The 55,135-nt window shown below is 65.8% G+C and carries 53 protein-coding genes, 1 tRNA gene, 1 pseudogene and 1 riboswitch (1 of these 56 only partly in view); of the genes and pseudogenes, 31 read left to right on the forward strand and 24 right to left on the reverse strand.

The window, feature by feature from the left end; genetic code table 11:
- From lptG to rsmA, 5 genes are all read left to right on the forward strand, one after another.
- Positions 1 to 233 carry the 3' end of an LPS export ABC transporter permease LptG gene (gene lptG / locus GTW51_RS09720; protein WP_163043721.1) on the forward strand. Its footprint begins 850 nt before the window's first position, so only the last 233 of its 1,083 coding nucleotides appear in the window; the start codon falls outside the window, past its left edge; the stop codon is at positions 231 to 233.
- Positions 234 to 342: 109 nt separating this feature from the next.
- Positions 343 to 2,694: an LPS-assembly protein LptD gene (locus GTW51_RS09725; protein ID WP_246232868.1), complete on the forward strand. Its 2,352-nt coding sequence runs from the start codon at positions 343 to 345 to the stop codon at positions 2,692 to 2,694.
- Positions 2,695 to 2,842: 148 nt separating this feature from the next.
- Positions 2,843 to 3,790, forward strand: a complete 948-nt coding sequence (locus tag GTW51_RS09730) for a SurA N-terminal domain-containing protein (RefSeq protein WP_163043723.1) — start codon at positions 2,843 to 2,845, stop codon at positions 3,788 to 3,790.
- Entirely contained in the window at positions 3,787 to 4,833 is a 1,047-nt protein-coding gene (gene pdxA / locus GTW51_RS09735) for a 4-hydroxythreonine-4-phosphate dehydrogenase PdxA (RefSeq protein WP_163043724.1), read from the forward strand. The genes GTW51_RS09730 and pdxA overlap by 4 nt, the downstream gene beginning before the upstream one ends.
- The gene (gene rsmA, locus GTW51_RS09740) at positions 4,830 to 5,660 is read left to right on the forward strand and encodes a 16S rRNA (adenine(1518)-N(6)/adenine(1519)-N(6))-dimethyltransferase RsmA (protein ID WP_163043725.1); all 831 of its coding nucleotides are present in this window, start codon (positions 4,830 to 4,832) and stop codon (positions 5,658 to 5,660) included. The genes pdxA and rsmA overlap by 4 nt, the downstream gene beginning before the upstream one ends.
- Positions 5,661 to 5,686: 26 nt before the next feature.
- Here the strand turns inward: rsmA and gmk are convergent, their stop codons facing one another.
- From gmk to fabD, 7 genes are all read right to left on the reverse strand, one after another.
- Positions 5,687 to 6,352, reverse strand: coding sequence for a guanylate kinase (gene gmk, locus GTW51_RS09745; protein WP_163043726.1), 666 nt, complete (start codon positions 6,350 to 6,352; stop codon positions 5,687 to 5,689).
- Positions 6,349 to 7,236, reverse strand: coding sequence for a YicC/YloC family endoribonuclease (locus GTW51_RS09750; protein ID WP_163043727.1), 888 nt, complete (start codon positions 7,234 to 7,236; stop codon positions 6,349 to 6,351). The genes gmk and GTW51_RS09750 overlap by 4 nt, the downstream gene beginning before the upstream one ends.
- A gap of 45 nt (positions 7,237 to 7,281) precedes the next feature.
- On the reverse strand, positions 7,282 to 8,322 hold the full coding sequence (gene mltG, locus GTW51_RS09755; RefSeq protein WP_246232870.1) for an endolytic transglycosylase MltG: 1,041 nt from the start codon (positions 8,320 to 8,322) through the stop codon (positions 7,282 to 7,284).
- 178 nt (positions 8,323 to 8,500) lie between these two features.
- Positions 8,501 to 9,766, reverse strand: coding sequence for a beta-ketoacyl-ACP synthase II (gene fabF / locus GTW51_RS09760; protein ID WP_163043729.1), 1,266 nt, complete (start codon positions 9,764 to 9,766; stop codon positions 8,501 to 8,503).
- Between the two features lie 40 nt (positions 9,767 to 9,806).
- Complete coding sequence (locus GTW51_RS09765; RefSeq protein WP_026358398.1) at positions 9,807 to 10,043, reverse strand: acyl carrier protein; 237 nt, start codon at positions 10,041 to 10,043, stop codon at positions 9,807 to 9,809.
- Between the two features lie 163 nt (positions 10,044 to 10,206).
- The gene (gene fabG, locus GTW51_RS09770; protein WP_163043730.1) at positions 10,207 to 10,944 is read right to left on the reverse strand and encodes a 3-oxoacyl-[acyl-carrier-protein] reductase; all 738 of its coding nucleotides are present in this window, start codon (positions 10,942 to 10,944) and stop codon (positions 10,207 to 10,209) included.
- Positions 10,945 to 10,990: 46 nt separating this feature from the next.
- Complete coding sequence (fabD, locus tag GTW51_RS09775) at positions 10,991 to 11,929, reverse strand: ACP S-malonyltransferase (RefSeq protein ID WP_163043731.1); 939 nt, start codon at positions 11,927 to 11,929, stop codon at positions 10,991 to 10,993.
- A gap of 376 nt (positions 11,930 to 12,305) precedes the next feature.
- Here fabD and rpsF point away from each other — a divergent pair, with 376 nt between their 5' ends.
- The 7 genes from rpsF to alr all read left to right on the forward strand — a co-directional run bounded on the left by rpsF (position 12,306) and on the right by alr (position 19,169).
- Positions 12,306 to 12,758, forward strand: a complete 453-nt coding sequence (gene rpsF / locus GTW51_RS09780; RefSeq protein WP_163043732.1) for a 30S ribosomal protein S6 — start codon at positions 12,306 to 12,308, stop codon at positions 12,756 to 12,758.
- 6 nt (positions 12,759 to 12,764) lie between these two features.
- Positions 12,765 to 13,013 (forward strand): 30S ribosomal protein S18, encoded by a 249-nt coding sequence (rpsR, locus tag GTW51_RS09785; protein ID WP_163043733.1) that lies wholly within the window; start codon positions 12,765 to 12,767, stop codon positions 13,011 to 13,013.
- A 130-nt stretch (positions 13,014 to 13,143) separates the two neighbouring features.
- Entirely contained in the window at positions 13,144 to 14,112 is a 969-nt protein-coding gene (locus tag GTW51_RS09790) for a hypothetical protein (protein WP_163043734.1), read from the forward strand.
- A 35-nt stretch (positions 14,113 to 14,147) separates the two neighbouring features.
- Complete coding sequence (rplI, locus tag GTW51_RS09795; RefSeq protein WP_163043735.1) at positions 14,148 to 14,768, forward strand: 50S ribosomal protein L9; 621 nt, start codon at positions 14,148 to 14,150, stop codon at positions 14,766 to 14,768.
- A 210-nt stretch (positions 14,769 to 14,978) separates the two neighbouring features.
- A complete protein-coding gene (locus tag GTW51_RS09800) occupies positions 14,979 to 16,268 on the forward strand; it encodes a cyclopropane fatty acid synthase (protein ID WP_163043736.1) in 1,290 nt (429 codons plus the stop codon).
- A 253-nt stretch (positions 16,269 to 16,521) separates the two neighbouring features.
- A complete protein-coding gene (locus GTW51_RS09805; protein WP_163043737.1) occupies positions 16,522 to 18,009 on the forward strand; it encodes a replicative DNA helicase in 1,488 nt (495 codons plus the stop codon).
- Positions 18,010 to 18,017: 8 nt separating this feature from the next.
- Positions 18,018 to 19,169: an alanine racemase gene (gene alr, locus GTW51_RS09810; RefSeq protein ID WP_343033982.1), complete on the forward strand. Its 1,152-nt coding sequence runs from the start codon at positions 18,018 to 18,020 to the stop codon at positions 19,167 to 19,169.
- A gap of 27 nt (positions 19,170 to 19,196) precedes the next feature.
- On the opposite strand, the gene GTW51_RS09815 is transcribed toward alr, so the two are convergent.
- Complete coding sequence (locus GTW51_RS09815; RefSeq protein WP_163043738.1) at positions 19,197 to 19,520, reverse strand: DUF1294 domain-containing protein; 324 nt, start codon at positions 19,518 to 19,520, stop codon at positions 19,197 to 19,199.
- 185 nt (positions 19,521 to 19,705) lie between these two features.
- Between GTW51_RS09815 and radA the strand changes: the two genes are divergently transcribed.
- The 4 genes from radA to GTW51_RS09835 all read left to right on the forward strand — a co-directional run bounded on the left by radA (position 19,706) and on the right by GTW51_RS09835 (position 24,233).
- The gene (gene radA, locus GTW51_RS09820; RefSeq protein WP_163043739.1) at positions 19,706 to 21,097 is read left to right on the forward strand and encodes a DNA repair protein RadA; all 1,392 of its coding nucleotides are present in this window, start codon (positions 19,706 to 19,708) and stop codon (positions 21,095 to 21,097) included.
- A 120-nt stretch (positions 21,098 to 21,217) separates the two neighbouring features.
- Positions 21,218 to 21,883, forward strand: coding sequence for a CvpA family protein (locus GTW51_RS09825; protein WP_163043740.1), 666 nt, complete (start codon positions 21,218 to 21,220; stop codon positions 21,881 to 21,883).
- Between the two features lie 119 nt (positions 21,884 to 22,002).
- Positions 22,003 to 23,454 (forward strand): amidophosphoribosyltransferase, encoded by a 1,452-nt coding sequence (gene purF, locus GTW51_RS09830; protein WP_163043741.1) that lies wholly within the window; start codon positions 22,003 to 22,005, stop codon positions 23,452 to 23,454.
- 38 nt (positions 23,455 to 23,492) lie between these two features.
- Positions 23,493 to 24,233, forward strand: a complete 741-nt coding sequence (locus GTW51_RS09835; RefSeq protein WP_163043742.1) for an SDR family NAD(P)-dependent oxidoreductase — start codon at positions 23,493 to 23,495, stop codon at positions 24,231 to 24,233.
- On the opposite strand, the gene GTW51_RS09840 is transcribed toward GTW51_RS09835, so the two are convergent.
- From GTW51_RS09840 to GTW51_RS24475, 4 genes are all read right to left on the reverse strand, one after another.
- Entirely contained in the window at positions 24,215 to 25,048 is an 834-nt protein-coding gene (locus GTW51_RS09840) for a CDP-alcohol phosphatidyltransferase family protein (RefSeq protein WP_203565999.1), read from the reverse strand. The genes GTW51_RS09835 and GTW51_RS09840 overlap by 19 nt on opposite strands.
- Positions 25,048 to 25,746, reverse strand: coding sequence for a phosphatidylserine decarboxylase (locus GTW51_RS09845; RefSeq protein ID WP_163043743.1), 699 nt, complete (start codon positions 25,744 to 25,746; stop codon positions 25,048 to 25,050). The genes GTW51_RS09840 and GTW51_RS09845 overlap by 1 nt, the downstream gene beginning before the upstream one ends.
- A 154-nt stretch (positions 25,747 to 25,900) precedes the next feature.
- Complete coding sequence (locus GTW51_RS09850) at positions 25,901 to 27,715, reverse strand: ABCB family ABC transporter ATP-binding protein/permease (protein WP_203566006.1); 1,815 nt, start codon at positions 27,713 to 27,715, stop codon at positions 25,901 to 25,903.
- 217 nt (positions 27,716 to 27,932) lie between these two features.
- Complete coding sequence (locus tag GTW51_RS24475; protein ID WP_163043745.1) at positions 27,933 to 30,194, reverse strand: LysM peptidoglycan-binding domain-containing protein; 2,262 nt, start codon at positions 30,192 to 30,194, stop codon at positions 27,933 to 27,935.
- 442 nt (positions 30,195 to 30,636) lie between these two features.
- Here GTW51_RS24475 and GTW51_RS09860 point away from each other — a divergent pair.
- The 3 genes from GTW51_RS09860 (at position 30,637) to GTW51_RS09870 (ending at position 32,895) form a co-directional block, all read left to right on the forward strand.
- Positions 30,637 to 30,726, forward strand: a tRNA-Ser gene (locus tag GTW51_RS09860).
- Positions 30,727 to 30,811: 85 nt separating this feature from the next.
- Positions 30,812 to 32,359: a DUF6538 domain-containing protein gene (locus GTW51_RS09865; RefSeq protein WP_163043746.1), complete on the forward strand. Its 1,548-nt coding sequence runs from the start codon at positions 30,812 to 30,814 to the stop codon at positions 32,357 to 32,359.
- Positions 32,359 to 32,895 carry a relaxase domain-containing protein gene (locus tag GTW51_RS09870; protein ID WP_163043747.1) on the forward strand — a complete coding sequence of 179 codons (537 nt, stop codon included), beginning with the start codon at positions 32,359 to 32,361 and terminating at the stop codon, positions 32,893 to 32,895. The genes GTW51_RS09865 and GTW51_RS09870 overlap by 1 nt, the downstream gene beginning before the upstream one ends.
- Here GTW51_RS09870 and GTW51_RS09875 read toward each other — a convergent pair.
- Positions 32,794 to 33,038: pseudogene (locus GTW51_RS09875) on the reverse strand (transposase); the annotation flags it as partial. The gene GTW51_RS09870 and the pseudogene GTW51_RS09875 overlap by 102 nt on opposite strands.
- A 627-nt stretch (positions 33,039 to 33,665) precedes the next feature.
- Here GTW51_RS09875 and GTW51_RS09880 point away from each other — a divergent pair.
- A complete protein-coding gene (locus tag GTW51_RS09880; protein WP_163043748.1) occupies positions 33,666 to 34,895 on the forward strand; it encodes an MFS transporter in 1,230 nt (409 codons plus the stop codon).
- Between the two features lie 27 nt (positions 34,896 to 34,922).
- On the opposite strand, the gene GTW51_RS23895 is transcribed toward GTW51_RS09880, so the two are convergent.
- The 3 genes from GTW51_RS23895 to GTW51_RS09895 all read right to left on the reverse strand — a co-directional run bounded on the left by GTW51_RS23895 (position 34,923) and on the right by GTW51_RS09895 (position 37,000).
- Complete coding sequence (locus GTW51_RS23895) at positions 34,923 to 35,066, reverse strand: hypothetical protein (RefSeq protein WP_246232875.1); 144 nt, start codon at positions 35,064 to 35,066, stop codon at positions 34,923 to 34,925.
- Between the two features lie 37 nt (positions 35,067 to 35,103).
- Positions 35,104 to 35,322 carry a hypothetical protein gene (locus GTW51_RS09890; protein WP_163043749.1) on the reverse strand — a complete coding sequence of 73 codons (219 nt, stop codon included), beginning with the start codon at positions 35,320 to 35,322 and terminating at the stop codon, positions 35,104 to 35,106.
- 331 nt (positions 35,323 to 35,653) lie between these two features.
- On the reverse strand, positions 35,654 to 37,000 hold the full coding sequence (locus tag GTW51_RS09895) for a sensor histidine kinase (RefSeq protein WP_246232878.1): 1,347 nt from the start codon (positions 36,998 to 37,000) through the stop codon (positions 35,654 to 35,656).
- 683 nt (positions 37,001 to 37,683) lie between these two features.
- Here GTW51_RS09895 and GTW51_RS09905 point away from each other — a divergent pair.
- Positions 37,684 to 38,310, forward strand: a complete 627-nt coding sequence (locus tag GTW51_RS09905) for a tetratricopeptide repeat protein (protein WP_163043752.1) — start codon at positions 37,684 to 37,686, stop codon at positions 38,308 to 38,310.
- 788 nt (positions 38,311 to 39,098) lie between these two features.
- Here the strand turns inward: GTW51_RS09905 and maiA are convergent.
- Genes maiA through hmgA form a run of 3 tightly spaced genes read right to left on the reverse strand, consistent with a single transcriptional unit; the run spans position 39,099 to position 42,076 of the window.
- Complete coding sequence (gene maiA / locus GTW51_RS09910; RefSeq protein ID WP_163043753.1) at positions 39,099 to 39,725, reverse strand: maleylacetoacetate isomerase; 627 nt, start codon at positions 39,723 to 39,725, stop codon at positions 39,099 to 39,101.
- A gap of 7 nt (positions 39,726 to 39,732) precedes the next feature.
- On the reverse strand, positions 39,733 to 40,755 hold the full coding sequence (locus GTW51_RS09915) for a fumarylacetoacetate hydrolase family protein (protein ID WP_163043754.1): 1,023 nt from the start codon (positions 40,753 to 40,755) through the stop codon (positions 39,733 to 39,735).
- A 7-nt stretch (positions 40,756 to 40,762) separates the two neighbouring features.
- Positions 40,763 to 42,076 (reverse strand): homogentisate 1,2-dioxygenase, encoded by a 1,314-nt coding sequence (gene hmgA / locus GTW51_RS09920; protein ID WP_163043755.1) that lies wholly within the window; start codon positions 42,074 to 42,076, stop codon positions 40,763 to 40,765.
- An 89-nt stretch (positions 42,077 to 42,165) separates the two neighbouring features.
- Between hmgA and GTW51_RS09925 the strand changes: the two genes are divergently transcribed.
- Entirely contained in the window at positions 42,166 to 42,603 is a 438-nt protein-coding gene (locus GTW51_RS09925; RefSeq protein ID WP_163043756.1) for a MarR family winged helix-turn-helix transcriptional regulator, read from the forward strand.
- Here GTW51_RS09925 and GTW51_RS09930 read toward each other — a convergent pair.
- Positions 42,592 to 43,392 carry an IclR family transcriptional regulator gene (locus GTW51_RS09930; RefSeq protein WP_163043757.1) on the reverse strand — a complete coding sequence of 267 codons (801 nt, stop codon included), beginning with the start codon at positions 43,390 to 43,392 and terminating at the stop codon, positions 42,592 to 42,594. The two genes, GTW51_RS09925 and GTW51_RS09930, sit on opposite strands and share 12 nt — an antisense overlap.
- A gap of 61 nt (positions 43,393 to 43,453) precedes the next feature.
- Between GTW51_RS09930 and GTW51_RS09935 the strand changes: the two genes are divergently transcribed.
- From GTW51_RS09935 to GTW51_RS09960, 6 genes are all read left to right on the forward strand, one after another.
- The gene (locus GTW51_RS09935; protein WP_163043758.1) at positions 43,454 to 44,764 is read left to right on the forward strand and encodes a cytochrome P450; all 1,311 of its coding nucleotides are present in this window, start codon (positions 43,454 to 43,456) and stop codon (positions 44,762 to 44,764) included.
- A gap of 76 nt (positions 44,765 to 44,840) precedes the next feature.
- Entirely contained in the window at positions 44,841 to 45,866 is a 1,026-nt protein-coding gene (locus GTW51_RS09940) for a TRAP transporter substrate-binding protein (protein ID WP_163043759.1), read from the forward strand.
- The gene (locus GTW51_RS09945) at positions 45,856 to 46,410 is read left to right on the forward strand and encodes a TRAP transporter small permease (RefSeq protein WP_203566000.1); all 555 of its coding nucleotides are present in this window, start codon (positions 45,856 to 45,858) and stop codon (positions 46,408 to 46,410) included. The genes GTW51_RS09940 and GTW51_RS09945 overlap by 11 nt, the downstream gene beginning before the upstream one ends.
- Entirely contained in the window at positions 46,407 to 47,714 is a 1,308-nt protein-coding gene (locus tag GTW51_RS09950; protein WP_163043760.1) for a TRAP transporter large permease, read from the forward strand. Before GTW51_RS09945 ends, GTW51_RS09950 begins: the two co-directional genes overlap by 4 nt.
- 318 nt (positions 47,715 to 48,032) lie before the next feature.
- Positions 48,033 to 48,136: riboswitch (TPP riboswitch) on the forward strand.
- 241 nt (positions 48,137 to 48,377) lie between these two features.
- Positions 48,378 to 49,127 carry an ABC transporter permease gene (locus tag GTW51_RS09955; RefSeq protein WP_163043761.1) on the forward strand — a complete coding sequence of 250 codons (750 nt, stop codon included), beginning with the start codon at positions 48,378 to 48,380 and terminating at the stop codon, positions 49,125 to 49,127.
- Between the two features lie 31 nt (positions 49,128 to 49,158).
- Positions 49,159 to 50,118 carry an ABC transporter substrate-binding protein gene (locus GTW51_RS09960; RefSeq protein WP_163043762.1) on the forward strand — a complete coding sequence of 320 codons (960 nt, stop codon included), beginning with the start codon at positions 49,159 to 49,161 and terminating at the stop codon, positions 50,116 to 50,118.
- Between the two features lie 92 nt (positions 50,119 to 50,210).
- Here GTW51_RS09960 and GTW51_RS09965 read toward each other — a convergent pair whose 3' ends face one another.
- The 3 genes from GTW51_RS09965 to GTW51_RS09975 all read right to left on the reverse strand — a co-directional run bounded on the left by GTW51_RS09965 (position 50,211) and on the right by GTW51_RS09975 (position 51,220).
- Positions 50,211 to 50,417, reverse strand: a complete 207-nt coding sequence (locus GTW51_RS09965) for a DUF6494 family protein (protein ID WP_163043763.1) — start codon at positions 50,415 to 50,417, stop codon at positions 50,211 to 50,213.
- Positions 50,418 to 50,622: 205 nt separating this feature from the next.
- Positions 50,623 to 50,799 (reverse strand): hypothetical protein, encoded by a 177-nt coding sequence (locus GTW51_RS09970; protein ID WP_163043764.1) that lies wholly within the window; start codon positions 50,797 to 50,799, stop codon positions 50,623 to 50,625.
- 259 nt (positions 50,800 to 51,058) lie between these two features.
- Positions 51,059 to 51,220 carry a hypothetical protein gene (locus tag GTW51_RS09975; RefSeq protein WP_163043765.1) on the reverse strand — a complete coding sequence of 54 codons (162 nt, stop codon included), beginning with the start codon at positions 51,218 to 51,220 and terminating at the stop codon, positions 51,059 to 51,061.
- A gap of 1,152 nt (positions 51,221 to 52,372) precedes the next feature.
- On the opposite strand from GTW51_RS09975, the gene GTW51_RS09980 reads away from it, so the two are divergent.
- The 3 genes from GTW51_RS09980 to GTW51_RS09990 all read left to right on the forward strand — a co-directional run bounded on the left by GTW51_RS09980 (position 52,373) and on the right by GTW51_RS09990 (position 54,781).
- On the forward strand, positions 52,373 to 52,570 hold the full coding sequence (locus tag GTW51_RS09980) for a hypothetical protein (RefSeq protein ID WP_163043766.1): 198 nt from the start codon (positions 52,373 to 52,375) through the stop codon (positions 52,568 to 52,570).
- 592 nt (positions 52,571 to 53,162) lie between these two features.
- Positions 53,163 to 53,606 carry a MarR family winged helix-turn-helix transcriptional regulator gene (locus GTW51_RS09985; protein ID WP_163043767.1) on the forward strand — a complete coding sequence of 148 codons (444 nt, stop codon included), beginning with the start codon at positions 53,163 to 53,165 and terminating at the stop codon, positions 53,604 to 53,606.
- 239 nt (positions 53,607 to 53,845) lie between these two features.
- Positions 53,846 to 54,781: a DUF389 domain-containing protein gene (locus tag GTW51_RS09990; protein WP_163043768.1), complete on the forward strand. Its 936-nt coding sequence runs from the start codon at positions 53,846 to 53,848 to the stop codon at positions 54,779 to 54,781.
- Positions 54,782 to 54,806: 25 nt separating this feature from the next.
- Here the strand turns inward: GTW51_RS09990 and GTW51_RS23900 are convergent, their stop codons facing one another.
- Entirely contained in the window at positions 54,807 to 55,070 is a 264-nt protein-coding gene (locus GTW51_RS23900) for an SOS response-associated peptidase family protein (RefSeq protein WP_246232882.1), read from the reverse strand.
- Between the last annotated feature and the right edge of the window lie 65 nt (positions 55,071 to 55,135).

Consider the following 55,135-nt stretch of genomic DNA (forward strand, 5'->3'; position numbering starts at 1 on the left):
TCGCCATGACGCTGCTGGCCGCGACGGTCGCGACGAGGTTTTCGCGCACCCGCCAGTCTGCTAGGACCTTGGGGAGTGGCGTGTTGGCTGGTTTCGTGTTGTACGTCGTGACGTTTCTGGCGAAGGCACTCGGCAGCAATGCGGTGGTTCCACCGGTTGCAGCCGCTTGGTTTCCAGTGTTGGCAGCAGGATTGTTTGGGGTAACAATCCTGCTCCATCAAGAGGATGGTTAGTATGATTCCGAGGGGGACCGACGGCCGGCGAAGGGGTCTCGCCGTGCCGCGAGTAAAGGGGTTTCTCCTTGCTGGCACGGCGTTTTGCGCGCTTGGCTTCGCAAGCGGCATGTCCTATGCGCAGCCGGCTCTGCCGACCGATTTCCAGGCACCCGAGAACGCCCAGCTGTTTCTCGAGGCCGACACCGTCACCTATGACAGCGACTCCTCCGTCGTTACCGCCGGCGGCGGCGTCCAGATCGACTACGGTTCGTACAAGCTCGTCGCCCAGAAAGTCGTCTACGACCAGAACACCCGCCGTCTGATCGCCACGGGCGATGTGGAACTGCAACAGCCGGACGGGAATCGCGTCTACGCCGACTCGATCGACATCACCGACGATTTCCGTGACGGCTTCGTCCAGGCGTTGCGCATCGAGACCCCGGAGAACACCCGTTTCGCAGCAGCTGGCGCGGTTCGTCGCGACGGCAGCGTCACGACGTTCCAGCAGGGCGTCTACACGGCGTGCGAGGCGTGCGAGGAGAACCCCGAGCGGGCGCCGTTGTGGCAGGTGAAGGCGCGCAAGATCGTCTGGGACCAGACCGAGAAGGAAATCCGCTATTACGGCGCGCAGTTCGAGTTTTTCGGCGCGCCGATCGCCTACCTTCCTTACTTCCAGTCGCCGGACCCGACGGTGAAGCGCAAGTCCGGCTTCCTGCCGCCGGCGTTCCGCTCCTCCGACCAACTCGGATACGGCCTTCGGGTGCCGTATTTCTTCGCCATCGCCGACGACAAGGACGTCACCGTCGCGGGCACCTACTACACCAAGCAGGGATTCCTCGGCGAGATCGAGTACCGGCAGGCCGTCGAGAACGGCTATTTCACCCTGCAGGCCGCCGGCATCGTCCAGCAGGACCCGGACGCGTTCAGCGACGACAACATCTATTCCCCCACCGGCGAATCCCCCGACTTCGCCAACACCGACCGCGGGATGATCGGCACGACCGGCAAGTTCGCGCTCAGCGACCGCTGGACTTTCGGCTGGAACGTCCTTGCCCAGTCGGACGCGAACTTTTCCAACACCTACGAGATCCCCGGGTTCGGCCGGACGCTGCACACGTCGGAAATCTACCTGACGGGTCTCGGCGACCAGAGCTTCTTCGACCTTCGGACGCAGAAATTCGACTACCAGTCGATCAATCCGAGCCTCGAGGATCAGCAGCCGCTCGTGCTGCCCAGCTTCGACTATCAGCGCATCGAGCAGGAGGGCGTCCTCGGCGGCGAGGTCCAGCTCGACCTGAACGTCGCCTCGCTTCACCGCGACGAAGATCAGGTCAGCGCGCTTTGCGCCACGTGGCTCGATAACGGCGCCTGCCAGGTCCCGACAGCAGGGTATCTCTATCGACCTGACCTCAGCCGGTATCTCGGGCTGGAGGGCGATTACACGCGGGCCACCGCTGAGGCAAAGTGGCAGGACAGCTACACGCTCGATTCCGGCCTGGTGCTGAAGCCGATGGCTGGGGTTCGCGGCGATCTCTACACCGCTGACATGAGCTCCGATGGGTTCAACAACGTCCTCTACGATCGGCCCGCGAGTGTCTTCAACCAGGGCACGCTCAGCCTCGACGACTCCGGCGCCCGCGGCATGGCGACGGCGGCGATCGAAGCGCGGTATCCCTATCTGATCGAGACCGCACACACGTCCCACGTGATCGAGCCGATCGCCCAGCTGATCACCCGCCCGGACGAGAACCGCATCGGCCTGGTGCCGAACGAAGACGCCCAGACGCTGGTGTTCAACACCGCCAACCTGTTCGAACTCGACAAGTTCTCCGGCTATGACCGCATCGAGGGCGGCACGCGCGCCAACTACGGCCTGCGCTATGCCGCGACGCTCGATAGCGGCTATTCGCTCGACGCGGTGATCGGCCAGTCCTACCACCTCGCCGGGCTCAACTCGTACGCCCAGACCGATCTCGCCCTGGTCGGCTATGATTCGGGCCTCGAGACCGACAGGTCCGACTACGTGACGTCGTTCGCCGTCGGCACGCCCATCGGCCTCGAGGTGGGAACCCAGATGCGCCTCGACGAGGAGGATTACGCCCTCCAGCGCACGGACATCTACGGCTCCTACGCCTTTGCGGGGGGCAACGCCCGGCTGACCTATACCGACATCGCCGCGCAGCCGACCTACGGCTCGATCGAGGATCGCAGCCAGGTCACCGCCTCCGGCTCCGTGACCTTCGCACCCAACTGGACGGCCTTCGGGGCGCTCGGCTACGACATCGAAAACGAGACGGTGGTCGAGCGGACCTTCGGCGTCGGCTATGCCGACGAGTGCTTCAGCCTGCTCGTCTCCTATTCGGACACTGCGAACCGCTATACGCAGGAGGCCAATTCGACGACGGTGATGTTCACGCTCGGCCTGCGAACCATCTCGGACTTCTCGCAATCCTATGATATCGGGGACAACGACAGCTAGGACGTTGCGGTCCGCCTGACGGCGGCCAGCGTCCTGGATGGCAGTCACGCCGAAATGAGTGGTCCGGATCATCATTTCGCCAGAGCGGGCCTCTAAAGGCACTGCAACCTGCCGTAGCCATCGCCCCGGAGGAGGAGTTTCAGGAACCATGACCGTCCATAACGCCATCAAGCGTGCGGCTCTCGCAATTGTCCTTTCCACCTCGACCGCGGCGGTCGCACCCCTGCTTGCGACGCCGGTGCAGGCCGCGTCCGAAGTCAGCGTCGTCGTCAACCGCCAGCCGATCACCAGCTTCCAGATCCGCCAGCGCGCGGCCTTCCTGCAGTTGCGCCGGGTCGGCGGCAACGCCACCCAGAAGGCCACCGAAGAGCTGATCGACGAGGAGCTGAAGAAGCAGGAAATCCGTCGGCGCGGCATCAACGTTCCCGATACGGCGGTGAACGAGGCCTATGGTCGGTTCGCCAGCGAGAACAACATGAACGAGCAGCAGCTCGCCGAAGTTCTCTCGCGCGCCGGGTTCTCGTCCGATGCGTTCAAGGACTACATCCGGGTGCAGATGGGCTGGGGCCAGGCCGTCCAGGCGCATATGCGCAGTGCCGAGAAGATGAGCGAACAGGACGTCGTGCAGCGCATGCTGGCGCAGGGCGGACAGAAGCCGTCGACGACCGAGTACACGCTGCAGCAGGTGATCTTCGTCATCCCGGAAGGACAGCGCGGCGCCCTGCTCGGCCAGCGCAAGCGCGAGGCCGACGGCATGCGGGCGCGCTTCCAGTCCTGCGACGCGACCTACACCTTCGCCAAGGGGCTGCGCGACGTCACCGTCCGCGACCTTGGACGTGTCGCCCAGCCGGAACTCCCGGCGCTCTGGAAGGACGACGTCATCAAGGCCGGCAACGGCAAGACGACACCCGCCAAGGAAACCGAGCGCGGCGTCGAATACATCGCCATCTGCGGCAGCCGCAGCATCTCGGACGACAAGGTCGCCGCGATGGTGTTCCAGTCCAGCGACCTCGCCAAGCTCGGCGAACAAAGCGGCGGTCCCGACGGCGCCTTCCTGAAGAAACTGCGCGACGAGGCGCAGATCAGCCGCCGATGAGCGACAGTGATCGCCGCGATCGGCTGCCGCCGGTCGCGGTCACGCTCGGCGAGCCGTCCGGCGTCGGGCCCGATATCGTCCTCGCCATTCATGCCGCCTGCCATCCTGATCTGCCGGGCTTCTTCGTCCTGGCCGATCCCCGCATGCTTGCGGCTCGCGCTGCGCGGCTGGGCATTCCCCTGTCGATCCATCCGATCTGTGCCCCGCACGAAGCGGCCGATACGCCGCGTGGCGCGCTCGCCGTCCTGCCGCTGGTCAATCGCCAGGGCGAGACCCCGGGCCACATCGACCCCGACAATGCCGCCGGGACGATCGAATCCATCGACCGCGCGACGGCGCTCGTCCTTGCCGGCGAGGCCTCGGCGCTCGTCACCGGGCCGATCGACAAGAAGGCGCTCTACGATGTCGGCTTCCGGCATCCGGGGCATACCGAATATCTTGCCGATCTCTGCGAAAGGCGGCTCGGCCGACCGTTCACGCCGGTCATGTTGCTGACCGGGCCGGATCTATCCTGCGTCCCCGTCACCATCCATATCCCCCTCGCCGAGGTTCCAGGCCAGTTGACGAGCGAATTGATCGAAACGACCTGCCGCATCGTCGCAGAGGACTATCGCACGCGGCTCGGCATTGCTTCGCCGCGCCTTGCGGTCTCGGGTCTCAATCCGCACGCCGGCGAGAAGGGCGCGATCGGCACCGAGGAGGAAACGGTGATACGCCCGGCTATCGAGCGATTGCGTGCCTCGGGCATCGACGCCTTCGGGCCGATGCCGGGCGACACGATGTTCCACGCCGAGGCGCGCCGCAGCTATGACGTGGCGGTGTGCATGTATCACGACCAGGCGCTGATCCCGGCCAAGACGCTCGCCTTCGACCAGACGGTCAACGTGACGCTCGGCCTGCCGATCATCCGCACCTCGCCCGATCACGGGACCGCGGCTGATATCGCCGGCACCGGCAAGGCGCGGCCCGACAGCTTCCTTGCCGCGCTTCGCCTCGCCGGGCGCATGGCAGCCGCTTCGACCCACCCGGCGGCCATCGGGTGAGCCCGATCGACCCGCTGCCGCCATTGCGGACCGTCCTTTTTGAGTACGGGCTGGAGCCAAGGCGCAGCCTCGGCCAGAACTTCCTGCTGGACCTCAACCTGACCGCCAGGATCGCGCGGCAGGCGCAGCCGCTCGAAGACGCGACGATCGTCGAAATCGGGCCCGGTCCCGGCGGCCTGACGCGGGCGCTGCTCGCCGAGGGTGCCGGACGGGTGATTGCGATCGAGAAGGATTCGCGCTGCCTGCCGGCGCTGCACGCCATCGCCGCGCATTACCCCGGACGGCTGGAGATCATCGAAGCCGACGCGCTGAAGCTGGATATCGCGTCGATCGCCCATGAGGGCCCGCTGAAGGTCGTCGCCAACCTGCCCTACAATGTCGGGACGCAGCTGCTGCTCAACTGGATCGCGACGCCGACATGGCCGCCTTCCTGGGAGAGCCTGACGCTGATGTTTCAGCGCGAGGTGGCCGAGCGCATCGTCGCGGCACCCGGCTCCGACCATTACGGCCGGCTGGGCGTTCTCGCCGGCTGGCGAACCGTCTCGCGCATCGCTTTCGACGTTTCGCGCGAGGCGTTCACGCCGCCACCCAAGGTGACCTCCTCGGTGGTGCGGATCGTACCCCGGCCAGAACCGGAGCCCGTCGCCCTCGCTGCGCTGGAAACGGTAACGGCCGCGGCCTTCGGACAGCGGCGGAAGATGCTGCGCCAGAGCCTCAAGGCGCTCGGCGGCGAGGCCCTGCTCGGCCGCGCCGGCATCGACCCGCAGCGGCGGGCGGAGACCCTGTCGGTGGCCGAGTTCGTCAGTATCGCCCGGTTGTTAGGCTGATCGGCCGATAATCCGATTCCGGGCCTTCAGGCGATTTCTTCGGACAGCAGCTGCGCCGTGAAGTCGTAGAGTCCCGGCCGGCGGTCGCGGCGCAACCGCTCGGCGTTGATGATCGAGCGGACCGCCGAGAAGGCGCGGTCGAGATCGTCGTTGATCACCACGTAGTCGTAGTCGCGCCAGCGGGCGATCTCCACGCGGGCGTTCTTGAGGCGCACGGCGATGGTCTCGCCGGAATCCTCCGCGCGGCGCAGCAGCCGCGTCTTCAGCTCGGCCATGGACGGCGGCAGGATGAAGATCGAGACGATGTCGGCCTTCGCCTGGCGCTGCAGCTGCAGCGCGCCCTGGTAGTCGATGTCGAACAGCATGTCTCGCCCGTCCTGCATCGCCTTCTCGGCGGCCACGCGGGGTGTGCCGTAGAGATTGCCGTGCACCTCCGCCCATTCGAGCAGGGCGCCGCCCTCACGCATCTGGTGAAACGCCTCGCGCTCGATGAAGTGGTAGTGCACGCCATCGATCTCACTCGCCCGGCGCTTGCGGGTCGTCACGCTGACCGAGAGCATGAACAGCGGGTCGGAATCGAGCAGGGTCCGGGCGATCGTCGACTTGCCGGCGCCGGACGGCGAGGAAAGGACGAGCATGAGGCCGCGACGGGCGATCTTGATGGGCGATTCAGTGTCGAAGATCGACGTCATTCTAGATTCTGCACCTGTTCACGGAATTGATCGATCACGACCTTCAACTCCAGCCCGATGGCGGTGAGCGAGGTCGCGTTCGACTTGGAGCAGACCGTATTCGATTCGCGGTTGAATTCCTGCGATAAAAAGTCGAGCCGCCGCCCGATCGGTCCGCCGTGGTCGAGCAGTGCGCGCGCTGCGTCGACATGCGCCCTGAGACGGTCGAGTTCCTCGCGAATGTCGGCCTTCGTCGCCAGGAGCGCTGCCTCCTGATGCAGGCGGGCCTCGTCGAGCCGTGCATCCGCGCCCAGGAGATCGGCGACCTGCGACGCCAGTCTTTGCCTGATGGCCTCTAGCGAGCGCGCCGGGTCCGCTTCGGCGCGTTCGACGAGCGACGCGATCTCGTCCACGCGCATCAGCAGGATCTCGCGCAGGGCGTCGCCCTCCGACTGACGGGCGATGGCCAGCGCATCGAGGGCAGCGGCGAAGCCATCGGTCACGGCGGCATGTCGCCGGGCCTCGACCTCCGGCTCCGGCCGGGCTTCGGCGATGTCGACGACGCCCTTGATCGCGAGGATGCCATCGGCCGTCGGCGCGGCGGCATGGCCATCCGCAACGAGCCGGGACGACAGCGTCAGCACGCGAGCCAGCATGGCGTCGTTGACGATGAATTCGGGCAAGCTGGCTTCGCGCTTGAGCTGCAGGCTGGCCTGGATGTTGCCGCGCGACAGGCGGGAGCTGGCAAGGCGTCGCAGCCCGGCCTCGATCGGCTCGAAACCCGGCGGCAGGCGCAGCCGCATGTCGAGGCTCTTGCCGTTGACGGAGCGAAGCTCCCAGACGAACTCGATGCCCTCGGCGAAGTCTTCGTGGCGGGCAAAGCCCGTCATGCTCTGGACGGGCATGGCCTGACCCCTCTTGCGTTCAGCCGCCGACGGGGCGCCGCCCCGTCACTCGGCCGCTTCGGCCGCGGCCCGCTGCTGGCGTTCGTATTCGCGGTATCGCTGGACGTTGCGGTTGTGCTCGTCCAGCGTCTCGGCGAAGACGTGCCCGCCGGTCCCGTCGGCGACGAAGTAGACGTCATCGGTTTCGAGCGGATTGGCCACGGCTTCCAGCGCCGCACGCCCCGGATTGGCAATCGGGCCGGGCGGCAGGCCGTTGATCCGATAGGTGTTGTAGGGCGTGTCGCTCTCGATGTCGGACTGGGTGACCGGCGCGTCGCTCGGCTTTCCGGCACCGCCATAGACGCCATAGAGGAACGTCGGATCCGACTGCAGCCGCATGCCCTTGCGCAGCCGGTTGACGAAGACCGACGCCACGTGCGGTCGCTCGCTGTCCACACCAGTCTCACGCTCGACGATGGAGGCAAGCGTGAGGAACTGGCCGATATCGTCGACCGGCACCTCCGGGTCGCGGGTCTCCCATATCTCGGCCACGAGCCGGTCCTGGGCGTCCTTCATGCGCTGGATGAGGGCCTTCCGGCTGTCGCCGCGCTGGACCAGATAGGTGTCCGGACGCAGCGTGCCCTCGGGCAGCAGTTCGGGCATCTCGCCGGTGAGAACCTCCGACGCGGCAACCCGGTCGTAGATGCGCTGCACGGTCCAGCCTTCCGGGATCGTCACGGAGTGGACGATCGACTTGCCGCTGCGCAGTTGTTCCATCACGCCGCGCATCGAGACGCCGGGCGTGAAGGCGTATTCGCCGGGCTTCAGCTCGCCGCCGGCGCCGGCAAACCGAACGCCGTACTCGAAGACCTGCGCGTCGCTGATGATCCCCTCGCGCTCCAGCCCGGCCGCGATGGTCTGCGCGCCGGAACCGCTGGGCACCACATAGGTGGCTTCCTGGCGAAGCGGACCCTCGCCCTCGAACTCTCCCGCGCCCCAGTAGATCACGGCGCCGGCTGCCAGCATCACGAACAGCACCGCCGACAGGCAGAAGTTGAGGAAGATGACGATCTGGCTGCGGGCATGGCGCGAACGCCGCGGCGGCAAGGGAGCCGGCGACGGGCGCAACTCGCGGGCCGCCCTGCGGCGCTCGCGTCTTGAATCGGCTCCCGAGTCCTGGCTCACCGGATGGTCCCCCGAATGTGTTGCCGTGACCGCCGAAGCATCACTGGAATGTGGCGAAAGCCCGGACGCCTGAACGCGCCCGGCCTGTCAATTCGCGGGACTATTCGTCCACGCGCCGCAGGATCAGCGACGCGTTGGTTCCGCCGAATCCGAAGGAGTTCGACAGCGCGATGTTGATCTCTTTCTCGCGCTTCACGTGCGGCACGAGATCGATCTTCGTCTCGACCGACGGATTGTCGAGATTGAGCGTCGGCGGCGCGACATTGTCGCGGATCGCCAGCGCCGAGAAGATCGCTTCCACTGCACCCGCGGCACCGAGCAGGTGGCCGATGGCCGACTTGGTCGAGGACATCGAGATGCCCTCTGCCGCGTCGCCGAGCAGACGTTCGATCGCCCGGAGCTCGATCTCGTCGCCGAGCGGCGTCGAGGTGCCGTGGGCGTTGACGTAGTCGATATCGGAAGGGGTGATGCCGGCCCGCTTCATCGCTGCCGACATGCAGCGGAAGGCGCCGTCGCCGTCTTCCGACGGGGCGGTGATGTGGTAGGCGTCGCCAGACATGCCGTAGCCGATGACTTCGGCATAGATGCGCGCGCCGCGTGCCTTGGCGTGCTCGTAATCCTCGAGAACGACGATGCCGGCGCCCTCGCCCATCACGAAGCCGTCGCGGTCACGGTCGTAGGGACGCGAGCCGCGGGTCGGGTCGTCGTTGAAATGCGTCGACAGCGCCCGGCAGGCGGCAAAGCCGGCAACGGCGAGTCGCGACACCGGCGATTCCGCGCCGCCGGCGACCATCACGTCGGCATCGCCAAGCGCGATGATCCGCGCGGCGTCGCCGATCGCGTGGGCACCCGTCGAACAGGCGGTGACCACGGAATGATTCGGCCCTTTGAGACCATTGCGAATCGACACGTGGCCAGACGCGAGGTTGATCAGGCTGCCGGGGATGAAGAACGGGCTGACCCGGCGGGGGCCCTTTTCGGCAAGGATCAGCGCACTGCGCTCGATGCCCTGCAGGCCGCCGATACCCGAACCGATCAGAACGCCGCTGGCGATCTGGTCCTCGTAGGTTTCGGGATGCCAGTCGGCGTCGTCCAGCGCCTCGGAGGCGGCAGCCATCGCGAAGACGATGAAATCATCGACCTTGCGCTGCTCCTTCGGCTCCATCCATTGATCTGGATTGAAGGTGCCGTCTTCACCGGCCCCACGCGGAATCTGTCCGGCAATCTGGCAAGCGAGGTCACCGACCTCGAAATGCTCGATCCGCTTCAGACCGCTCTCGCCGTTCAGGAGGCGTTTCCATGTGACGCCGGCACCGGCCCCAAGGGGGCTGACCATGCCGACGCCAGTAATTACAACTCGTCTCATCAATTGCTCAATCGCTGAGGCGGACGCTCCGCCCGAAGCGTCAGGCCTGATTCTTCTCGATGAACTTCACCGCGTCGCCGACGGTGAGGATCGTCTCGGCGGCATCGTCCGGGATCTCGACGCCGAACTCTTCCTCGAAGGCCATGACGAGCTCGACCGTGTCGAGGCTGTCGGCACCGAGATCGTCGATGAAGCTGGCGTTCTCGGTGACCTTCTCCTGCTCGACGCCCAGATGTTCGACGACGATCTTCTTCACTCGCTCGGCGGTATCGCTCATTGTCAGTCCTCTATTGCGATGGTGCTGCCGCATTCGTTAGACGCGGGGCGGCGCTTTATCAAGCGGCGCCGGCATTTCGGTCATGCGCCAGCTTTGGATCGAATGGTTCGGTGGCGCGGCGCTTACCACGCCGCGACGCGGGGGCCAAGGGAAAGCCCAAGGATCAGATCATCACCATGCCGCCGTTGACGTGCAGCGTCTGGCCGGTGACGTAGCCGGCCTGATCGGACGCCAGATAGACCGCGGCGGCGGCGATGTCGCCCCCCTCGCCCATCCGCTTCATGGGAATGGCCCCCATGATGCCGTCCTTCTGCTTGTCGTTCAGCTTGTCGGTCATCGCGCTGGTGATGAAGCCCGGGGCGATGCAGTTGACCGTCACATTGCGCGAGGCGATCTCCTGCGCCAGCGATTTCGAGAAGCCGATCATGCCTGCCTTGGCGGCGCAATAATTGGCCTGGCCGGGATTGCCGGTGACGCCGACGATCGAGGTGATGTTGATGATTCGCCCGTGCCGGCGACGCATCATCGGATGGGTGATGCCGCGCGTCAGCCGGAAGGCGGCGGTGAGATCGACTTCGATGACGCTGTCCCAGTCGTCGTCCGACATCCGCACGAACAGCCCGTCGCGGGTGATGCCGGCATTGTTGACGAGGATGTCGACGCCCTGCATCTCCGCTTCGGCAGTTTCGGCCAGCGCCTTCTGCGCGTCGCGGTCGGCAAGGTCGGCGGGAAACACCATGGTGCGCTCGCCGAGTTCGGCGGCGAGTGCGTCGAGCTTCTCCCGCCGCGTGCCGTGCAGGCCCACCGTGGCGCCGGCGGCGTGGAACGCGCGTGCGATCGCCTCGCCGATGCCGCCGCTGGCGCCGGTGACGAGCGCCTTGCGCCCGGTCAGATCAAACATCTGGTTTCCTTCCCTGATCGTTACCGTGGCTCCTGGCCCCAGGCCTTCAGCCCCGTTCTCCGGAAAATGCCCGGACCTCGTCAACCGTCCCGATGGCAGACGTAACGAGGTTCTTGTCGATACGGCGGGCGAGCCCGCTCAGCACCTTGCCGCTGCCGATCTCGACCAGCCTCGTCACCCCGTTACGAGCGAGGAACTCGACGCTCTCGCGCCAGCGGACCTGCCCGGTCACCTGGCGGACCAGGCGCTCACGAATCTCGTCCGGCGCCGATGTCGGGCTGGCCGTGACGTTCGATATGACCGGGATGGAAGGCGCGGCGATGACGGTCTCGGCCAGAGCTGCCTGCATGCGTTCGGCCGCCGGCTGCATCAGCCGGCAGTGAAAGGGTGCGGAGACGGACAGCGGGATGGCACGCTTGGCGCCGCGCTCCGGCGCCAACGCCACGGCGCGGTCGATGGCCGCCTTGTCGCCGGAAATGACGATCTGTCCGCCGCCATTGTCGTTCGCGGGCTCGCAGACCTGCCCCTCGGCCGCAGCCTCGCAGAGGGCGAGGACCGCATCTGCGTCGAGGCCGAGAATGGCGGCCATCGCACCTTCGCCCTGCGGGACGGCCATCTGCATCGCAGTGCCGCGGATGCGCAGCAGCCGGGCCGTGTCGGCGGCGGTGATCGCGCCGGCGGCGGCCAGCGCCGAGTATTCGCCGAGCGAGTGGCCGGCGACGTAGCGCGCCTCGGTCAGGCTGAAGCCTTTGGCCTCGAGCGCCCGCAGCGCCGCCATCGACACCGCCATCAGCGCCGGCTGGGCATTGGCCGTCAGGGTCAGCTGGTCTTCCGGTCCGTCGAAGATCAGCGTCGAGAGCTTCTCGCCCAGCGCCTCGTCGACTTCCTCGAAGATGGCACGGCTTTCAGCGAACGAGTCATAGAGCGTCCGGCCCATGCCGACGCTCTGACTGCCCTGTCCCGGAAAAACCAATGCCATGGCCATGCGCCATCTCCTGTGATCTCTTGTCGGCGAATGCCCGCAATGATTGCCGCCGCCGTCTCCTGTCAAGGCTGCGGGGCGGAAGTGCGGCGCTTCCCGTCCGCCGGCAAGACGTCCGAGGGGTTGAAACCCCACCGGAAACCCGGTACTTGCACCCCGTTACTGCTCGGGCCTCAGCTGGGGGCTGAACGGAAGGCTGCCGCTGTGCCGGCAACAGGGTGCCATAGAAGGCATCGGCTTCCCGTGTCTCCGCTCTCGACCGTTCTCGTACAGGCGCCTTTCCACATCGTCCCGGGTCACCGGGTTCGCAGGGAAGTCGACGAGGCTTAGCCGCTGTACCCGGGCAGATGCGAACGAAACAATGGAAAGGCGATAGCGCATGGCTCTTTACGAGCACGTATTTCTTTCGCGCCAGGATATCTCGAACCAACAGGTCGAGGCTCTCGTCGAGCAGTATCGTGGCGTTCTCGAGGCCAATGGCGGCTCGGTCGGCAAGGTCGAGAACTGGGGCCTCAAGACCCTCACCTACCGGATCAACAAGAACCGGAAGGCCTATTACACGCTGATGAACATCGACGCCCCTTCGGCGGCGGTCCAGGAGATGGAGCGCCAGATGCGCTTCAACGAAGACATCCTTCGCTACATCACCATCCGCGTCGAAGAGCACGAAGACGCCCAGTCGGTGATGATGCAGAAGCGCGACGACCGGCCCCGCCGTGGCGGCCGCGACGATCGCGGTGACCGGGGCGACCGTCCCCGCCGTGACGATGACCGCCCGCGTCGCGATCGCGACGATGACCGCCCGCGCCGCAGCCGTGACGATTCGGAGTAAGAAAACATGGTCGATATCGCTCAGCTTCCCACCCGCCGGCCGTTTCATCGCCGCCGCAAGTCCGACCCGTTCGCCGGCACCGATTCGCCGAAGATCGACTACAAGGACGTTCGTCTCCTGCAGCGCTACATTTCCGAGCGCGGCAAGATCGTCCCGTCGCGGATCACCGCCGTATCGCAGAAGAACCAGCGGGCCCTCGCCCGTGCGATCAAGCGCGCCCGCTTCCTCGGCCTTCTGCCCTACGTCCTGAAGTAGGACTTCGATACCGGGAGACGGCGCATGCGCGCCGCCTCCCGTCCCTCGCGCGTCAGGCCGCCGCGGGACACGACCAAGCCTAGTTGGGGCGATCGCCTCTAACTGCCGCGAGCAGGACAGCGCACCGAAGATGAAGCCAACCACAATCGTCATTGCCGTGGCCTCGGGCCTAGCCAGCGCGCTGCTGTTTGCCGGCATCGTGCTGCAATCGGCGTCGGCGGTGAGTCTTGCTCTCGCCGCCCCGATCCCCATCGCCATCGCCAGCCTCGGCTGGGGCTCGGTCGCCGGTTTCATCGCAGCGGCGATCGCCGGCGCGACGATCTTTGCGGTCACCCTCTCCGTTCCCAGTGCCCTGACGCTGCTCATCTCCATGGCGATCCCGACGGCCGTTGCCGGGCACCTGGCGGGTCTGGCACGTCCGGCCGAGGCACCGATGCGGGCCGCCAACGGCAATGTCCCCGCCACGCCGCCACTCGACTGGTACCCGCTCGAGCGGGTGCTGATGGCGATCACCGCCATGGCGACGGCGGCCTGCCTGTTTCTCGGCTGGATGCTCGGCTACGACGCTCAGCTGTTCGTCCCGGCCGTCGCCCAGGCGCTCGGCGAAGGCGGCGTCGCCGGACCCGATGCACCAGACCAGGAACAGTTGCGCGAACTCGCCAGCCTCGTCGTGTCGCTGGTGCCGTTCGTCCAGCCGGCGATGCTGACGATCATCCTGGTCATCGGGCTCTATCTCGGTGCCACCGTGACCCGCATCTCCAACCGCCTGCCGCGGCCGCGCGACGACATTCCTTCGATCGCCGGCCTGCCGCGGACAACGCTGTTGGTCTTTGCCGCCGGCCTTGGCGCGGTCCTCGCCGGCGGCACGCTCGGCCTCATCGGCGCGGTCATCGTCGGGGCCTTCGGCGCAGCTTACACGCTGATCGGCCTGGCCGCTCTTCACCGCCGCAGCCGCGGGCGACCCGGCCGCGGCCTGGTGCTGTTCACCAGCTATGCGGCGATCCTGCTGCTCTCATTCCCGCTCCTCGTCTTCCTGGGGCTCGGGCTTTTCCAGACCTGGCGACACGGCGACGGCACGACCTCGCCTGCCAGCCAGTAAACGACGCATTCAACCCCTCCAGAAAGGAACTCAACATGGACGTCATTCTTCTCGAACGCATCGCTCGCCTCGGCCAGATGGGCGACACCGTGAAGGTGCGCGACGGCTACGCGCGCAACTTCCTCCTGCCGACCGGTCGCGCCCTGCGCGCCAACGAGGCGAACCGCGCCAAGTTCGAATCGCAGAAGACCCAGCTCGTTCAGCGCAACGAAGAGCGCAAGTCGGAAGCCCAGGAGATCGCCAAGGGTCTCGAGGGTCGCAGCTTCGTCGCGGTCCGCTCCGCCGGCGAGACCGGTCAGCTCTACGGTTCGGTCTCGACGCGCGACATCGCCGATCTTTTGGCAGCCGACGGCTTCAAGGTCGGCCGCAACGAGATCGAGCTGCGCCAGCCGATCAAGGCGATCGGCGTCCATGCGATCTCCGTCGCGCTGCACCCGGAGGTCTCGGTCCTCATCAACGTCAACGTCGCCCGTTCGCCGGACGAAGCCGAGCGCCAGTCGCGCGGTGAGGATCTGACCTCGGCCGATGCGATCTACGGCATCGACGAGGAGGAAGAGTTCGACGAGGACGAGGAAGCCGAGGGCGAAGCCACCGAGGAAGAGGGCACCGAGACGGCCGCGCCCGACGCCGAGGAAGAGGCCGACGAGGCGCGCTAAGCGCCTTGCAGGCCGGATCCGGCGCGTCTGTCGCGGTCGCCAGCCGGTGACGCAGAGTAAACACGAGTATGGGGGCTCCACACGGTGGGGCCCCTTTTCATATGTTCAGTGCGGGTATTAACTTCGGTTCGCAATGCAATGGGCGAAGCAACTCCCGGCGGCGTTGACGCCGTCGAGGTTCTTCAGGCTACGGCCAGGAGATCGGCATCCATGAACCGCATACTTTCCGTCTTCCTTTCTCACCTCTTCAAATCCGGCAACCTCACCATCACCGACGCATCCGGCAACGTCACGCAGTGGGGCGACGGTACCGGCGATCCGCTGCACATCCGCTTCAACACGAAGGCGGCGGAACGCGCCGTCGGGCTCCATCCAGGTTTGAAATTCGGCGAGACCTACATGGACGGCGGCCTCGATATCGTCTCCGGGTCGATCTACGAGGTGCTGGCTTTGATCTTTGCGAATGCCGACAGGGGCGACGCCGCCCGCGAGCCCTGGATGCGGGCGATCGCGCGGATGCGTCTCCTCTACCGCCGCCATATCCAGAACAACACGCCGACGCGGGCGAGAGCCAACGTCCAGCATCATTACGACCTGTCGGGCGCCCTCTACGACCTCTTCCTCGACGCCGACCGGCAGTATTCCTGCGCCTATTTCGAAACGCCGGACGCGACGCTGGACGACGCGCAGATCGCAAAGAAGCGGCATATCGCCGCCAAGCTGTATTACGATCGCCCCGGGCTGCGTACCCTCGACATTGGCTGCGGCTGGGGCGGCATGGGGCTTTATCTCGCCCGGCAGCTGCGGGCCGAGGTCACCGGCATCACCTTGTCGGACGAACAGCTCGCGATCGCCCGGCAGCGCGCGGAGAATTCGGGCCTCGCCGACCGCGCGCAGTTCCGGATCGAGGACTATCGCGACGTGACGGGGCCGTTCGACCGGATCGTGTCGGTCGGCATGTTCGAGCATGTCGGCGTCGATTTCTACGACGACTATTTCAGCCGCTGCGCCGAGCTGCTCAAAGCGGACGGCGTGATGCTCCTCCATACGATCGGCCGGTTCGAGGAGCCGGCGAACACCAATGCGTTCATCGCCAAATACATCTTCCCCGGCGGCTACATCCCGTCCCTGTCGCAGGTTACCGCGGCCGTCGAGCGCGCCGGGCTGATCGTCACCGATGTCGAGGTGCTGCGCCTGCATTATGCCGAGACGCTGCGCCACTGGCGCGAGCGGTTCGCCGCCCGGCGCGACGAGGCCAGGGCGCTCTACGACGAGCGGTTCTGCCGGATGTGGGAGTTCTATCTCGCGGCCTCGGAAGCCTCGTTCCGCTGGCAGGACCTGGTGGTCTTCCAGATCCAGCTGACGAAGTCGCGCGAGGCCCTGCCATTGACCCGCGACTACATGTTCGAGGCCGAGGCCCGGCTGCGCGAGCGCGACGATGCCGACGCCGCAGCTGCATCTCGGGAAGGCGCCTGGCCGGAACGCTGCGCAGCGGAGTGACCGAAGGTCACGGACCGTGGGTGCCACGCCTCCGGCAGCGCGGCGCGAGTCGGTGCCAAGTCGCCTTTATCCACAGGCTGCCGATCCCCTTGAACGCCTGCCGGCGGCCATTCAGCGACGGTTCTCCCCATAGTTCATCACAGGCTGCGCCTCGCCCACACCGCGTTCCGTCAAGCACGCAGACTGCTAGGCCCACGGCGCCGGCTCGTGTAGGCAGAGTGTCATACAGAATCGTGGTCGGGGGTGACGCGGCATGGCGGATGCGGCGCGGAAATTGGACGAGGACGCGGCGGCACTTTACCGCGAGGCGCCGAACAATATCGAGGCGGAGCAGGCCCTGCTCGGCGCGATGCTCGTCAACAACGATGCCTATTACGTCGTCCACGACTTCCTGAAGCCGGACCATTTCTTCGAGCCGCTGCACCGCGAGATCTTCTCCAAGACCTCCGAGATGATCCGGATGGGCAAGATCGCCAACCCGGTGACGATCAAGACCTTCCTCGCCGCCAACGACAAGGTCGGCGAGCTGACGGTGGCGCAGTATCTCGCCCGGCTCGCGGCCGAAGCCACGACCATCATCAACGCCACCGACTATGGCCGGGCGATCTACGACCTGGCGATGCGCCGCTCGCTGATCCGGATCGGCGAGGACATGGTCAACATCGCCTTCGACGCGCCGCTCGACATGGAGCCGAAGGGCCAGATCGAGGACGCCGAGCGGCGGCTGTTCGAGCTTGCCGAGACCGGCCGCTACGACGGCGGCTTCCAGTCCTTCACCGAGGCGGTGACGCTGGCGGTGCAGATGGCGACGGCGGCCAAGGACCGCGACGGCGGCCTGTCCGGCGTTTCCTCCGGCATCATTGGCCTCGACCGGCGGATGGGCGGGCTGCAGTCGTCGGATCTGATCATCCTTGCCGGCCGACCGGCGATGGGCAAGACGTCGCTCGCCACCAACATCGCCTTCAATATCGCCGCCGCCTACGAGCCGGCCGAGCAGGCCGACGGCTCCTTCAAGGCGAAGAACGGCGGCGTCGTCGGCTTCTTCAGCCTCGAAATGTCGGCCGAGCAGCTGGCCACCCGTATCATTTCCGAGCAGACGGAGATCTCGTCCTCGAAGATCCGGCGCGGCAACATCAACGACCAGGAGCTGACCAAGCTGATCGCCTGTTCGGAGATGATGCAGAAGCTGCCGCTCTACATCGATCAGACGGGTGGTATCTCGATCGCCCAGCTCGCCGCCCGGGCCCGACGCCTGAAGCGCCAGCGCGGCCTCGACGTCATGGTCATCGACTATGTCCAGCTAATGCAGGGCTCGTCGAAGAACTCGCAGAACCGCGTCCAGGAAATCACCGAGATCACCACCGGCCTGAAGGCTCTGGCGAAGGAACTGTCGGTGCCGATCATCGCGCTGTCGCAGCTGTCGCGCCAGGTGGAAAGCCGAGAGGACAAGCGCCCGCAGCTCTCCGACTTGCGCGAATCGGGCTCGATCGAGCAGGACGCCGACGTGGTGATGTTCGTCTATCGCGACGAATACTACCTCTCGAACCGCGAGCCGAAGCCCGGCACCGACGAGCATCTGAAATGGGAGCAGGCGCTGAATGAGGCGCGTGGCAAGGCCGAGGTGATCATCGCCAAGCAGCGCCACGGACCGACCGGCACCGTGCCCCTCGCCTTCCAGGCCGAATACACGCGCTTCACCGACCTGGCGGACGACACCTATCTGCCCGAGCGCTACGAATAGGCACCGTCGTGTCCGAACTTGCTAAGGACCGCGCCGTGTCGTCCCGAATGCCGGTGCTGGAGATCGACCGCGCGGCGCTTCAGTCCAACTGGCGGACGCTGGCGGCTCGCCAGCCGTGCGCGCGCACCGGCGCGGCGGTGAAGGCGGACGGCTACGGGCTCGGCGCTGCCCCCGTCGCGACAGCGCTGCACGAAGCCGGCTGCCGCGACTTCTTCGTCGCCTGGGCGTCGGAAGGCGTGGCCGTGCGGAAGGCTTTGTCGCAGGCAGGGGCCGACCCAGGCGCCACGCAGATCTTCGTTCTGCAGGGCCTGGAGCCGGCGACCGTCCCCCTGCATCTCCGGCACGACCTCGTCCCGGTGCTCTCGACGCCGGACGACGTCGCCGTCTGGCAGGATGGGCTGAGCACGGCCGGCGCGCGAGCCCCTGCGGCCCTGCAGGTGGAGACCGGGATGAACCGCCTCGGGCTCGACGACGGCGAAACGCACAAAGCCGCTGCGCTGGCCGTTTCCGGAGATCTGCCGCTCTGCCTGGTGATGAGCCACCTCGCCTCCGCCGACGAGGCGACGGCGCAAAGCGCCGAGCAGCTGCAGCGGTTCCTGGCGCTGTCCGCGCTTTTCCCCGGCGTGCCGCGCTCGCTGTCCAATTCAGCCGGCACCTTTCTCGGGTCCGATTACGGCTTCGACCTGACCCGCCCCGGCATCGGCCTCTATGGCGGCCGCGCCGGGCTCGCCGGCGCGTTGCAGCCGGTCGCCCGCCTCACCGCCGCGATCCTGCAGCTGCGCACCGCCCAAGCCGGCGAGGCCGTCGGCTACGGCGCGGCGACGCGGCTCGACCGCGACACGCGGATCGCCACCGTCGGCATCGGCTATGCCGACGGCCTGCCGCGCGCCGCCTCCGGCGCCGGCATCGCGTTGCGCCCGCTGTTCCCCGCCGCCGACGCCCTGCTCGCCGGGCAGCGCGTGCCGGTCATCGGCCGCATCTCGATGGACATGACGCTGCTCGACGTCTCGGCGCTGCCGCAAGACGCCGTCAGGCCCGGCGATCGGGTCGAGTTCTTTGGACCGGGCGTCGCGATCGACGAGGTCGCCGCGGCGGCGGGGACGATCGCCTACGAACTCTTGACCGGCATGGGCAAGCGGGTGGAACGACGCTGGACCTGACGGTCGTCGAATGTCCGGGCCGCGGCCCTATGGCTTCGACGCTGCGCCAGCGGCCATCTCGCCGAGCATCGCCAGTTCATCTGCCCCGACGACCGCCGCGCCGAGCAGCAGGAGTCCGTGCAGGACGAGGATCGCCCGCAGCCGCGAACGGAACGGCTCCTTCTGCGTCTTGTGGCGCAGCCGGCGCTGCGCCACGACCGCACCGACGCTGCCGCCGATCAGCGCAAGCCCGAGCAGCCGGCGCTCCGGCACGCGGCGCCGGCCACGCACCGCCCTCGCCTTGTCGTAGGCGAAGGCGGCATAGGCCGCGACGTTGACAACGAGCAGATAGACGAGGACGGCGGGGATCATGGGAGCTCCGGACAGGGCCGCACCCTGCCCTCGCCGTTTCGCCGCGCCCGAAGGCGCGACGTTCGGCAGAACCGGAACGGATACGGCCCGCAGTAACGCAATGGCGGCATCCGCGGTAGAGCCGCCCTTGTTTCTGATTTGTTCTCCCTTCATATTGGCGAAACTCCCGTTCGACGAAAGACCGCATGGCCAAGCCCAAACTCTCCTTCATCTGCCAGAACTGCGGCTCGGTGACCGCCCGCTGGCAGGGCAAGTGCGAATCCTGCGGCGAGTGGAACACCATCGTCGAGGAAAACTCCGCCGGCGGCATCGGCGGTGGCCCGCAGGGCGCCTCGCGGCGGCGCGGCCGCCCGTCGGCCTTGCTGCCGCTTTCCGGCGAGATGGAGGAAGCGCCGCGGATCATCTCGAAGATCGACGAGCTCGACCGGGCGCTCGGCGGCGGCATCGTCCGCGGCTCGGCGATCCTGATCGGCGGCGACCCTGGCATCGGCAAGTCGACGCTGCTGATGCAGGCGGCGGCCGCCCTTTCCCGCAACGGCCACAGCGTCGTCTACGTCTCCGGTGAGGAGGCGGTGGCGCAGGTTCGCCTTCGGGCGCAGCGGCTGAAGGCCGCCGACACCGACGTGCAGCTGATGGCCGAGACCAATGTCGAGGACATTCTGGCGACGCTGGCCGAGGCGCGGCGGCCGGACCTCGTCATCATCGACTCGATCCAGACCCTCTGGTCGGACATGGCCGATTCAGCGCCCGGCACCGTTACCCAGGTACGGGCCGGCGTCCAGGCGATGGTGCGCTTCGCCAAGGCCAGCGGCGCGGCGGTGATCCTCGTCGGCCACGTCACCAAGGAGGGCCAGATCGCAGGGCCGCGCGTCGTCGAGCACATGGTCGACGCCGTCCTCTATTTCGAGGGCGAAGGCGGCCATCACTACCGGATCCTGCGGACTGTGAAGAACCGCTTCGGCCCGACCGACGAAATCGGCGTGTTCGAGATGGGCGACCTGGGCCTGCGCGAAGTGCAGAACCCGTCGGAGTTGTTCCTCGGGGAGCGCAACGAGAAGGCGCCGGGCGCCGCGGTCTTCGCCGGCATGGAAGGCACGCGGCCAGTGCTGGTGGAGATCCAGGCGCTGGTCGCGCCCTCCGCGCTCGGCACGCCGCGACGGGCTGTGCTCGGCTGGGACCAGCCGCGGCTCGCGATGGTGCTGGCGGTGCTGGAAGCCCATTGCGGCGTCCGGCTCGGCCAGCACGACGTCTATCTCAACGTCGCCGGCGGGTTCCGCATCTCCGAGCCCGCCGCCGATCTTGCCGTGGCCGCGGCGCTGGTCTCCTCGCTCAGCGGGGCGCCCTTACCCTCGGACTGTGTCTATTTCGGCGAGATCAGCCTGTCAGGCTCGGTGCGGCCCGTCGCCCATGCCGCCCAGCGCCTCAAGGAGGCCGAAAAGCTCGGCTTCCGCCAGGCCGTGCTGCCCTCGGCGCCCGCCGACATGCCGCGCTCGCGCGACATGAGCGGCTTCGAGGTGGAGGCGCTGCCGGACCTCGTGGCGCGGGTCGCCGTGGGCGGCGGCGCCACAGATGCTTGATTTTCCGCCGTGGCCCTAGTGTAAAATCTCCGTCGAAGGGTTATGCCCAGCGACGCTGCGCGGACGGGACCGGCAAGTTCCGTTCCCGCTCGCTCCGAAAGGCCAGAGGATCGACCGTTCATGACGCTAACCCTTCTCGACGCGATCCTCTTCGCGATCATGCTCGTCTCGGCGCTTCTGGCGATGGTGCGTGGTTTCTCCCGCGAGGTCCTGTCGGTCGTCGCCTGGCTCGTCGCCGCCGCCGCCGCGTTCTTCTTCTACCGGCCGCTGACCCCCTACGTGTCCGAGTACATCGCCTCCGACATGGTGGCGCTGGCGGTCTCGGCCGCGCTGATCTTCCTGCTGACGCTGATCGTCGTGTCTTTCATCACGCTCCGCATCGCCGATTTCATCATCGACAGCCGCGTCGGCGCGATCGACCGCGCGCTCGGCTTCGTCTTCGGCGCGGTGCGAGGACTGCTGCTCGTCGTCGTCGCCATGCTGTTCTTCAACTGGCTGGCGCCGGCGAATCAGCCGCAATGGGTCGCCGACGCGCGGAGCAAGCCGTTCCTCGACGATCTCGGCCAGCGGCTGGTGGCGGCGCTTCCGGATAACCCCGAGCAGGTCATCATGGACCAGATCCAGGGCACCGACGGCGAACCCGATGCCGTCATCGCGCCGGAAGGCACGGATGGCGAGCCCGTCGTCGTCCCCGTGCCGGACGCGACGGAGGCACCCGGCGAGCCGAGCTCGATCGAGGGGCTGATCGACGAGTCCGGCGATACGCCGCCGCCCGCGGCCAATTGAGGTTTTTACGGGATTGAACGCTCCGTGCAGCGAAAGACTCGCGCATCGGCAGGCGCGGTCCTATATGATGGCCTCCACGACGGCAGGCCGGCGCGCACCGGCAAACGGCGGACAATACCATGGATGAGACGCCTTTCGGCGATGACTCGCTGCATGAAGAATGCGGCGTTTTCGGCATTTTCCAACGGACCGACGCGGCCGCGGTCGTCACGCTGGGGCTGCATGCCCTGCAGCACCGGGGCCAGGAGGCAGCCGGCATCGTCTCCTTCGACGGCTCGCAGTTCCACGTGGAGCGCCATTCCGGCCTGATCGGCGACACCTTCACCAAGCAGTCGGTGCTCGAGCGGCTGCCCGGCAGCTCGGCGATCGGTCACACGCGCTATGCGACCAGCGGCGGCGGCGGCCTGCGCAATGTTCAGCCATTTTTCGCCGAGCTCTCCGCCGGTGGCTTCGCCGTCGCCCACAACGGCAACATCACCAACGCGATGACGGTGCAGCGCGAGCTGCAGCGCCGCGGCTCGATCTTTTCCTCCACCTCCGATACCGAGACGATCCTGCATCTCGTCGCGACCAGTGCCGGTCGGCTGTTCGTCGACAAGCTCATCGATGCGCTGTCGCGGCTCGAGGGCGCCTTCTCGCTGGTCGGCCTGTCGTCGAAGAAGATGGTCGGCGTGCGTGACCCGCTCGGTATCCGGCCGCTGGTGCTCGGCGAGTTCGAAGGGTCGCTGATCCTCGCCTCGGAAACCTGCGCGCTCGACATCATGGGCGCGACCTTCGTCCGCGACATCGCGCCGGGCGAACTCGTGATCATCACCGAGGACGGGATCGAGAGCATCTTCCCGTTCCAGGCGCGCCGGCCGCGCTTTTGCATCTTCGAGTATGTCTATTTCGCCCGGCCGGACTCCAACGTCGAAGGCCGCAACGTCTACGACATCCGCAAGAAGATCGGCGCCGAGCTTGCCCGCGAGAGCCACGCCGAGGCCGACATCGTCGTGCCGGTGCCGGATTCGGGCGTGCCCGCCGCCATCGGCTACGCCCAGGAAGCCAATCTGCCGTTCGAGCTGGGGATCATCCGCAACCACTATGTCGGCCGGACCTTCATCCAGCCGACGGACGCGATCCGCCACATGGGCGTCAAGCTGAAGCACAACGCCAACCGCAGGATCCTCGAGGGCAAGCGCGTGGTGCTGGTCGACGATTCGATCGTGCGCGGCACGACCAGCCAGAAGATCGTGCAGATGGTGCGCGAGGCCGGCGCCGCCGAGGTGCACATGCGCATCGCCTCGCCGCCGACCCGGGCCAGCTGCTTCTACGGTGTCGACACGCCGGAAAAGGGCAAGCTCCTCGCCTCGCGCATGACGATCGAGGAAATGGCCGACTACATCAAGGTCGACTCCCTCGCCTTCCTGACAATCGACGGGCTCTACCGGGCGGTCGACGAGCCGGAGCGCAACCGGATGATGCCGCAATTCTGCGACGCGTGCTTCACCGGCGACTACCCGACCTCGCTCACCGACCAGGACGGCACGGACAACGTCCGCCAGTTGTCGCTGCTCGGCGGCGCGGGTTAGACTCTCCTCCTCAACGCCTCGCTTTCGACAGAGTACGCATGACCGGACAGCTCAAGGACAAGGTCGCGCTGGTTACCGGCGCCTCCCGCGGCATCGGCTACCAGATCGCCAAGGGGCTCGCCGCCGAAGGCGCCCATGTCATCGCCCTCGCCCGCACCGTCGGCGGGCTCGAGGAACTCGACGACGAGATCAAGTCCGCCGGCGGCTCGACTACGTTGGTGCCGCTCGACCTGACCGACATGGGCGGGATCGACCGGCTGGGCGGCGCCATCAACGAGCGCTGGGGCCGGCTCGACGTGCTGGTCTCCAATGCCGGGCTCCTGGGCGTGCTGGCGCCGATCGGCCATATCGAGGCGAAGACCTTCGAGAAGACCATGACGGTCAACGTCACCGCCACATGGCGGCTGATCCGCTCGGTCGACCCGTTGCTGCGCAAGGCGCAGGCGGGCCGCGCCATCGTCATCTCGTCCGGCGCGGCGCATTCGGCGAAGGCCTTCTGGTCGCTCTATGCCGCCAGCAAGGCCGCCAGCGAAGCGCTGGTCCGGTCCTGGGCGAACGAGACGCAGAACCTGCCGCTGCGGGTGAACTCGGTCAATCCCGGCGCGACGCGCACCGCGATGCGCGCCCAGGCGATGCCCGGCGAGGATCCGAAGTCGCTGCCGACGGCGCGCGAAGTCGCGGCCAAGATCGTGCCGCTGGCCTTCGCCGACGTCACCGAGACCGGCAAATTGTTCGACGTGCGGGCCGGGCAGTTCCTGGACTACCGCGACCCCGCCTGATCCTCTCTGGCCTCGATGGCCGCCCGCTGGCTGAAGGCGCGGACGGAGAAGGCGATCGAGACGAAATAGGCGATCGCCGTAAGCGTCAGCGTTTCCCAGAAGAAGCTCAGCAGCACCGCGACATAGGCGACGAGGCCGAGAATGATCGGGATGGCGTAGTCACGCGGCACCCGGATCCCGGCGCCCTTGCCCGACCATGTGGGCAGGCGGCTCGCCATCAACAGGCCGATCGCCACGAGATAGACGCTGGCGACGCCAGCGGTCAGCCCCGGTACGCCGAGATCCAGCCCCGAGAAGCTCAAATAGACCGGGAACATCGCCAGCGCCGCCCCGGCGGGCGCCGGGACGCCGACGAAGAACGCCGAATGCCATTTCGGCCGGTTGGGATCGTCAAGCATCGTGTTGAAGCGCGCCAGCCGAAGCGCGCAGGCGCTGGAATAGAGCAGCGCGGCGATCCAGCCGAGCGAGCCGGCGTCATGCAGCATGTAGGCATAGAGGACGAGGCCCGGCGCGACGCCGAAATTGACGATGTCGGCGAGCGAATCCATCTCCGCGCCGAAGCGGCTCTGGCCCTTGAGATAACGCGCCACGCGGCCGTCGATGCCGTCGAGCAGCGCTGCGCCCAGCACCAGGCTGACCGCCAGTTCGAACCGACCCTCGAAGGCCATCCGGATGCCGGTCATCCCGGCGCAGATGGATAGCAGCGTAATGAGATTGGGCGCGATGCGCCTGAAAGGGATGCGGCGCCGGGCGGGAATGTCCGCCTCGTCCGGCTTGCCGGGCTCGAACGGCGGAAACGGGGAACCGATGGCCATCAGTCGCGCCTCGACGGCCAGGTCGGCAGCTGGTTGCCGAATTCGGCGATGATCGTCTCGCCGGCTATCGCCGTCTGGCCCTCGGCGACACGCGGACGGGCGCCATCCGGCAGATACACGTCGAGCCGCGAGCCGAAGCGGATCAGACCGAAGCGCTCGCCGGCCTCGAGCCGGTCCTCGGTCCTCGACCAGCAGATGATCCGCCGCGCCAGGAGCCCGGCTATCTGCACGACGCCGATCTCGCCCTGCGGCCCGTCGATGACCAGCGAGTTGCGCTCGTTGACCTCGCTCGCCTTGTCGAGCTCGGCGTTGCGGAACTCGCCCTCGCGATACGCGATGCGGGTGATCCGGCCGCGCATCGGCGCGCGGTTCACGTGGCAGTCGAGGACGGTCATGAACACCGAGATTCGCAGCATCGGCTCGACCCCGAGATCGAGCTCGGCGGGCGGGACGACATGCCCGACCAGCGAGACGCGGCCGTCGGCCGGGCTCACCACCAGATGATCGGCCACTGGCGTGACACGCTCGGGATCGCGGAAGAAGTAGGCGCACCAGGCCGTCAGGATCAGGCCGAGCCAGAACAGCGGCTCCCAGAAGAAGCCCAGCACCACGGCAACGGCGAAGAAGGCCGCGATGAACAGGTAGCCGGCCTTGTGGACCGGAGCCATCACGTTACGGATCGAAGCGAAAATGTGCATCTCTGGCGGTCTTTTCCTCAGGCAGGTCGGCGCGACGGGGTCATGCCGGAAGGGCGCGGGCCGCCCGATCGTTCCGCCGGGTCTAGCCGATGGACGGCTTCAGCGCAAAGCCGCCCGTTCACGCTGGCGACATCGCACGTCGTCCCTCCACGCCTCAGGGCGACGGCGGCTTGCGCCGTTCTATCACGCCCAGCGCATCCGCCTCGCGGGCGCGGCGCAGCGTCTCCTCCGCCTCGGTCGCCTCGCGCTGCATCGCCCACATCTCGGCATAGAGCCCGCCGGCGGCCAGCAGGCTGCGATGCGAGCCGCGCTCGACGATCTCGCCGGCCTTCAGCACGATGATCTCGTCGGCGTTGATGATCGTCGACAGGCGGTGCGCGATGGTCAGCGTCGTGCGCTCCTTCGACACCATGTCCAGCGCCGTCTGGATGTCCTGTTCGGTATGCGTGTCGAGCGCCGAGGTCGCCTCGTCGAGGACGAGGATCGGCGGCGCCTTGAGGATGGTGCGGGCGATCGCCACGCGCTGCTTCTCGCCGCCCGACAGCTTCAGCCCGCGCTCGCCGACCATGGCGTCGAAACCGCCCGGCAGTTCGCGGATGAACGAGGCGATCTGCGCCAGCTCGGCGGCCCGCTCGACGTCTGCCTCGCTCGCGTCGATCCGGCCATATCGGACATTGTAGGCGATGGTGTCGTTGAACAGCACGGTATCCTGCGGGACGATGCCGATGGCGGCGCGCACCGAATCCTGCCGGACCGCCGCGATGTCTTGGCCGTCGATCAGGATGCGCCCCGAGCTGACGTCGTAGAAGCGGAACAAGAGCCGCGAGATCGTCGACTTGCCGGCCCCCGACGGCCCGACGATCGCCACCGACTTGCCGGGCGGCACCTCGAACGAAATGCCTTTCAGGATCTCGCGCTGCGGATCGTAGCCGAAGTGGACGTTCTCGAAGCGGATCGCCCCCTCGCGCACCACCAGCGCCGGGGCGCCCTCGGGATCCTTCACCTCGGCCTCGACCTCCAGCAGATCGAACATCTGCTCGATGTCGGTGAGGCCCTGGCGGATCTCGCGATAGACGAAGCCGATGAAGTTCAGCGGCACCGAAAGCTGCATCAGCATGGCGTTGATGAAGACGAAGTCGCCCAGCGTCTGCGTGCCGGCCCGGACCTCCAGTGCCGACATCACCATGGTGATCCCCATGCCGACGCCGAAGATGACGCCCTGGCCGAAATTCAGCCAGCCGAGCGACGTCCAGATCCGCGTCGCCGCGACCTCGTAGCGCGCCATGGAGTTGTCGAAGCGCTGCGCCTCCATCGCCTCGTTGCCGAAATACTTCACCGTCTCGAAGTTGAGGAGCGAGTCGATCGCCTTGGTGTTGGCGTCGGTATCGGACTCGTTCATGTCGCGGCGGATGTCGATGCGCCAGTCGCTCGCCTTGATGGTGAACCAGCTGTAGAGCCACACCGTCACGGCGATCACCACGACGTAGGACAGGCCGTAGGTGACGCCGAAGATCACCGCGACGAGCGCGAACTCCAGGATCGTCGGCACGGTATTGAGGATGGTGAAGCGGACGATCGCCTCGATGCCCTTGGTGCCGCGCTCGATGATCCGAGACAGGCCGCCGGTACGCCGCTCGAGATGGAAGCGCAGCGACAGACGGTGCATGTGCACGAAGGTCTGGTAGGCGAGCCGGCGCACCGCATGCTGCCCGACCCGGGCGAACAGCGCGTCCCGCAGCTGGTTGAGGGCGACGGCGATGACCCGCGCGACATTGTAGGCGACGACGAGCGTCACCGCACCGGTGAGGATCAGCGGCAGCCATTCCCGGGCGCTGTCGGCGCCGTCCAGCGCGTCGGTCGCCCATTTGAAGAAATACGGGACGGCGACGGTGAGCAGCTTGGCGAGGATCAGGAAGACCGAGGCGTAGATCACCCGCATCCTGAGGTCCGGCCGATCCGCCGGCCACATATACGGCCACAGATTCACCAGCGTCGAGAATGTCGCCCCGCGGTCGCCCGATACGCGCTTGCTGCCTGGATTCGCCAAGACTGTCCTTCCGACGCAGGCAGCGCGGCAACCGCGCCGCGCGTCCACATCCTGTCGTTAGTTTTGGCCCGCGCGCGAGCCGCTGTCCGAACCCGTGCCGGCTCGGCGCCGTTTGTGACCGTCGACGCGTGGTTGCCGGTCAGCCGCTGCCGCCGGCCTCAGGTGTTTCGACAAGTTCGTCGGGAACGCTGAAGACCTGGCCGGGATATATCAGATCCGGGTTCCGGATCTGATGACCATTGGCCAGATAGATTACCACGTAGCGGCTGCCCATTCCGTAGGTCTCCCGCGAGATGCGCCAGAGCGAGTCGCCGCGTCGAATAATGACCCGGCCGGGCGCCGTGGTCAGTGCCTCCTGCCGCGTTATCGGCACCTGATCCTCCGCCGATGCGGCATCAGAATTCTCCATCGGGCGAGCCTCGTCCTCCGTGAGCGCCGGGGCCGACGTCCCGGCTACGGGGGTCGATGTCTCGGCTCGCGCCTGGCTTGCGGCCGGCGGAGCGGGAGTTCCAGCCGGACGCTCGGCGGCGGCGCCGGCCGGAAGGGAGGCCACCGCGTCCCTCGGCTCGCCAGGTGTGCTCTCTTGCGATGCCGGCGGTCGAGCGTCACCCAGTGACGCTTCGTCGGACCCGGCGGATGCGGCCGCCGGCTCATTCGGCGATGTTGCGGCCGCCGGACTTTCGTCCTCCCCTACGGAGGTCGACGGTGCCGCGGAACCCGCAAACGCATTCCCACGTGCCGTGCCTGCCGCGCCCTCGCCGCTGCCACCCGCGACGCCGGTGCCTGGCGCCATGGCCCGTGGCGGCGCCACCATCGCCACCGATGCTCCCTCAGGCCGCTGGAACGGCACTTCCGCGCGCATCTCGACGCTGCCGTCCCGCGCCATCTGGTCGGCCCGCACGATGTGGTCGCCCGGCGCGACCGGCGTCTCGGCACTGACGAGGAAGCGCCCTTCCGCACTCGCGCGATCCTCGGCGATGCGCAAATTGTCGATATAGACCCGCACCAGCGCACCGGCCTCGGCCGCGCCGGCGACGAAGAGCTTGCCGGCCTCGATCTCCACTGCCTCGACGCGCAGCATCGGCACGGCCGGCTGCGGGTTAGCAACGGCCTGCGGTTCGGCGCGCGGCAGCGTCACCGTGCCGGCTTCGGGTGCAGCCTCCGAATCGAGCGCCGCCGTATCCGTGGTCGGCGCGGCGAGGCGTGCCTCGGTCCCGGCGGGCGGCGTCGCCGTCCCCGGGCCCTCGGTCGGGAGGGACGCCGAGCGCGGCGGGGCCGCCGCATCATCCCGCGGCGCGCCGGCCGGAATGCTGATCAGCCGCGACGCCTCGTTCGGCGTTTCCACCATCGCCAGCAATTCGCTCTCGCGACCCGGCTGCGGCACGGACACGATGGCGATCTCCTCCGACGTCGCGACGGTCCCGTCCTCGCCGGTGGCGGTGATGCGGATGGCGTGGTCGCCCGGCGCCAGCGCCGTCTCGAGCACGATGGCGAACTCGCCGGCGGCATTCGCCGTATCGGTCCCGATCGTTGTATCGCCGTCAAGAAGCGCAATCCGGGCGCCCGGCGCCGCACGGCCGGCGATCACCGTCGCGCCATCGGGCTCGACCCGCAACAGGTCGAAGCGCGGCGTCGCATCGGCTGCGTCGACCGCGCCACCCGCCGGCTCAGACGGGGCGCCCGCCGCCACGGCGGCGTCATCGGGCCCCGGCCGGCTCTGACGCGCCGATGGCGACGTTGCGGCGTCCGCCGTGGTCGCCTCGCCGTCCCGGCCGGTCACCCGCGCATCCGTCCCTTCGGGCGCCGTCGCCGCAGGCGCGGGTTCGCCGGCCGGCGCCGCACCGTCGCTTCGATCGGCAGCCGTCGGCGCGAGCGCGTCGCCCGTGGGCGCGTCCGGCCGGGCGCCGTCGCCGGTTGGCGCGGCCTCTGACACCCTCGGTTCAGGCACCACCGGCTCGGGCATCGCGGTCTCGGGCATCGCGGTCTCGGGCGCCACCGGCTCGGTGATCGCCGTCGCTGCCGGCGGGCCGTCGGCATCGGAGGGCGACGCTTCCGCCATCTCAGGGGTTGTCGCGCCGCCTGTCGTCCCGCCAGAGGGGTCCACCGCCTGCGGCACCGCGCCGCTCGGCGACGCCGGTTCGCCGGCCACTGGCTCGGTTGAACGAATCCGGCTGTCACGGACACCGTCCTCGGCAGAGATCGCCTCCTGCGGCAGGGCGGCGACGTCCGTTTCCGCAGCGTCCTGCCGCGGGCCGGAGATGCGCAGCCGCTCGCTCTGCAGCATGTCCCAGTAGCCGGCGACGATCGCCACCAGCAGGACCACGCAGACCAGGAGAATTCCGACGACTTTCCGCTGCATCACGACACCATGCCCCGCCGTCTCGAGCTCACGTTCAGACACCGCGAGACGCTTTCTTCCGACCTTTAACGAAGCCCTGCCCGCCCTACAAGCAAACCGGTCTGGCGCGGGATGACAACGGCGCCGGCGGCACGGCGAAGCGTCTCTGCGCAAGCGGCGGCAAGCCCGCCTGTCGGCCTTCCCGCGGAGGGTTCACGGTCGGCCGGCTTTTCGCGACATCGCCCGCGATCACCGCGCGTCGCACCGCGCGCGCCGCGGCCTTCGCTCCCTAAGCGATGATCCCGATCGGCGGGCCGACGCCGGTGTGGCTCGGCGGCAGGCATGGGTCGCGACAGACCAGCACCGGCGCGGGACTCGACCTCGGCCACGTCGACCAGACATCATCGCTCGCGGGCATGACCTCACCGCCGGAAGCGCAACTTCGCGCGGCTTTTGCCGCCTTCTCCCTTGCCAGCGACGGCCGGCACGCGTATTGCCCGTCCCCGGAGAGGTGGCCGAGTGGTCGAAGGCGCTCCCCTGCTAAGGGAGTATACCAGCGATGGTATCGAGGGTTCGAATCCCTTCCTCTCCGCCATCCCGCGTCCAAGTCATTGAATTTCCTCAACGCTCTATAGCGCAAGGGTTTCGCAATCGCCGCGTGGTACACAATGGTGGTACACATGGTGTTGCGAATGGCTCGTCCCTGGAAGCATCCAAAGACCGGTGTCTACTATCTGCGGGTTCGCGTGCCGAGCGACCTCGTAGGTCTTGTCAGGCATGCCGTAGAGAAGCAATCGCTTCGGACGAAGGAAGTCGGTGAGGCACGAGTTCGCTACTCGAAAGCGATGGCCGAGCTTGCCGAGCGCTGGACGAACTTGCGGCAGGGCCTCGTCCGCCCGACCTACGAGCAGATGAACGCCTACAGTGCCGATTTCTTCGATTCCTATTGCAAGGAGATCGAAGGCGGACGCTGGTCGCCGTTCTGGGATGATGCACTCGGCGCAGTCGTAGGCCGTTTCATCGAGAAGCCCGATGATCCTGTTGCCGGCAGTGACTTCTGCCGCCTCTGCGGTGCGCAGATCAGCGACTATTTCGGCATGCGGGGCATCCGGATTGCCCCAGACATGCAGGGCGCCGTCGACCTCCGAATCGCGAAGGCAATTGGTGAAGCACTGCCCATCCGTGCCACGCGGGTTCTCGAGAACGACTACGCCGCGGGTTCTGCCGATGCGAAGTACCGCAAATCCTCTGCCGCGAAGCCGGCCCTCAATCTGGAGGCCGCATTCGAAGCGTACGCGCAGACAGTTGGATTATCGGCTGCCACAAGAAAGCGCTGGTTGCCAGCCCTCCGGACGCTGACCGCGCACAGCGGCATCAACGACCTTTCGCGGATCACCGAGACTCATGTCGCCGACTGGATCGAATGGCTTCGCTCCGAGGGCAAGGCGCAGCGAACGATCAAGGACGTGTATCTGGCCTCCGCGAAGGCCCTGTTCCGCTACTATGTCGGCGAACGGAAGCTCACAGCCAACCCGATCGAGGCCTTCAACGTCCGGGTGCCGAAGCGGCGGACGCTCCGCGGACCGGGATTGACCGACCAGGAGGTCCAGCTCGTCCTGAAGGGCACCCTGCAGGCGCCGCCGCAGAAACTCGCCCCCTGCCACATCGACGCAAGACGCTGGGTTCCCTGGCTTGCGCTCTACACCGGGGCGCGGGTCAACGAGCTGACCCAGTTGAGGAAGGAGGACGTGTCGCTGATCGACGGCATATGGAGCCTGACCATCACGCCGGAAGCGGGAAGCGTGAAGAACTATAAGGTCCGGGTGGTCCCTCTGCACGATCATCTCATCGAGCAGGGCTTCGTCGAATTCGCGCAATGCTGCCAGCGCTCGACGCTGTTCTTTACCGCCCGTGGCAAATCAACTGGGGCCGCCCTGACGCCGCACAAGAAAATGGGCGAGAACCTCGCGGCCTGGATCCGCGAGCTCGGTGTTACCGACCCAACCGTCGCGCCGAACCACGGATTCCGGCATCGTTTCAAGACGGTGGCGCGGCGCGTCGGCATGAGCCCTGAGATCCGCGATTTCATCCAGGGCCATGCACCCCGCACCGAGGGCGAGCTCTATGGCGAGTTTCCTGTCCCGGTGCTGAAGACAGCGATCGACCTCATCCCGGCCTGGAAAGACTTGTCGCTCGATCCGAAGCCGCAAAGCGCCGGACCGAGCTGATGACAGCGACGTTTCATGCGCTTGGCGCCGGGCGCGATGCCGGCCTCTATTACGTCAATGATCCCAATCGCGAGGCTCGCCCCCGAAATCGGGACGAGTATTATGCCGCCGACGGGGGCGGCATTTGGTGGTCCAGCGGCAGCAGCGTCGTGACGCATGGGGCGGCCATCGACAAGGATAGCTTTCGCGATCTTTGCGCCGGCGTGCACCCTCGTTCCGATCAAGGAATTGTCCGCGGTTCCGGCGAGCGTCATCGCGCCGGCTGGGATGTGACGTTTTCCGCGCCCAAGTCAGTTTCCCTGCTCTGGGCCGCCGGGAACGACGTGCAGCGTATTGCGATCGAGGAACTGCATCGCAACGCCGTCGAGGCAGCCCTGTCCTTTAGCGAACGCCATGCGCTTCTCGAAGTGCGGCTTGGCGCCGGCGGGACCATTCAGCTCCCCGATCGTGGCATGCAGCGTCTTCACGTCGACCGTCGGCGCCGCGGCAATCGCAGCCGCTTCCGGCCCAAACACGCCGGCGGCACCCTCCAGTAGCTTGGAACGCCACTGCGTAATCTGATTGGGATGCACATCGAACTGCTGTGCAACTCGGCCAGCGTCTTCTCGCCGCGCACCGCCGCCAGCGCCACCTTCGCCTTGAAGGCCGGGCTGTGGTTCCGCCTGGGTCTCTTTGTCATCGTCTCTCCTGATCACGACCATCCTGGCCGCCTTCAGGCAGACAATCCACTCAGCCCGCTGTGCAGATTGGCCGAGCCACCTCTCTTATCGGCGCAACGCCCATTCACCACGTCATCGGCAGGCGAGATCGTTTTGCCCCTGACCTGTCGGCCGTTGCCTGCATCGCAAGCGGTATGGCCGCTTCACGCCTGGCTAAGCCAGAAGTGGGCAGTCGCCTTCCCAAACCGTCCGGTCGCTGGCACCGAAGGAGCGGGTGCCAGAAGCGGACGGACGCTGTCGACCCGACTTGACCGAGCGCGGGAAGAAGGCGGGCGATCGAAGGCGGTCCAGCCGCTTTCGACCCGGGCCAGCCATTCCCTTCCCGCTTCGCACCAGGCGTCGGGCGCGTTGGCGGTCTTTGCTACCAGGTGCCGGGGCCCCCCGTGCCGGTCCCCGCTACGTCTTTGCCTTTCTTATTTTTCCAGTATGGTCCGAGAGGTCGGGCTGCTCGTTCAGATTCCTCTGTTTCCAGCTTCAGGGCCTGGAGCATTACGTTGCGGTGCCGTTTGCCGTAGCTGTTCCGTCGTCAATGCCGCATCCCGGCGCTGCCGGCCCGAATCCCCTGTCTTCTGAACGGACGACCCGAGATGAACACTGCCCCTGCCCTGTCGCTGAAGCCCCGCACCTATATGGGGGTCCTCGCGGTCCTCGGCGTCGCGCATTTCCTCAACGACCTGATGCAGTCGCTGATCCCGGCGATCTATCCGATCATCCAGCGCAGCTACGATCTCGACTTCGCGCAGATCGGACTCATCACCCTCACCTTCCAGATCGCCGGCTCGCTGCTGCAGCCGCTGGTCGGCGTCTACACGGACCGGCGCCCGGCGCCGTATTCGCCGGTCATCGGCATGGTGTTCACGCTCTCAGGCCTTATCGCCCTCGCCTTCGCGGCGAGCTACGCGGCGATCCTCGTCGCGGTGGCGCTGATCGGCATCGGCTCGTCGATCTTCCACCCGGAGGCGACGCGCATGGCGCGCTATGCGGCGGGCGGGCGGCAGGGCCTTGCGCAGGGCATGTTCCAGGTCGGCGGCCAGGCGGGCGGCGCCCTCGGCCCGGTCTGCGCGGCGCTGATCATCGTGCCGCTGGGCCAGCCGAGCCTTGCCTGGTTCACCGCGGCGGCGCTTTCGGCGATGCTGCTGCTGACCTGGATCGGCCGGCAGCAGGCGGCGATCAGCCTTCATTTCGCGGCGGTGAGGGAATCGCTCGCCGGCCACCAGGCGAATTTGCCGCGCCACGCGACGTCGACGATCGCCATCGGGCTCGTCGTCCTGACGCTGCTGATGTTCTCCAAGAACGCCTATGGCGAGAGCTTCCGGTCGTTCTACACCTTCTACCTGATCGAGCGCTTCGGCCTGTCGATCCCCGCCTCGCAGATGATGCTGTTCGTCTTCCTGATGGCCTCGGCGGCCGGCGCGCTGATCGGCGGCATCGTGGGCGACCGGATCGGGCGCTACAGGATCATCTGGATCTCGGTGCTCGGGCCGCTGCCGCTGACCCTGATGCTGCCCTATGCCGACCTGTTCTGGACGGGCGTCCTGACGGTGTCGATCAACCTCGTGATGGCGAGCGCCTTCGCCTCGATCCTGATCTACGCGATGGAGCTGCTGCCCAACCGCATCGGCCTCATCGGCGGGCTGTTCTACGGGCTGAATTTCGGTCTCGGCGGTATCGCCGCGGCGATCCTCGGCGGCATGGCGGATCGCTACGGCATCGAGGCCGTCTACCATTTCTGCTCGTTCCTGCCGCTGGCCGGACTGCTGGCCTGGTTCCTGCCCCGGATCGAGCAGGACCGACCGGGTGCCGCGGCCAAGCCCTGACGCGGCCGCGGACCGGCCCCTGCCGGCTCAGCCCCACTGCAGCGCCAGCTGTGTGCCGAGGCCGACGAGGATCGCGCCGCCGGCGCGGCGGACGAGGCGCTGGGCGCGGCCGGATTGGCCGTTTCTCACCGTCGCCTCAAGCTCTTTGCCCGGCGAGACGACGATGGGCAATACGCATCCGGTGAGGCCGCGGCTACTGGCTTTGTAATCAATCCTTACGGTCGATCTGATCCGCGATGATCTCTTTGAAATTTTCGAGACCGAAGTCTGTGAAGGCCATGATGCCATCGTCGTTGTCGATCTCGTAGATCCAGAGGACGCCGTCCTCTGGCTCGAATCGGTCCGCCAGGTCCCAGAGCAATTTTTCGTCCCGTTCCAGCATGCGAGCGGCACGGCGAGGCGTGAAGACGCGGGTGACGGCCGCCATGGCTCAGGTAGCCTCCGACGGCGGCGGCCTGTGTCCACGACCTCAAGGCGATGGGGGTGACGAGTGTCAGTAGGATGTCCATACTGACAGTCATCTATCCGGCCGCCAATCTCGCGAGGCGGTTCAGGCCGGATGCTTACGGAAATCAGTGTATCGATATGAAGATGGACGCGGCGCATACGACCGCCATGCGCTGAAGGCGCTTCGACTGAGGGTCTCGGGTCAGGAGCGGATGCGTGAACAAATAGCGAACGCGACGTTTTGTCAGCAAGTTCTTCGCGCGCCGCACATCGCCTACGCGGAACCCGTCCACGCGGAGCGGTCACATCCATCAGGCATCCGGGGGCTCCGCCGGAAGCGGGACGTCGACCGTGCACACGACACCTGCCTGTTCATAGGCGATGTCGACTATCCCGCCGAGTTCCGCGGCCAAGCCTCGTTCGATCAGGCGCGATCCGAAGCCTTTTTGTTTCGGCGGCAAAACCGCAGGACCACCCCGCTCTGTCCAGGTGAGGTGCAGGCGACGCCCGTCCTCGGTCAGGGGACACGACCAGGCGATGGACACCTGCCCATACTCCACTGAGAGGGCGCCGTACTTAGCGGCATTCGTGCACAATTCGTGAAGGGTCATGGAGAGGGTCAAGGCCACCTTTGGTGTCAGGACTACCTGCGGGCCGTCGAGTCGAAAGCGCTCTCCGGCTTCTCCCCCGTGCGGCCGGACCGTGTGATCAACGACCTGCCTCAGCGTCGCGCCCGCCCAGTTCGCATCGGTGAGGATGTCGTGAGCCCGGGCCAGAGAGACCAAGCGCTCGTTGAAGTCGCGCTTGGATGCCTCGAAAGCCTCAGGGTTGCGGAACGTCTGCGACGCGATCGCCTGCACCGTCGCCAGCGAGTTCTTCACGCGGTGGTTCAGCTCGTTGATCATCAGACGCAGGTGCTCCTCGCCCTTCTTGCGCTCCGTGACGTCGTAGCCCTCCACGAAGAGGCCAGTCACGACGCCAGCCTCGTCGGTCACCGGCTCGTAGATGAAGTCGAGGAAGAGCTCCTTCGGCTCGGCATTTGGCGACGACCGGAGGCGGATCGGGGTCTGTTGGGCGACGAAGCGTTCACCGGTGGAATAGGCGTTCTCGAGCAGACCGAAGAACGGCTGACCCTCGAGGTCCGGAAAGACCTCTCGCACGGTCTTGCCGACGACATCCCGTCCCCCGAAGAGGCGAACGTACGCCTCGTTGGCGAACTCGAACACGAAGTTCGGTCCGCGCAATATGGTGATGAAGCCGGGCGCCTTCTGGAATAGGCGGCGTTGGCGATCCGTCTCGGCAGCCAGACGCCGCTCTGCCAGGATCTCGCCGGTCGTCTCGGTGCAGGCGCAGAACATCCCCGCCACCTGCCCCGCTTCATCGCGAACTGGCGTGTAGGAGAAGGCGAAGTGCGTCTCCTCGGGATCTCCATGCCGGCGCATGGTAAACTGTATGTCGTCCATGTGCGTGGGCTCGCCCGCATAGGCGCGATCCAAGATTGGCTCCACGACATCCCAGATGTCGAACCAGAGTTCGGAAAAGGGTCTGCCGAGAGCACCCGGATGCCGATCGCCGCACATCAAGGCGTAGCCGTCGTTGTAGAGGGTCAGGCGCTCCGGGCCCCAGACGACGAGCATCGGCTGACGTGAACCCAGCATGATGCCGACAACCGTTCGAAGCGGCTGGGACCATGTTTCCGGAGGCCCCAAAGCCGTCGAAGACCAATCATGGGCTCGCATGAGCGCACCCAGCTCGCCGCCCCCAGCAAGGAAGCTGGATTGAATGTGCAAAGCAGCCTGTCCAGAAGGTGCGTCCAATTCTTTGTACCCCGTGCCCCGGTGGCGCATCGTTCTATCACTACGGCGAGATTGGCAAGGTTCGGGAAGCCCTGGCCGGGTGTTTGAGGGCGGGTGCCCTCATGATCCGAAGGAGCTACATCCACCATCAATCAGATGGAGGCGGCGCCGCATGAACGACAACGAGAAGGCGAGAAGCACCGATCACGTGCGGTGATTTTGCTACTCTTACTGTCGTTGTCGGTCGTCGCATGCCTGGCGATGTGGCGAGAGTCCGGCCTCCCCGTTGCGGCGCAAACCGTAAATGAGCTCCCTGCGGATGTCGGCGTACTGTACCTGGATGCGTTCTATCTCTGGCAGAAGCGCACCCCGGAGGCACTGCGGCGGTCCGAGCAGATGCTGATCGAAGTCGCCAGCCGCGCACCCCGCTTCGGTGGAGCGCCCGCCGATCTAGCGACAGTTTTTACAATCTGATGGTCGAGTATTCGGTCCTTTCACCTCAGGAAGGCTACGAGGCATCTCGGTCTGCTGCCGAGAGAGCCATAATGCTGAACCCCAACCTTGCACAGGCACAGGCCGTGCTCGGTGACATCACGATGTTCTGGGACCGGAATTACGACACCGGGCTGGGCTTGTCTGAGAGGGCGCTGGCAATCGACCCCGACGATACGCTGGCGAGACACTGGCACGCTGCGGCGCTGATGGGCGTGGGCCGATACGAGAAGGCGGCCGCCGAGATCGCCGTGGCGCGGGAACGCGAGCCGATGTCGCGCTCGATAATTGTAACGAGGGCGATGATCCTCCTCGGCCTCGGTCATCACGAAGAAGCGCGGGACACGCTGCGCCAGCTCGCCGCGAACGAACCCGGCTATCGATCGCCTTATCGCTTCCTGGCATTCGCCGAACTCGCACGAGGTGATCACTTGCCTTATCTCCAGGCGTGGGAAACGCGCTTCACCCTTAGGGACGACGATAACGGGCGCGCCGTGATCCGTGCGGGGAGACTGGCGTATGAAGGCTTGGGTGCCGATGGAATCGCAGAAGCCATGCTAGCGGCCGCGAGGGAACTGCCGGAAGGCACCATCGAGCCGTATTTCCTCGCGCATCTGCTTGCTTTGGCAGGCGATGGAGAGGGCGCCGCGGCACAACTCGGACTCATAGAGACTCGCTAGGCCTTCTATTATGGCATCGATCCGGCATTCCGCAGCCTGCGTCGAGATGCCCGCTTTTTGCAGGCGGTGGGCGACGCGGGTTTACCGATTATCCCCGGACCCTAAGATGGCCGCTAAGGTAGCAGTTGTCACCGATCATCTCTAATGATCGGCTTGAGAGGCAGGTGCCGGTCTGAGCAGTACGTCAGGGAATACACCCCCGCGTGCGATCCGAAGTAGGAGGCCCGTCAAGCCAACGTGGTTTGATCCGGCGTGCAAATTTGACGGACGTTTGAAAACGCGGATGTCTGCTTCTAGGAGCGCATCATCATGGCGCCAGTGGCTGAAGTGGGCGCGGAGCTGCCGTTACCGTCCCGCCGACGCATCTTTCGGACGCGGCAGCTAACGGCCTCACGTCAATCGGTAGTCCGCTGCCATAATTAACATATAAAATTACCATAGTGCCATAAAATAACGCTATAAATCTAACCCGTCACACCATACGCACTAAATTGCAGCTCCATTCCTATCGAAGAGGTTAGGTTTCTTGTTCTTACGGTCCGACCACCGATCTGGCCGTTCGAATTTTTTTTGTTTTATTCTCGACGGTCAGGCACATCTCGACGGTACCCGCGCATGGGCGTCGGCGAGAAGGTCGCGACGATGCTGGCGCGGATCATTCACTAGCTCGCCACCAACTCGGTTAAAGGTGCGTTCGGAAATCGTGCTGATGACGATGCAGTAGGAGAGAGCGTGCCGGTCGTCTGAACGCAGATGCCTTCGAGGATCCGCGACGAGTGCGGCCTGCCTCACGCCGTAATGGGCTGGTGGTTCTCCGGCCGCGCCCGGTCGAATGCCTCTGTGGCGAGACAGGCCGCTTCCACCGCCACGCATTTCGGATAGGCGCCGACTTCCACGCCCCAGCGTCGGGCATTGTAGAACTGCGGAATGAGGCAAAGATCGGCGATGCTTGGCGCCTTGCCGACGCAATAGGGTCCCCTCGGATCTATGCAGGCTTCCACGGCGGCGAGTCCCCTCGCCATGACGAACCGGTTCCAGTCGACCCTCGCGTCCTTCCCGCCCATCGCCTCGACCCGCGACAGCACCGACGGATTGCAGAGAGGATGGATGTCCATGGCGATGATCGTGGCGATCTGCATCGCCCGCGCCCGGCATGCAGGATCAGTTGGATGGATCGAAGGCGCCGGCGCCTTCGCCTCAAGCCAGTGGAGGATGGCGAAGGACTGGCTGAGCGCGAGGTCGCCGTCCACCAGCACCGGCAGGAAGCCTTGCGGGTTAAGCGCCGTGAAGGCAGCGCCGCGATGCTCGCCCGCGAGGATGTCGACGGGCACGAGTTCAGCGGCGAGGCCCTTGAGGTTGAGGGCGATCCGGACGCGGTAGCTCGCTGAGGACCGCCAGTAGTGGTAGAGCTTCATCGCCCCGTCAGGCAGCCTCTTCGAGCGTCTGCTCGATGGCGCCGAAGATCGAATGGCCGGACTGGTCGGCCATCTCGATGCGGACGGTGTCGCCGAAGGCCATGAAGGGCGTCTTCATCGCGCCGCTTTCGATCGTCTCGACCATGCGGATCTCGGCGAGGCAGGAATAGCCGACGCCGCCGGCTGCGATCGGCTGTCCCGGCCCGCCGTCCCTGCCCTTGTTGGAAACCGTTCCCGAGCCGATGATCGTGCCGGCCGCAAGCGGCCGGGTTCGCGTAGCATGGGCAATGAGCTTGGGAAAATCGAAGGTCATGTCGGCGCCGGCATCTGCCTTTCCAAAGGGATCCCCATTCAAGGCGACGAGAAGCGGCAGCGACAGCCTGCCGCCGTCCCAGGCCGAGCCCAGCTCGTCCGGCGTCACGGCCACCGGCGAAAAGGCGGAAGACGGCTTGGCCTGAAAGAAGCCGAAGCCCTTGCCGAGTTCGCCAGGGATCAGGCTGCGAAGGGACACGTCATTGACCAGCATGACGAGACGGATCGCGTCACGGCAGGTGGTCTCGTCCGCGCCGAGCGGGACGTCGCCCACGACGACTGCGATCTCGGCCTCGAAGTCGACGCCCCAGCCCGGCACCGCCTCGGCGGGGAAGCGGATCGGGTCGCGCGGTGGCAGGAAGCTGTCAGAGCCGCCCTGATACATCAGGGGATCGGTCCAGAAGCTTTCCGGCATCTCGGCGCCTCGCGCCCTCCGTACCAGTTCGACATGGTTCACATAGGCCGAACCATCCGCCCACTGATAGGCGCGCGGCAGCGGCGAGTGGGCATCGCGCTCGTGGAAGCGCTTGGTCGGCTGGCCGCCCGTCTCGATGCCTTCGGCGACGGCCAGCAGACGCGGCGCGACGTGCTCCCAGTCGTCCAGCGCCGCCTGCAGGGTGCGGGCGATGTGCGGCACCTCCGAACAGCGGGTGAGATCCTTCGAAACGATCACCAACCGGCCGTCGCGTGTCGTGTCCTTCAAGGTGCCGAGTTTCATGCCGTCCTCATTTCACGCCGGGGGTGCCGTCGAATTTCTTGTCGAGACTGGTCCAGCAATCGACGTAGTCGTCCTGCAGCGGCGCCTCTTTGGCGGCCCAGGCGGTCAGCTGCTGGGGAAAGCGGGTCTCGAACATGAAGCTCATGGTCTCGTCGAGCTTCTCTGCCTTCAGTTCGGCGTTCGAGGCGCCCTCGAAGGCGTTGCGGTCCGGCCCGTGGGGCAGCATGCAGTTGTGCAGGCTCATGCCACCGGGCACGAAGCCCTTCGGCTTGGCGTCGTAGACACCGTAGATGTTGCCCATCAGCTCGCTCATCACGTTCTTATGGTACCACGGCGGGCGGAAGGAATGTTCGGCCACCATCCACCGTTCGCGAAAAAGAACGAAGTCGATGTTGGCCGTCCCCTCGACGCCCGATGGCGCGGTGAGCACCGTGAAGATCGACGGATCGGGATGGTCGAAGAGGATCGCGCCCACCGGCGCATAGTTTCGAAGATCGTATTTCCAGGGTGCGTAGTTGCCGTGCCAGGCGACGACGTCGAGGGGTGATTGATCGATCGCCGAGCGGTGGAAGCTCCCGCACCACTTGATCGTCACCGTGCTCGGCGTGTCGCGGTCCTCGAAGGCGGCAAACGGCGTCTTGAAGTCGCGCGGATTGGCCATGCAGTTCGCGCCGATCGGGCCGCGGTTCGGCAGGTCGAACTTCTGGCCGTAGTTCTCGCAGACGAAACCGCGGCACGGCCCCTCCAGCACCTCCACCCGATAGACGAGGCCGCGCGGCAGGACGCAGATCTCCTTCGGCTCGACGTCCATGACGCCGAGCTCAGTGGTAAAACGCAGCCGCCCCTCCTGCGGCACGACAAGAAGCTCGCCGTCGGAGGAGTAGAAGTATTCGTCGACCATCGAAGTGGTGACGAGATAGACGTGCGCCGCCATGCCCGTCTGGGTGTTGACGTCGCCGGCGGTCGTCACCGTGCGCATGCCGGTGATCCAGGTGAACGGCTCCGTCGAATGCGGCACCGGGTCCCAGCGATACTGGCCGAGCGAAATCACGTCTGGATCGATATTCGGCGCGCTCTTCCACAGCGGCACGGCGATCTTCTCGAAGCGCCCGATGTGCCTCACCGAGGGCCGGATGCGATAGCACCAGGTCCGCTCGTTCTGGCCGCGCGGCGCGGTGAAGGCGGTGCCCGATAGCTGCTCGGCATAAAGGCCGTAGGCGCATTTCTGCGGGGAGTTCTGGCCCTGCGGGAGAGCGCCGGGCAACGCCTCGGTCTCGAAGTCGTTGCCGAAGCCCGGCATGTATTGGGCGGTGCGATCCATCCTCGCCTCCCCGGTTCGCTTGCTTGTGGACTCGTTGGCCGAAAGGCTATTGGTCCAAATTGTAACCATCAAGGGCGAGCCCACACGGCATGCATCTCGACGACTTCGTCCCCTACCGCCTCAACATCATCGCCGAGCTGATGAGTCGGCGGGTGATGCCGGTCTATCGCGACAGCGAGGGGATGACGCGGCCGGAATGGCGGGTGCTCGCCCATCTCGCCCGGCTCGGCACCGCGACGGCGAAGGAGCTCGGCACCGCCAGCGCCATGCACAAGACGAAGGTCAGCCGGGCCTTGCAGGATCTGGAGACGCGGCGCTGGATCAAGCGGTCGAGGAGCGAGGAAGACCGGCGGTTCAATCAGGTCGAGATCACGCCCGTCGGCCGCAAGGCGCACGACACGATCTTCCCGCAGATGGTCGCGCTGTCCGACGCGGTTCTCGCCGATCTGACACCGGAGGAACGGCGCACCGTCGAGCAGGCCCTGACGGCCTTCGAGCGGGTGCTCGACGCACCCTCATTGCGCTGAATCGGACGAATAGCCGAGCCTTAAGGATAGGCCTTTCGCCGCCTTGCGGACGGCGCCCGCGACCGGACCGGCGAGCGCGGCGTCGAACGCCGCCGACGGCCCGAGCGTCGTCAACACCCCCGCCAGACTGCCCCGGTCGTCGAAGACGGGCGCGGCGACCGCAGAGATGCCCGGCAGGAGCAGCCCCTCGATCTGGACCATGCCCTTAGTGGCCACGCCGACCGCGATCGTGCTCCGCAATTGCTCGGCTCCGGCCACGTCGATGCCGTGCTCCGCGGCCAGCCGCCGCACGACCGGCAGGGGCGATCCGAACGCGCAGACGACGCGGCCAGTGGCGGAGGTGGCGAGAGGCAAGATCGAGCCCGGCCGGACGTTGACGACGACGGCGTCGAGTGCCTCCGACTGTCGCACCACGGTCGCCCCGCCATCGCCGAACACCGCACAGAAGGCCGAAAATCCGGTCTGGTCGCGGATGCTTTCAAGGTATTCCCCGGACAGAGCCACGACATCCATCTGCCGCAACGCCGAGAGTCCGATCCGCATCGCACCGGTGCCGAGCCGATAGACGCCGGACGGCTCCTGCTCGGCAAGCCCCGCGGCGATCAGTCCGATGAGATAGCGATGCGCCTTGGCCGGAGCGATCCCAGCGGCCCGGGCGACGTCTCCCAGCTGCGAGGCCCGGCCGAGACCGGAGAGCGCGTAGAGGACCGCAGCTGCCGTCTCTACCGACTGCACCCCGCGCCGAGCCTCTGACGGCCCGCCATCCGGCTCCTCGCGATCCGTCGGCATGCACCTCTCCATTGACATCTGCGTAACCTAATATCACCGATGCGTAATCGGGAGGAAGTTCATGACCGCATCGCTCGGCGGCGCACTCGCGCCTGATCTTTCGCGGGTCGAAGGTCCGGCGGACGGTGACGGCGTCGCGCTACCGACGGAGAGTTTCGACCTCCGCGCCCTGCCCGCCGTCTTCCACGACGATCCCTACCGGACCTATCGCGCTCTTCGGGACACGGAGCCGGTCAAGCGGTTGCCGGACGGACAGGGCGTGTTCCTGACCCGGCACGCGGACTGCCTCGCGGTCTACAAGGACACGCGCCTCTTCACCTCGAGCAAGAGCGAGGAGTTCCGGCCGAAATTCGGCGCGACGCCGCTCTACGAGCATCACACGACGAGCCTCGTCTTCAACGATGCGCCGCTGCACACGCGGGTCCGCAAGATCATCGCCGGCGCGCTGACGCCGCGCGCGATCGCCGCGATGGAAGACGGACTTCGCGCGCTAATCGGCGAACTGGTTGACCGGCTGCGGGAAAAGGCCGCCGATGGCCAGACGGTGGATCTCATCGAGGATTTCGCTGCCGCCATCCCGGTGGAGATCATCGGCAATCTCCTCGCCGTTCCCCATGCCGAGCGGGGTCCCTTGCGCGACTGGTCGCTGGCAATCCTCGGAGCGCTCGAGCCGGTGCTGACCGACGCGCAGCTGGCGCGCGGCAACGCCGCCGTGACTGAGTTCATCGCCTATCTGACGGGGCTTGTCGCCGAGCGGCGGATGAACCCGGGCGATCCGGCGACGGACGTCCTGACGCGGCTGATCGAGGGCGAGGCCGGCGGCGAGACGCTGAGCGCGTCAGAGCTCCTGCAGAACTGCATCTTCATTCTTAATGCCGGGCACGAGACCACCACCAACATGATCGGCAACGCGCTAGTGCTGCTCAGCGAATGGCCGCAGGAGCGCACCCGGCTGATCGCCGATCCGTCGCTGATGCGCACCGCCGTCGAGGAGGTGCTGCGCTTCGAAAGCTCGAACCAGCTGGGCAATCGCGCGGCCTCGGAAGACTGCGAGATCGGCGAAACCCCAATCCAGGCCGGAACGAGCATAACGCTCTGCATCGGCGCGGCAAACCGCGACCCGCAGGCCTTCGCCGACCCGGACCGCTTTGACGTCGGGCGGCAGCCGAACCGCCACCTGGCCTTCGGAATGGGTCCACATCAGTGCGCCGGCATGAATCTCGCCCGGCTCGAAGGGCGGATCGCGCTGGAGATGTTTCTCGCGGCGTTCCCCGACTATCGTCTCGCCGGCCCCCCGGTCAGAGGCGGTCGGGTCCGGTTTCGCGGCTACCAGTCGATCCCGGCGGAGCTGACGCCGCAGATGGTACGATAGACAGTTACAAAAGCTGCGACCAAAAATGGCGGGGTGGTCCCACCGCCGACAACAGGCAGATTTCTCGGGAGGAAACATGCTCAAGACCTTCGGGCGCGCCGCGCTCTGTTCGCTCGTCTCGGCCGCCGCGCTGACGGCGGGTTCCGCGTCGGCAGAGACAAAGCTGAAGCTCAGCCACTATCTGCCGCCGGTTCACGGCATCCAGACTGACTTCGTCAAGCCGTGGACGGAGGACGTGTCGAAATGCACGGGCGGAGAGGTGACCTTCGACGTCTATCCCGGGGGCACGCAGCTCGGCAACGTCGCAAAGCAGCAGGAGCAGGTGCTGGCCGGCGTTGTCGATCTCGCGGTCGGTCTGAGCGGCATACCGCGCGGGCGCTTTCCCAGGACCTCGATCGTCGAGATGCCGTTCCTGACCAGGGATGCGGGCGCCGCGAGCCAGACCCTCTGGGAACTTTATCCAGAGCACCTCTCCGACGAGTACAAGGGGCTGAAGGTGCTGGCCCTCTTCGCCCACAATGGCGGTCTGATCCACACGACCGACAAGAAGGTCGAGACGATGGACGGCCTCAAGGGCCTGCGCATCCGCACGCCGAGCCCAGCAATCTCCGACATGCTCACCTACCTCGGCGCGACGCCCCAGGGCCTGCCGCCCGGCGAGGTTTATGAGAGCCTGCAGAAGGGTGTGATCGACGGCACCGTGTTTCCGTGGGATCCGGTTGCCTCTTTCGGCCTCAACGAGGTGCTGAAGTATCATCTCGATGCTGGGGCCTATACGGTGCCCTTCTTCTTCGTGATGAACCAGCGCAAATATGACGCCCTGCCCGAAAATGTGCGCGCCTGCATCGACAAATATTCCGGCGAGGCCCTGGTATCGAAGATCGGCGACTGGTGGGACAAGTGGGACGCGGTCGGCCGCAAGCAGGCGGAAGACGCTGGCCACGTCATCTCCAAGCTCAGCCCCGAGGAGCGCGGCCGCTGGCGCGAGGCGCTGAAGCCGATGATCAGCGCCTACCTTGCCAAGGTGAAGTCGTCGGGCGTCGACAATGCCGACGACATCTACAAGGTGATGCAGGACACGATCGCCAAGTATGAGCAGTGATCCCGCGAAAGCCGCGGAAGACCGTCCGCCGATCCTCGGCGGTGGGCGGCACGGACGGCATCCCTTGGCGCTGCGCGTGCCGCGCATGGTGGTGACGGGAGCCGCGGCCTGCGGCTTCCTCGCCTATGCGGCGGCGGCCCTTCTCACCGTCGCCGACATCGTCGGACGGCGGTTCTCCCTGCCGGTCCCCGGCGTCGTGGATCTCGTCCAGCTTTTCGTCGTCGCCGGCGCTTGGCTGGTCATCCCGTTCGCCTTCCTCGTGGGAGCGCATGTCGGCGTCGACCTCCTGGTCGAGACGATGCCCCGTCCGCTGCGGCGGGGTCTTCGCGCGGTCGCGAGCCTTGTCGCCATCGCGCTGCTCGGTCTGATCCTGTGGAACTGCTACCAGACCTTCCAGCAGCAGCTCCTCTTCGGCGACCGGTCCCAGCAGCTCGGCATTCCGATCGTCTGGTACTGGATCCCGCTTCTCGTCGGGGCCGCCCTGTCGATCATGGCGTCGTTCCTGACGCTGTTCGATCCCCCGCAAGGTGTCCCGCCGGCATGAGCGCCACCCTCCTCGGCTTTGCAGGCTTCGTCTGCGCCCTCGTGATGATCGCCTTCGGCCTGCCGGTTGCCGTCGCAATGGGCGTCGTCGGCACGGCCGGATTCTGGTGGCTCAATGGCTGGAGCGGCGCAGCCTTTATTCTCGGCTCTTCGCCCTTCGAGGCGATCTTTCCCTATTCGCTCAGCGTCATTCCGCTGTTCGTGATGATGGGCGTCTTCGCGGCGCGGGCCGGCCTGTCCCGCTCCCTGTTCGACATGGTGACGAGCTTTCTCGGCCATGTGCGCGGCGGCCTCGCCGTCACGGCGGTCGGGGCCTGCGCGATCTTCGGCGCGATCTGCGGCTCGTCGCTGGCGACCGTTGCCACCATGGGCCGCGTCGCCATCCCCGAGATGCGCTCGCGCGGCTATGCCGACTCGCTCTCCTCCGCCTCGATCGCAGCCGGAGGAACCCTCGGCGTCCTCATCCCGCCGTCGATCCTTCTTGTCATCTACGGCATCCTCACCAACACCTCGATCGGCCAACTTTTTATCGGCGCGATCATCCCCGGCATCGTCGGCGCGGTCCTCTACGGCCTCGCCATTGTCGTCCGGGTTGCGATCACACCGGATCTTGCTCCGCAGACGCCGCGCATGGCCTGGCGCCACCGGCTGTCGACCATCCGCCGGGTCTGGGGGGTCGTCCTGCTGTTTTCGCTAGTCATCGGCGGCATCTATCTCGGCTGGTTCTCGCCGACCGAGGCTGCTGCCGTCGGCGCCGTCGGAGCCTTCGCTCTGGCGCTCCTGTCCGGCGAGATGGACCGCCAGGCGCTGTGGAGCTCGGTTACGGAAACCGCGGCGCTCACCGGCATGATCTTCTTCATCTTGATCGGCGCCTCGCTGTTCAACTATTTCCTCGAGACCACCGGCGTCCCTGCGGCGCTGATCGCCGCGATCAAGGACACCGGCCTCGGCCCGCTGGCCGTGCTTCTCCTGATCATCGCCTTCTACGTGGTTCTGGGATGCTTTATGGATTCCATGTCGATGATCCTCCTGACCGTCCCCTTCCTCGCCCCGGTGGCGGTGGAGATGGGCTATGACATGGTCTGGTTCGGCATCATCGTCGTCACTGTCGCCGAGATCGGGTTGATCACACCGCCGATCGGCATGAACCTCTTCGTCGTGCAGTCGACGGTCCCGGGCATAACGCAGCGCACCGTCATAGCCGGAATCCTTCCGTTCATCCTGGCGGATTTCGTCCGTCTCACGGTGATCGTCGCCCTGCCGATCCTGACGCTGTGGCTTCCTTCGCGCATGTTTGTGGGCTAAATGCGTCGTCCGTGAACGACGGCGAAGTCGCTGAAGTGGCGGGCTGATTGGCTGCGGTGAAGAAATGTTTCTTACCGGTTTGATGCTATGCTTCGAAAAACTGGCAAGCGCTGTCGAGGCTGCCGGAGCCGAACTAATGTCTCGCCGGTGTGATGATGATCCGATCACAGCACGGCGGAGACGGACGGCGCGAGCGGGCGCTGGGCGTCGCACCGACGACTCCGCCGCCCAAGCCGCAGGGCATCACTACCCTCAGCGGCCGAACCTGAACGCTCAGCTGTCCGCCGAATTGACTTCCCGCTCTCCCGGTACGAATAGAGGGCATCCGAGGGGTGCACTGGGTAGTGCTGAGACGGCCGTATGGCCGAACCCTTGAACCTGATCCGGGTCATGCCGGCGTAGGAACGGGATCTTGGGCACGTCAGCTTTATCCAGCCACTTGTCGGCCTATAGGGCTGCTGCTCGAGTTCTGGGCGAGAAGGAAGCGTTTCGCTTGGCTCTCTGCGCCACGGCAGGGAACTCGGCAGCTGGCGTTCGTCCTCCCGATGATGCCGAGAATTTCTCGGCCCTGGCTTCTATCCGTGATCGCAGGGATCCGCCGTCGCGTCGGCGCAATCGTCCTCATGGTCGGGGAAAGTTCCTGCCCGGGAATGGGCCGGCCAAATGAGTCGGGTTCTGACGAACTTGCTCAGCGGAACATTGGCGGTATTCGTTCTTTGGCAGATATCGATTCTCGTCCTGTCGCCCCCGGCCTACATGATGCCGGCCCCGCTCGACGTGCTCGCGACGCTGTTTGACCGTCGCGCTTTCCTCCTCCACCATTCCGGTATCACGCTACTGGAGATCGCCCTCGGGATGTTCTTTGGCACCCTGGCGGGTGTTGTCATCGCGCTGGCCGTCACCTCGCTCCCCGGCATGACTCAGATCGTCTGGCCGATGATCTTGGTGCTGCAAGCGCTGCCGGTCTTCGCTATCGCGCCGCTCCTCGTCCTCTGGTTCGGCTTCGGCCTCGCCTCCAAAGTCGTCATGGCGGGCCTTATCATCTTTTTTCCAGTGGCTTCCGCATTCGCCGACGGTCTTCGCCGGACCGACCCGACATTGTTGGAGGAAGCGGAGCTCTCTGGCGCAGATCGCTGGCAGATTCTGCGCCTTGTCCGGATTCCCCTGGCGCTGCCGGCGCTTGTAACCGGGTTGCGGGTGGCAGCACCGCTCGCCCCGCTCGGGGCTGTGATTGGAGAATGGGTAGGCGCCTCCGGAGGCTTAGGTTTCATCATGCTTCAGGCCAACGCCCGAATGCAGGCCGACATCCTCTTTGCCGGGCTGCTTATCCTGGCCGTCATAACCCTCGTCCTGCGCTTCCTCGTCGACGAACTCGCCGGGCTGCTGGTGCCATGGGCGAAGGAAGCAGAATGAAACTCAAACGAAAGCCCAGAGGAGAACTCCAATGATCCGAAGCCTCGTTCTCGCCGCATGCCTTGTTCTCGCAGGTCTTGCCAACGTCTCCGCTGCACAAGCGCAAGATGCTGGCCCCGACAAGCTGACGGTGCTTTTGGAATGGTTCATTAATCCCGATCATGCGCCGCTGGTGATCGCCGAGGAGCTGGGCCTATTCGAGGAAGAGGGTCTGGTTGTCGAACTGATCGCGCCGTCGGATCCCTCGGCGCCGCCGCGCCTAGTCGCTGCAAGCCAGGCCGAGATCGCTATCCACTACCAGCCGAACCTTTATCTCGACCATGCGGCCGGGTTGCCGCTGAAACGCTTCGGCACACTGATCGAAACGCCGTTAAACACGGTGACCGTGCTGGCGGACGGGGGCATCCAGAATCTCGCGGACCTGGAAGGCAAGCGGATCGGCTTTTCGGTCTCTGGCTTTGAGGATGCGATGCTCGGCCGCATGCTCGCTTCCGAAGGCGTCTCGGCCGAAGACATCGAGCTCATCAACGTAAATTTTGCGCTGACCACATCACTGATCTCGGGTCAGGTCGACGCGACAATCGGAGGCTTTCGCAATTTTGAGCTGACGCAGATGAAACTCGCAGGGGCGGAAGGTCGCTCGTTCTTTCCCGAGGAGCATGGCGTCCCGATCTACGATGAGCTCATCTACATCACGCATGACGACCTCGTCGCCGACGACCGGCTGCCGCGCTTCTTGGCAGCCGCGGAAAAAGGCGCGATCTATCTGACCAATCATCCGGAGGAAGCCTGGCAGCTGTTCATCAAGGCCCATCCTGACCTCGACGACCCACTGAACCGGCAGGCGTGGATCGACACGCTGCCACGCTTCGCCAAGCGCCCGGCTGCCCTAGACCGGGGGCGCTACGAGCGCTTCGGTTCCTTCATGGCCGAGTCAGGGCTGATCGAGACCGCGCCCGCGGTGGACGCTGTGGCGATTGCGGTCTGGTAACTGTCCATCTGGTCAAGGAATCGGTCGCGCGACTGGCCGGTGAGAGCTAGGGCTCCTAACGCCCGAGCTCTCTCTGGATGGCTGTGCGATTCTCAGCCGAGATCGATCTCGCCTTCCACCACATGGTGCAAATCTGTCCCGTCCGCTGTAATCACCGCTTTCACGGTCAAACGGCCACGGCCCGCCAATCCGCCTTCTTGCACGGCCTTCTCGATAGCTCCTTGCGACGTCACGCCAACCTGCTTCAGAAATTTGCGCATGGAGACGTTGAAGGGGTCGGTTTCCATATTTTGCGTCATGCAAACTACCTCGAGATTATGACGGTGCGGCGTCACCATACGCCGCAGTTTCCGGCAAAGCCAAGCGCCGCCGTTCGCGCTAGCGTTATCAAGTTCGGGAGTATCCTCCCGAACTAAGCGCTCTGCCTCGGCCAGCTCTGAAACACGCCCCGCGGCAGTTCTTTGCCTCGGCGCGGGGACGTCTATGCGACCGTCGAGGCCGCGGCTACAGGGCTGGATCGGAAGCCGGATCCTTCGCCTTCCCGGTCGCAGGCTGATCCTCACGCTTCTGCGTTTCGGCGTCCTCATACCCCATCGCTTTGCCTGCACTGTCCTTCTTCCCGGGCTTGGCGTTGATTTTGGCATCCCAGCCGCCGGGGGATTCGACTTCCTTGTCGGCCATTGTCATCTCTCCTGACAGGTGACGACAGGCGTGCTCGCCTGAAAGACAGGAAGGATCTTTCGGAACATCGAGTTCCAGACCGAGAGGCATCGAAGGCGCCATGGACGCCTTGCGATGTTCCTTCAAGCTGGTGGCAAAGGAATGTCGATCGTACAGACGACCCCGTCCGGATCGAAAGCAATTCCGACCGTCCCATCCAGCTCCGCGGCCAGGCTGCGTTCGATCAGGCGCGACCCGACGCCCGTGTGCGTCGGCGGCGTTACGGCCGGGCCCCCCGTTTGGTCCATGCGAAGTGCAGACGACGCCCCTGCTCGGATTCGCGGATCGACCAGTCGATCGACACGTACCCGTCTTCGACCGACAGTGAGCCATACTTCACGGCGTTGGTGCACAGCTCATGGAGCGCCATCGCGATCGCCAACGCAGCCTTCGGCGTCAGTAGCGCATAAGGGCCGTCAAGTCGGAAGCGCTCACCGGCATCTCCCTCGTGCGGTCCGACCGCTCGATTGACGATCTGCCGAACCGTAGCTCCTTCCCGGCAGCGTGGGCACAGCGGGCATCGGACCGGACGCTCCGGAACGGATGCGCAGCGCCTCCTCGAGCTCGGCCTTCGCTTCGGGCTGCTTTCCAGCCATGATCTCCCAGACGAGCCTTGCAAAAACCGCGAGGAAGCCTCTTGTGCGCCTCGCATACCGTAAGCAAACGGAGCAAGCACTCGGCCTCAAGCTTCCCAACGTCGTTCGTGACGCGGCTTCGGCGGGGCTTGCACGTTGCGAAATCATCCCCGAATAAATCAGTCTGCTGTCCCAACGGCGTCACTCCCTCTTTCTCAGGAAGAATATAATCCGCTGCACCTGAATATTCTAGGTTTTATTGCTATGTTGAATATGTATATATCCAAAATTTACTATTATAGTTAATCCACTTTAACTTAACTCCATGGAGACTAAGTGCGTTTGCTAATTCTTTTCAATATTTCTCATTCCTTCGCAGCAAGTGTATTTGATTTTCAGCGGCGTTATGAGGCGTCGCCCAAAACTCATACGCGACTCTGGTGCTGACCTACACTCCGTGATACACGACGAAAACTGGACTAGCCGAACTCCCGAGCGAATTCTGAGCGTTAACCAAATAGGCGGGGCGCACATACTTCCTCTCCGCCAGAGCACGCGCTTTCGCTCTCCCAACAGGTACGCCTCAGAACCCCTCAACCGAGAACATTCCGCGAAACCCGGCGTGTATCGGGGGGAGGATTGGGGGAAAGCGTTGCCGGTGCGTTCTCTGTCCCCTGAAATCCGCGGCTGTGGACTGATCACTGGTCACGAGGCTATTCGATGCCACGCAGCCGTTGGTTCCGCAATGCCGTCCAACCGCAACGACGACCTCGCCTCATGGCTCGAACTCGCGAACGCCGATTCATGCGAGAACGCCATCGCGGTGTTGCGTCTGATCGCAAAAGAGACCGACCTGCCATCGCGCGATCTGACAGCGCCCGGGTTAGAGACGATTTCCTGCGGGCCATCGGTTATGCTGACGTCGCCGACGCATGGAATGCTCTTCATAGGGAGTGGGCATGACCGATCAGGAGCGGATAAATCGCCTGGAGCAATATATAAGGGCCGAAGAGAAACAGAGGGACTGGCTGCTCGTGGTGGACTGGTCCGGCGACTGGAGAGACGCGAAGCAGGCCGCAGAGGACAGCGACCGCAAAATCGCGGCGCTCCAATCCCTCATTGCCAGATTGAGGGCGAGAGAGGCGGAAATCTACTGACGCGCCGACCGATCATCATCTCCACGCTGAGCGACTTGGCCGACGCCGGCATGGGCCTCTCTTGGGCGTGCGACGACTGCCATCGCGGGTTCGACCTCACCCTGCCCCGCGCGATTGAGCTATGGGGCCGTGATCAGAAATATGTCGGGTGGCGGGCGCCGGTGAAATGCGCCGGCTGCGGCAGCCGAAACGTCAGCATGCGGGTATTGGCGAACGCCGCGATCAAGCAGGGTACCGGGACCCCGTTCGACCCGTCATGATCCGCCGTCTGATCGCTCTCTTCCTCCGACCCTCCGCCGAGATCCGGCGGCAAGTTACCGCGCTTATTGCTACGCTCGGTCCGCAAGGCGCCTGGCTCAATGCGCGAGACTGCCGACGGGATGCCCAGAAAGACGCCCGCTGGGTGGATGACGCGGAGCTGCAGCGCCGCCGCCGATACTGGACCAGCGTCATGCGTGAGATTGAGCGCCAGACCGGCAAGAGGCATTAATCGCACTAGGTGACACTGGTTCTGGCGCGGTAGTGGGGGACGGCTGTGCTATTGAGGGGGGCGATCCCCACTTTCCGCGTTCGAGGAAAGGGCGTCTCAGGTATGCCCAAAACCAAGAAACCCTCGACGACGCAGCTTCTGCCGAAGCTCTTCTCCATCAACAGATCTATGAGGGCCCTGATGGGCCTCAAACTCGCAGAGATCGGCCTTTATCAGGGCCACGATGAGCTACTCGTGGCCCTCTCCGCGAATACGGGGACCACTGTATCGAGTCTGGCTGATATCCTACAAATTCGCCCCTCGACCATCTCGAAGACGGTGGACCACCTTGTGGCACGAGGTTTGGTGGAACGCACCCGGGATCCAGACGATGCTCGCCTTACCGTCATCTGCATCACTCCTTCCGGCACCGAGATGCAGAGACGGATCAAGGAGGTGTGGCAAGCGGTAGAAGGCGACTTCCAACAGATGCATGACTGGAACCGCGTGGAAGGGGACCTCAGGCTGGTCGAGGAAATCCTGCGCAAATGGCGAAGCAGCTCCTGAATAAACCGCCGCGTCCCCCTCCTTCCGCTCCCCTCGCGCCACGATCTGCAGCGCCTCGTCCGGCGGTGGCGGCCGCACGCATACGCCCCGCCCGCCACAGCCCGCCATACAGTGAAGCGGAGCGCATCGAGTGGTCAGGCACCGGTTTGCCCCGCACGTACAGCGGAGTCTCAGATATATGAGGCACAGGATCGGGCGGTTAAGCCTCGACGTGTGATACCGGACAGGGACGCTATCGAATGCCACGCCAGATCGAGTTTGCCGGCACTGCCGAAGAATGCCGACTTCTGCTCGAGGCCATAAAGGAGCATCCGGGCGTCGCCCGGATCACGCTCCAGCCCTGCGCCTCAGTTTCCCCGCCAGGGGATGTGCTGACGATCGAGTCGGCCAACCAGGCGTCGCTCGAGATCTTCAACATCCTCAGTGACCACGACCTGCTGCGCGCCGGCGCGGTGACTGTCAGCGAGCCGAACGCGACGATCCGTGCTGAAGCGTCGCGTTCGATCAATGAGGAAGGCAACGACGCGATCTGGGAAGAGATCGGCGCGATGATGCGGCAGGACACGAACCCGTCGTTCAACTTTCTGGCGCTGATGGCGCTGGCGGGTGCGGTCGCCGCTTTCGGCATCGTTTCCGACACGATCCATGTCGTCGTCGGCGCGATGCTAATTGCACCAGGATTCGAGCCGCTACTCCGCATCGTCTTCGGAATTGTCAGCGACCGGCAGAGCGTGCTCGCCGGGTTCAAGTCCGTCGCGGCGGGATACCTTGTACTTGCTGTTGCCGCAGGCCTTGCCATGCTGGTCGCGCTGCCGCTGAACGGCAAGACCGCGGCGGACCTGGCCGACGGCCACTGGGCGAACTACTGGTCCAGCATCCAGGGCAGCGGCGTCGCCACCTCGATCCTCGCGGGGGTTGCCGGCGGCGTGATCGTGTCGTCGCGGATGAAGGTCCTCGCCACGGGCGTGATGGTGGCGCTGGCCCTCATACCGAGTATGGCGCTGATCGGGATGGGACTCGCCATGGGCAACATGGAGCTCGCCGGCGGTGCCGCGGCCAGGTGGGCGGTCGAGGTCGCCTGCGTCCTGTTCGGCGGTGGGGCGATTCTCGTGGCGAAACGGTTACTGCTGCACCGGCGGCGGCCAAGTCAGCGCGACGAGCCACGCACCGGGTGAATGGCGCCGCTCCGCAGGGGCGGATCTAAACGCAACTCCGCCCGACGGTCGTTTGTGGGTCACCCGGATCGGTCTTCCTGCCCTCGAGCGCGAACCTCGGCGACGGCATGCCCCATCGCGCCACCGTCAGCTCGCGCACGCCTTCCTCGCCGTTCCGGACGATCGGCGCCGTCGTGTCGGGAAAGACGCCGGGCAGCGGCGGCATGTTGCCGGTCCGGTCCCGCATAGCACGGGTGAACTCGAGGATGGCCGTCTGGCCCTTGGTGATGGAGTATAGATCGCACACCACGGCAGGAGAGCACGGAGCAATGGCGCTGTCGAGACGAGCCTTTGTCTACCGGCATCAGCCGGACC

This window comes from Aurantimonas aggregata (assembly GCF_010500835.1).
Lineage (GTDB): Bacteria > Pseudomonadota > Alphaproteobacteria > Rhizobiales > Rhizobiaceae > Aurantimonas > Aurantimonas aggregata.

Excerpts from the sequence above, each read along its gene's own strand:
- GTW51_RS09960 (WP_163043762.1), top strand. The coding sequence starts at position 49,159 with ATGATCCGAAGCCTCGTTCTCGCCGCATGCCTTGTTCTCGCAGGTCTT.
- rplI (WP_163043735.1), top strand. The coding sequence starts at position 14,148 with ATGGACGTCATTCTTCTCGAACGCATCGCTCGCCTCGGCCAGATGGGC.
- GTW51_RS09990 (WP_163043768.1), top strand. The coding sequence starts at position 53,846 with ATGCCACGCCAGATCGAGTTTGCCGGCACTGCCGAAGAATGCCGACTT.
- GTW51_RS09765 (WP_026358398.1), bottom strand. The coding sequence starts at position 10,043 with ATGAGCGATACCGCCGAGCGAGTGAAGAAGATCGTCGTCGAACATCTG.
- GTW51_RS09915 (WP_163043754.1), bottom strand. The coding sequence starts at position 40,755 with ATGAAACTCGGCACCTTGAAGGACACGACACGCGACGGCCGGTTGGTG.
- fabG (WP_163043730.1), bottom strand. The coding sequence starts at position 10,944 with ATGTTTGATCTGACCGGGCGCAAGGCGCTCGTCACCGGCGCCAGCGGC.
- GTW51_RS09815 (WP_163043738.1), bottom strand. The coding sequence starts at position 19,520 with ATGATCCCCGCCGTCCTCGTCTATCTGCTCGTTGTCAACGTCGCGGCC.
- fabF (WP_163043729.1), bottom strand. The coding sequence starts at position 9,766 with ATGAGACGAGTTGTAATTACTGGCGTCGGCATGGTCAGCCCCCTTGGG.
- GTW51_RS09790 (WP_163043734.1), top strand. The coding sequence starts at position 13,144 with ATGAAGCCAACCACAATCGTCATTGCCGTGGCCTCGGGCCTAGCCAGC.
- GTW51_RS09935 (WP_163043758.1), top strand. The coding sequence starts at position 43,454 with ATGACCGCATCGCTCGGCGGCGCACTCGCGCCTGATCTTTCGCGGGTC.
- GTW51_RS09940 (WP_163043759.1), top strand. The coding sequence starts at position 44,841 with ATGCTCAAGACCTTCGGGCGCGCCGCGCTCTGTTCGCTCGTCTCGGCC.
- GTW51_RS09730 (WP_163043723.1), top strand. The coding sequence starts at position 2,843 with ATGACCGTCCATAACGCCATCAAGCGTGCGGCTCTCGCAATTGTCCTT.
- radA (WP_163043739.1), top strand. The coding sequence starts at position 19,706 with ATGGCCAAGCCCAAACTCTCCTTCATCTGCCAGAACTGCGGCTCGGTG.
- purF (WP_163043741.1), top strand. The coding sequence starts at position 22,003 with ATGGATGAGACGCCTTTCGGCGATGACTCGCTGCATGAAGAATGCGGC.
- GTW51_RS09880 (WP_163043748.1), top strand. The coding sequence starts at position 33,666 with ATGAACACTGCCCCTGCCCTGTCGCTGAAGCCCCGCACCTATATGGGG.
- maiA (WP_163043753.1), bottom strand. The coding sequence starts at position 39,725 with ATGAAGCTCTACCACTACTGGCGGTCCTCAGCGAGCTACCGCGTCCGG.
- hmgA (WP_163043755.1), bottom strand. The coding sequence starts at position 42,076 with ATGGATCGCACCGCCCAATACATGCCGGGCTTCGGCAACGACTTCGAG.
- GTW51_RS09905 (WP_163043752.1), top strand. The coding sequence starts at position 37,684 with ATGCTGAACCCCAACCTTGCACAGGCACAGGCCGTGCTCGGTGACATC.
- GTW51_RS09870 (WP_163043747.1), top strand. The coding sequence starts at position 32,359 with ATGACAGCGACGTTTCATGCGCTTGGCGCCGGGCGCGATGCCGGCCTC.
- GTW51_RS09930 (WP_163043757.1), bottom strand. The coding sequence starts at position 43,392 with ATGCCGACGGATCGCGAGGAGCCGGATGGCGGGCCGTCAGAGGCTCGG.
- GTW51_RS09750 (WP_163043727.1), bottom strand. The coding sequence starts at position 7,236 with ATGCCCGTCCAGAGCATGACGGGCTTTGCCCGCCACGAAGACTTCGCC.
- GTW51_RS09725 (WP_246232868.1), top strand. The coding sequence starts at position 343 with ATGTCCTATGCGCAGCCGGCTCTGCCGACCGATTTCCAGGCACCCGAG.
- fabD (WP_163043731.1), bottom strand. The coding sequence starts at position 11,929 with ATGGCCATGGCATTGGTTTTTCCGGGACAGGGCAGTCAGAGCGTCGGC.
- gmk (WP_163043726.1), bottom strand. The coding sequence starts at position 6,352 with ATGACGTCGATCTTCGACACTGAATCGCCCATCAAGATCGCCCGTCGC.
- GTW51_RS09890 (WP_163043749.1), bottom strand. The coding sequence starts at position 35,322 with ATGGCGGCCGTCACCCGCGTCTTCACGCCTCGCCGTGCCGCTCGCATG.
- GTW51_RS09955 (WP_163043761.1), top strand. The coding sequence starts at position 48,378 with ATGAGTCGGGTTCTGACGAACTTGCTCAGCGGAACATTGGCGGTATTC.
- GTW51_RS09845 (WP_163043743.1), bottom strand. The coding sequence starts at position 25,746 with ATGCACATTTTCGCTTCGATCCGTAACGTGATGGCTCCGGTCCACAAG.
- GTW51_RS09840 (WP_203565999.1), bottom strand. The coding sequence starts at position 25,048 with ATGGCCATCGGTTCCCCGTTTCCGCCGTTCGAGCCCGGCAAGCCGGAC.
- GTW51_RS09985 (WP_163043767.1), top strand. The coding sequence starts at position 53,163 with ATGCCCAAAACCAAGAAACCCTCGACGACGCAGCTTCTGCCGAAGCTC.
- GTW51_RS09895 (WP_246232878.1), bottom strand. The coding sequence starts at position 37,000 with ATGCTGGGTTCACGTCAGCCGATGCTCGTCGTCTGGGGCCCGGAGCGC.
- rpsF (WP_163043732.1), top strand. The coding sequence starts at position 12,306 with ATGGCTCTTTACGAGCACGTATTTCTTTCGCGCCAGGATATCTCGAAC.
- GTW51_RS09850 (WP_203566006.1), bottom strand. The coding sequence starts at position 27,715 with ATGTGGCCGGCGGATCGGCCGGACCTCAGGATGCGGGTGATCTACGCC.
- GTW51_RS09800 (WP_163043736.1), top strand. The coding sequence starts at position 14,979 with ATGAACCGCATACTTTCCGTCTTCCTTTCTCACCTCTTCAAATCCGGC.
- GTW51_RS09965 (WP_163043763.1), bottom strand. The coding sequence starts at position 50,417 with ATGACGCAAAATATGGAAACCGACCCCTTCAACGTCTCCATGCGCAAA.
- GTW51_RS09950 (WP_163043760.1), top strand. The coding sequence starts at position 46,407 with ATGAGCGCCACCCTCCTCGGCTTTGCAGGCTTCGTCTGCGCCCTCGTG.
- GTW51_RS09925 (WP_163043756.1), top strand. The coding sequence starts at position 42,166 with ATGCATCTCGACGACTTCGTCCCCTACCGCCTCAACATCATCGCCGAG.
- GTW51_RS09980 (WP_163043766.1), top strand. The coding sequence starts at position 52,373 with ATGACCGATCAGGAGCGGATAAATCGCCTGGAGCAATATATAAGGGCC.
- pdxA (WP_163043724.1), top strand. The coding sequence starts at position 3,787 with ATGAGCGACAGTGATCGCCGCGATCGGCTGCCGCCGGTCGCGGTCACG.
- GTW51_RS09825 (WP_163043740.1), top strand. The coding sequence starts at position 21,218 with ATGACGCTAACCCTTCTCGACGCGATCCTCTTCGCGATCATGCTCGTC.
- GTW51_RS09945 (WP_203566000.1), top strand. The coding sequence starts at position 45,856 with ATGAGCAGTGATCCCGCGAAAGCCGCGGAAGACCGTCCGCCGATCCTC.
- GTW51_RS09865 (WP_163043746.1), top strand. The coding sequence starts at position 30,812 with ATGGTGTTGCGAATGGCTCGTCCCTGGAAGCATCCAAAGACCGGTGTC.
- GTW51_RS09835 (WP_163043742.1), top strand. The coding sequence starts at position 23,493 with ATGACCGGACAGCTCAAGGACAAGGTCGCGCTGGTTACCGGCGCCTCC.
- rpsR (WP_163043733.1), top strand. The coding sequence starts at position 12,765 with ATGGTCGATATCGCTCAGCTTCCCACCCGCCGGCCGTTTCATCGCCGC.
- GTW51_RS09805 (WP_163043737.1), top strand. The coding sequence starts at position 16,522 with ATGGCGGATGCGGCGCGGAAATTGGACGAGGACGCGGCGGCACTTTAC.
- GTW51_RS09970 (WP_163043764.1), bottom strand. The coding sequence starts at position 50,799 with ATGGCCGACAAGGAAGTCGAATCCCCCGGCGGCTGGGATGCCAAAATC.